A 57671-nucleotide genomic window follows, 5' to 3' on the forward strand; every position below is an offset into this window, starting at 1 on the left:
GCTCTCCCTCCACATGCTCTATCTCTTCTACACAAATCCCCGGCATTTTGCCCGGGGATTTTTTTAATCCTTTCCCTTGTCTTTTGATACCACGGGTTGGGTGGGTGTTGCCACTAGGCATAATCTCCTGCAACGGCTCTGGTTCCGATAGTCTGCTCAGTGCCAAGTCAGCATTGCTCACACCACTGAGCGCTAAATACTGGGGAGCTGACCCTCGCTATTATAGCGGTGACTTTAACGCCAACGTCATTCACTTTCACCAAGATGGATAAATTAACTATAAATATCATGTAGTTAAACTAATTTTTTATTGAAAATCTTCTTTCATTAGTCATGACCGCATTTTTGAAGATCTAGGTTAATGCAAATTTAATAGAGTTTTTCCTGTTGGTTTCTGAGTCAGGCACTTATTATAACCATCACCGATTAGGAGGACATATGCAAAAAACATACCCGGATGAAAGTGTATTCTCTTTATATAAAAGAGATATTCCAGAGGATATTACTCATCAAGAATTCCTATCTAATCTAGAAAAAGATTTTTCCGCTTATCATTATAATACTGTTCCAGACTCAGTGAAAACATTGAGGGCTAAAGTTTACTCTATTATCGGAAAAGATAAAAAACCAGACGATTCCAGCATGACTAAGTATCAACTGCAGCAATGTATGCACTTTTGTCATATGATGGATCTTGAGTCAAAAAAATGGGGGCAATCCAAAGGATGGTGGCACACACCATTTGTGTTAGACGATAGCAAGCCATTAAATACAATTGAAGACTATAGGCATAATAAACAGATCTACAACACATTACATTTATGTAGAAGAATGCTTGATCTACGCATAAACCTTCTGCCTTTGATGCATAAGGTTGAATCTCAAATCATGGACTTCTTAGTTTTTTTACCTCGAAGTATGTACGATTTTTACGATTCAAAAATTAAAATGTACGCAGGCCAGTATGAAGCCGCGGTAATATTGGTTCATTTGATTCATCAACTTAATTTAGATGAAAACAACGTGAATCACTCTATTAATGGAACAGATGAATTCTGTAAAAGAGCACTGGTGAATGAGGCGATAAAAAATGCAAGATATTTTATTAAGGAATCTGAGGGCTTTGATAATTATAATATTGAAATTGCTGATATTGATTACAGCAACCTCATTGGTGTTCAATGTCAACATCACGACGATAATTCTCTAATTTCAAGGGTTTGCTCCTACTTTAACCATAAGGAAATGAAGGTTAATGTCATCAAAAGTATGATCGACGCCGTCATTTTTATAAAATGTTTTGACAGAAAACAACCTCTTTATGATGGGACCGAAGAAACATTTTATCAAGAAGCGATAAGTCTGCCTTATATAAGATACGCGGCAATTTGTTTAATTATTAAAGCAGATAAAGAAAAAATGTATTTCTCGTCAAACAAAACCGGCGGGAACAATAAAAAATTACATATAATCAATGAGTTGAAAAAAATATCAAGGAGTTTGGATAGAGCGTCTGATTTTAAAGAGAAAACTGAATTAATGTTTGAAATGGACTATTCCTTCTTGAAGTTCATATCTTACTATGTGAGTACGATAACGACCACAATAGAACATGAGGCGCCACCAGCCGAAGGTATCAAAGAGTATCGTTCCGTAAGAAGGCATAAGTGGAGCCTAATAGACATGTTGTACACCACACTCGGCAATTCCCCACTTGATCAATTTAAATACATGCTCGAAAGTTTATCTAATCAAATTGAGAGATGGCGATGGAGTTCAGAAGTGATGGGTGTGCAAAAATTAAAAGCCCATGACGAATATAATCGAATGAAAGAAAGTGGTGAACTGGAAAAGCTTTGAGTCATTTTACTCATCAGAAATTAATGAGATGCCCTCGTTTTCCATAACGAGTGATAAGGTACCAAGAGCGAGAAGCATTCAGGCCAGCTTCTCGCTCTTGGTTGACTATCACACGACCAGCTTTGGCCCCAACCCACCAAGGGTCAGGGCTTGATACATTAAACCGCGCTTATTACGCCGTGCCGCCCACGGTAAGTGAATCCAGCTTCAGCGTAGGCTGACCAACGCCTACCGGCAGGCTCTGCCCTTCTTTACCGCACACGCCTACGCCCTTATCCAGCGCCAGATCGTTACCCACCATCGAAATCTGCTGCATCGCCTCAATACCTGAACCAATCAACGTGGCACCCTTCACCGGTTTGGTGACGCGGCCATTTTCGATCAGATAGGCTTCAGAGGTGGAGAAGACAAATTTCCCGGAGGTGATATCAACCTGACCACCGCCGAAGTTTGGCGCATACAGGCCATACTCCACGCTGGCGATAATATCTTCTGGCGTTGAATTGCCCGCCAGCATGTAGGTGTTGGTCATACGCGGCATCGGCAGGTGAGCATAAGACTCGCGGCGGCCGTTGCCGGTAGGCGCAACGCCCATCAGCCGTGCGTTGAGTTTATCCTGCATGTAGCCTTTCAGGATGCCGTTCTCAATCAGCACGTTGTATTGGCCCGGTACGCCTTCGTCATCGATCGCCAGTGAACCACGGCGGCCTTGCAAGGTGCCATCATCCACCACGGTGCACAGCTCAGAAGCCACTAGCTGGCCCATCTGGCCGCTGAATACCGAGGTGCCACGGCGGTTGAAGTCGCCTTCCAGCCCGTGACCGACCGCTTCATGCAGCAACACGCCCGGCCAACCCGCGCCCAGTACCACAGGCATGGTGCCCGCAGGGGCAGCCACGGCAGAGAGGTTGACCAGCGCCATACGCACCGCTTCTTTGGCAAAAGCATCGGCACGCACTTCACCGTCCACCACTTCCAGAAAGTAGTCATAGCCAAAACGGCCACCGCCACCGCTGGCTCCGCGCTCACGCTTGCCGTCTTCTTCCACCAGCACGCTGACGGAGAAACGCACCAGCGGTCGAACGTCCGCCGCCAGGGTGCCGTCCGTTGCCGCAACCAGTATCTGCTCATACACGCCGGTAATGCTGGCCGTCACTTCCTGCACGCGCTTGTCTTCAGCACGCGCGACCTTGTCTACCCGATGCAACAGCGCGATCTTCTCTTCCCGCGGCAGGCTTTGCAGCGGATCGAGCAAAGGATACAGCGCCTGATAGCCGATCTCACCCAGCGTATGGACTTTGCCATTGCCGCTGTCACGCACAATGCTACGAGCAGCCTGTGCACTTTGGTTCAGGGCGTTCAGGGTGATTTGGTCCGCATAGGCAAAGCCGGTCTTTTCACCGCTGACCGCGCGCACGCCAACGCCCTGGTCGATATTGTACGAGCCATCTTTGATGATGCCATCCTCAATCACCCAGGCTTCGTGGTAGCTGGACTGAAAATAGAGGTCGGCGTAATCGAGGCGGCGTTCGGCCAGTTGACCCAATACGGAGAACAGGTCTTGATGACTCAGCTTATTCACAGCGAGTAACTGCTCACTGACAAACGACAGGCTCATAATTTTTTCACTCTTTATTGGCGGAGTTTTCAACCGGCGCAATCAGCGTCGGCTGGAATCGGTTATGTTGCATTACCGGCATCTGCTTGCGTACCGTATGCAACTTGCCGGTATTTACGCGCACTTTCAGCGCGGACACGGCGTCGGGGTTTTCTGCCAGCACATTGCCCCAGCTGTCTACCACCATGGAATGTCCCCAGGTACGGCGGGTTGCCCCGTGGCGGCCTACCTGCGCGGGAGCCAAGATCACACACTGGTTCTCGATAGCGCGGGCACGCAGCAAAATTTCCCAGTGTGCCTCACCGGTCACGCGGGTAAATGCGGCGGGAACCGAGATCAGCTCCGCACCTTTCGCACGCAGCGCCTGATACAGGCCAGGGAAGCGCAGGTCGTAGCATATCGTCATCCCCAAGCGGCCAACCGGCGTATCAACCACCGTTAATTGCTGGCCATGCTGATAGGTATCTGACTCGCGGTAATGGGCGTGGATATCATTGATATCTACGTCGAACATGTGCAGTTTGTCGTAACGGCCACGGATTTCGCCCTGATCGTCAAACAGCAGGCTGCTGGTGGTGATGCGCGTCGGATCTTCGCGGCTGATCAATGGCATAGAGCCAACCAGCAACCATACCCCATAACGGCGAGCCATATCGCGCACCGCCTGCTGCAGCGGCCCGTGACCTTCCGTTTCCGCATGTTCACGGTAGGCGGCCGAGTTGGCAAACAGTAAGGCGTTCTCCGGAGTCATCACCAGTTTTATCCCGGGATTGAGTTGCTTGATCTGCTGCTCAATCTGGGCCAGGTTGTCCCGTATCTGCTCACCGCTACACAGCTGTAATAACGCAACGTTAGCATTTTTCATGGCGATTTATCCTCTTTTGGCTTACGCAACACCTCATGAATACTTGGGTGGTCCAGGCTGCCGGTAATGTCATAGCGGATAAACGAGATCTTGCTCCACAACGGCCCCAGCACTTTCGAGGCCGCAAACACCGCCGCCCCCACAATCGGGTTGATTACAAACGCGGTCGCCACTCCGACCGTCGCCGAGATCTCTGGCGCTATCACGGCCTGCATATCAATCTGGCGTTTCACCAGGTCGATCTGGCCGCTCATGGCGATATCCGCCGCCAGCCCATCCACCAAAAAGTTATCTGTATGCATTATGCCATCTTTCGCCCAGATAGTGCCGCGTATGGAGTCAAAGTAAAATCCATTACCGAAGGTATCACGGAAGTCGAACTGTAATTTGCGCAGCAGGGCATCAAAGCTGACCAGGCGTAACAACTGCCCAGCCCGGCCACCGCCGACGTTGTCAATCTCGCCTTTGCCCAGATCGACCTTCATGGTGCCATTGAGCGTGTTGATCTGCGGTTTCCATGGCTGCCCATGCCAGTGCAGATCAAAATCGATATCGTAAGGCGCGTCTTTTAATGGAATGATCACGCCGAAGAAACTGGCGGTGCGATCGATTTTGCTGCCCAGCAGTTTGCCCTTTAACGCACTGCGCTCTTCCTGAGCGTTTTGTTTCCACAGGCCGGTGGCGCTCATACGGCCATAGCCGGTATCTACCAGGCCATGGCTTAGCACCAGAGAATCCCCCTCACGTTTGAGATCGGCCTCCACCGTGCCAAGATTCTGCCCCATCACCCAGCAGGATTTACAACGCAACATCAGCGAAGGCCAATCCTGGAACGAGATCCGCTCCTTCGAGTCCAACGGGTTGGTTCCACCAGCACTGCCGTCGCCGCTGGCAAACTGCGGGTTGTAGTAAAGATAGCCGAGATCCGCACGCCACACGCCCTTATCCGGCATCGACAGGCTACCATCAATCTCTTTACCCTTGGCGGTGACGGTCGTTCCCGCCAACTGCTGCACGACCGCCAGCTGAAGGTTATGCCACGCCTGTCCGCCCAGCGTCAGCTGTGGGGTTTCGAGCGTTACGCTGGTTGGGAACACAAAGCTGCCCACCTTACCTGCACCGCTGCTTTGCTTCATCGCCGGTGCCAATAGCCCCAGCCACTGCTCGCCATCCAACGCGGGCAGATTGAGCACCAGGGATTTATCTTTGGGTAACGTTGGGGTAGCGGAACCGCCGGTTTGCCAAGCGGCACGTGCCAGCGTAACCTGCTGTTTGGCCAACAGCCATTCGCTGTTGAAGTGGTTTTGCTTGCCCGCACTGCCATTGAGCATCAATCCTTGCAGGCCGCCGTTCACTTTTACGTTAACGGGTAACGCTTCCCCTGCGGCTTTATTCAGGGGAGAAGGTAAGTGACTGCTTACTTTTTTCAGATCGGCATTCACACCAATCTCATAGTTCGGCTCGCCTTTATGCGGCAGGTTGATGGCCACTTTACCCTGCCAGGCGGCGCTGCCTGCCAGCTTTTTGGCAAACTCTGGCGGCAGGCCTTCAACCTTGGCCGGTTGCCAATCGCCTTTCAGCCCAACGTTAACCTTATAATCCTGTTTGCCTTCCAGCGTATCGAAGTTGACCGTCAGCGGCTGCCCAAACCAGTTGGCCGTCAGGGTATCGCTCTGCAGGTTGCCGTTGTCGAAACGGAACTTGCCGCTTACTCTCTCTAGCTGGCTCTCCAGCGGCTTGACCAACAACGAGTTGTTATTCAGCGTCACTTCACCGCTGGCGTTAACCAGCTCACCGTCCAACGGAATATTCAGATGTAAGCGCCCACTTACATTGCCACCCACCTGCAGCTCATCTAACGCCGCCCCGACAGAGTCATCCAGTGGGGTCTGCATGAAATAGTCGTGGATAGCTTGCCCGGTGCCCGCAACGTCGGCATCAATCAACAGGCGTTGTTTGCTATAGTCCGGAATGACGGCGCTAATATTTCTGCCCGTCGCAGTGCCCAGTTTGGTTTGCGGCGCATTCATCCACAGGCCATTGTTGGCAAAGTCGAGGTCGATCGCCAGATCGTCCAGCGCTGGCCATTCCGGCTGGAACTGGAAGGTAGCGTGGCGTAGTGGGACAAACACCTGAAACTGCCCTTCGTTCTTCTCATACGGGAAGTGCTGCGGATCGCCCGCATAAATCAGGGAAGCATTATCAACCTGCCCACCCTGGATCGCCTCGCTGAGATAATCCACCAAATGTTTACCCATCAGCGGTTCAGGGAAATAACGCCAGGCATCGGCGGCATCATACAAACGGATGCCAGCCAGAATATCCAGCCAAGGCTCGCCGTTGGCCGGTTGCTGATAGCGGAAATCACCGTTAATCCACAGGGATTTGGACTGTACATCCAGACTTTGGCTTGCCAATTGCCAGCCTTGAGCGTTGTTTTGCCAGGTCAACGCTCCGCTCGCACGGCCGATCTCCAACGGTGCCCGGAACATATCGCCATAAGGCAGCGTGCTGTTATTCAGCCCCAGCGTCAGACGGCCGTTTTCCACGCCCCCGGTTAACGCGCCGGAAAAGTGATCGACGCCCGGCAACAGTTTCCAGTGTTGCCAGCTCAGATCCTGCCACCACGCCTGAAAACGGGTTTTTTCCGGCTGTTGCAGCGGGATATCCAACGCCAGCGCCCTAAGCATGCCGCGAGGTTGTAAGTCTTTCCAGTGCTCCAGCACTTCCGGGCTGAGGAACGAGAAGGTAGGCAGCAACGCTTCCAAACGTTCCAACTGGATGCCGGTGGCACGGATACGGAGTTCTTCACTCTGGTTTGGCCCGATAAATTGGGTATTTTCCGGCAACCACAGCGCAGTAAGGGTTCCGGGTGCCCAGGCTTGGCCATCGGTTTTCAGGTTCAGGGCAGGTGCATGCACCTGCCAGCCGTTGCCCTCACGGCTCAGTGCCAGCGCCAGATTATCGACGTCCAACCGGTGTTGATCGCCACCCGCCAACCAACTGGCGGTGCCTTTATTAAGCAGGGCATTACCGCTGTAGATTGCGCCATTTTTGATATTGAGCCAGGCGGCCAGGCTGAAATCGGCACTTTCGAGACCGGTATTGGTTTTCAGCCAGCGGCTGAACCAGGGCTTCATGTCGATTTCGTCGGCCTGCATATAGATGGTGCCGGTATTGAGCAACCCCTGCTCATCCCGCAGATCCAGGCGTAACTGTACCGCACCGTGCTGGCCATTCAGGCTGGTCAGGCTGATTTGACCTTCCGCGCGATGGCGGTTATAGCTGTTGAGCCAGGTCATTTGCGGGATATGAAATTCAGCACGCGAGCCTGATGGGGTAAGGAACGAGAGGCGGCTGTTGCGCAGATCAAAGTGATCCAACTGATACAGGAACAGATCGCTGACTCCGTTCGGGGTAAGGCCATTGCTACCTTCCCCCCCGAGCGTCGCGTCAAGATCAAGCTGCAACTGATAGAAGGTGAGATCGCGGAACTGCCAGCGCCAATGCAGCAGGGATTGCCACACGTCCAGTGCCAGCGTGACGCGCTCGATCTGGATTTTGCTTGTTGGCAGGGCCAAACGGATGTTGCGGGCCTCCAGCGTGGGGCCAAAGGTTTCCCAACTGCCCTGGATAAAGTCGGCCTCGACGGGCACCCCGGCGATCGCCTGCACCTTCTCCAGCAATTGCGGGCGATAGTGGTTAAGCTCAGGCAGCACCAGACGCAACCCGCTGATCAGCAACGCCACAACAACAATCAAAATGGCGCCTGTGGCTAACAGGATCCCGGGCAGTCGCCTCACGCATTTCTCCTTAATGACCAAATATATAACCTAACGCTTGTGCCCCTCACCCTAACCCTCTCCCACAGGGAGAGGGGACCGATCGAGTTAGGCTGAAAGTATTGTGATCCTTCATGAGCACCGGATGAGCCACCTTGAATGCGGGGCCGATCACGGTTGCCTAGATGACATCTTTACCTCCAAAAGAGCAGGAACTAACAGCTCCCTCTCCCCGCGAAAGAGGGTTGTGATCCTTCATAAGCACCGGCTATTCCACCTGCATGAGGGGGCGATCACGGTGCCCAAATCACTTCTTTACCTCCAAAAGAGCAGGAACTAACAGCTCCCTCTCCCCATGGGAGAGGGTTGGGGTGAGGGGTACTACATCATCACAACGTCAAACTGTTCCTGGCTGTATAAAGGTTCGATCTGCACCTTGACCTGTTTGCCAACGAAGATTTCCACTTCCGCCAGGGCGTGTGACTCTTCACTTTTCAGCGCTTCACCCACGGCCGCAGAGGCATAGACCAGGAAACGATCGGAATCGTAAGCATGATGCACGCGCACGATCTCACGCATAATCTCATAGCAGACGGTTTCCACCGTTTTCACCGTTCCGCGCCCTTGGCAGGTCGGGCAGTCGTTACACAGCACATGCTCAATACTTTCACGCGTGCGTTTACGCGTCATCTCCACTAAGCCTAGCTGAGAGAAACCATTGATTGTGGTTTTTACCCGATCTTTACTCAACGCCAGTTCCAACGAGTGCAATACCCGGCGGCGGTGTTCATCATTGTTCATATCGATGAAATCAATGATGATGATGCCGCCCAGGTTGCGCAGCCGCAGCTGGCGGGCAATGGCCTGCGTCGCTTCGATGTTGGTATTGAAGATGGTCTCATCAAGATTGCGGTGGCCGACAAAGGCCCCGGTGTTGATATCCACGGTGGTCATGGCTTCGGTTTGATCGATGATCAGGTAACCGCCGGACTTCAATTCAACCTTGCGTTCAAGCGCCCGCTGGATCTCGTTCTCGACGTCGTACAGATCGAAGATCGGCTGGCTGCCGGTATACAGCTCCAGCTTATTGGTGATATCCGGGATGTACTCGCCGGTAAATTCCACCAATTGGTCATGCGTCAGGCGCGAGTCGACGCGGATACGATCCAGCGCCGCCCCGGCAAAGTCGCGCAGGATACGGTGCGCCAAAGCCAGTTCGCCATACAGTTTGTACTTGGTCTGGTTGCGCTTTTTGCGCTCCATGACCTTGGTCCACAAACGCTTGAGGAAGGCGGCATCCTGCGCCAGCTCTTCTTCACCTACTCCTTCAGCCGCAGTGCGGATGATAAAGCCGCCCAGGTCGTCACAATATCCCGCCACGGCACGCTTGAGACGCTCGCGTTCGGCTTCACTTTCAATGCGTTGGGAAACCCCCACGTGTGCTGCGCCCGGCATAAAGACCAGGTAGCGCGAAGGTAGAGTGATATCGGTAGTCAGGCGTGCACCTTTGGTGCCAAGCGGATCTTTCACCACCTGAACCATCAGATCCTGCCCCTGGCGCACCAGTTCGGCGATATCGCGCACGGAGAAATTCTTTTGTTCATCACCGGCAACACACTCGGTGTGCGGCATGATATCGGAGGCGTGCAGGAAGGCCGCTTTATCCAGGCCAATATCGACAAAGGCCGCCTGCATGCCGGGTAACACGCGGCTGACACGCCCTTTGTAGATATTGCCAACGATGCCACGCTTGGCTTCGCGCTCAATATGGATCTCTTGCAGAATGCCGCCGTCAATATAGGCAACCCGCGTTTCCGACGGCGTAATATTTACCAGTAGCTCAGCTGTCATGCTTTCTCCTCAGAGCCGGTGTAGCGCCTGCCCTTATCTTTCCTGTGCTCACGCTATGGCGGCGACGGGAAATCTAGTGGTGGCATCAGCCGGCTCTTACCTCTCGTAATGCGACAAAATGACTGAGCAGCTCATGTGTTTCGACCAGCGGCAACCCCATCACCGCGTGATAACTTCCGGTTATCGTTCTGACGAAACAACCACCCTTACCTTGAATTCCGTAAGCGCCCGCTTTATCCATCGGTTCGCCTGTGGCGATATAGTCGCAGATATCCTGTGGTGACAGATTGCGGAACGTCACGTCGGTGACCACCAGTTGGCATAAAACGCCCTGTTTATCGGCAATCGCCACGGCGGTCATCACCTGATGCTGTTTCCCGGACAAGGCTGCCAGCATCTGCGCCGCATGCTCTTCATCCCGCGGTTTTTCCAACACCTGGCCGTTCAACACCACGATAGTATCTGCACCCAGCACGGGCCAATCCTGTTGCGCCAGAGTTACACCTGCCCTGGCCTTATCCTGCGCCAGACGGCGAACGTAATTTTCCGCCGCTTCCCCTTCCTGCCGCTGCTCTTCAGTATGCGTCAGAATCACTTCAAACGGTACGCCGAGCAGAGTCAGCAGTTCATGGCGACGGGGAGAACCGGAAGCAAGATAGAGCGAAAACATCGTTATAACCTCATTGTACGGCAAACTGACGGCGGATCTTGCGCATCAGCAGGAATAACCACGGCCAAAGCACGCCGTTGACCACACTACTCCAGAACACCTCGGGGCGGAAAGAGACGTTGATCACTAAAAACTCCGCCCAGAACACCACCACGTCCATGGCCAATGATAGCAGCACGACGATCAGCGCTTGCTGCCACAGGGCCATATTGCGGAATAATTGGAATTTGAACGCGACGAGATAGGCGATGATGCCCATGGCCAGCGCACGCACGCCGAGCGTGGAACCCAGGATCAGATCCATGATCAACCCCAGGATAAAGCCGGTGCCGACGTTAACCCGATGGGGTAACGCCATCACCCAGTAAGTGAGGATCAGCAGCAGCCAGGATGGCCGGAACATGTAGATTTGGTCCGGCCACGGCATGATTTGCAGCACTAATGCTACCAGGAATGACAGCCAGATAATCCAGCGCCCGTTGCTGCGATAGCGATTCATCGGGTTGCCCCCACCGGTGGCGGCTGAACGGTACCGGTAGCGGGAGCCGGCAGCGGAGCCGGTGGGCCCATGGCATCAGCCGGTGGCAATACCTGCGGCATCATCTGCATCAGGCGTTCATTGGCAACACGGTGAACTTCCTCCGGCGGCAGCGGCATGGTGCCGTTGCGATCGGCGCCCCATAGCAACAACAGATAGCGCAGGCGTTGCAGACCAGCGGTTGGCCGCGCCTGGATCACGGTATAGGCGCGTTGGTTATCCACTTTTACCGAGGACACCACAGCGACCGGATACCCTTCCGGGAAGCGCCCGCCCAAACCGGAGGTGACCAGCACATCCCCGACGCGGATATCGGTATTGCCCGGCAGATGTTCCAGCTGCAGGTCATCCGTACAGCCACTGCCTGCGGCAATCACCCGGATATCATTGCGCAATACCTGGATCGGCAACGCATGGGAAGCATCACAGATCAGCAGGACGCGGCTGGTCATTTTAGCCACCGCCACCACCTGCCCGACCACGCCTTTATCACTGATAACCGGCTGGCCTTCATAAACCCCGTTGTCCGACCCTTTATCAATCACGACCTGATCGCTATAGGGGTCTGAACCGGTAGAGATCACCTGAGTGACCATTTTGTGTTCGTCCTGGCGCAACGGCGAGCCTAACAGCTCACGCAAACGGGCATTTTCCTGTTTGAATTGGCCAAGAAGAAGATTATCGCTGTTTTTGAGTAACAGTTCCTGCCGCAGAGCACGGTTTTCCAGCTCTAGCTGTTGGCGGGTAGCCAGCGTTTCCGATACGCTGTCCAAAACTTTACGCGGCCCGTTAGCCAAGAAGTAAAAAGGGCTGACGGCGGTGTCCATGTAGTTTCGTATTTTAACGAACGTACCGAGCCGGCTGTCGGCAACGATCAACGCAATCGCCACGATCACTGCCAGGAAAAGTCGTAGTTGCAGGGAAGGCCCCCTGCTAAAAATCGGCTTCATAAATTATGCACGTTCCTCGACAACAGAAAGGGGAACGCACCAGATGCCAGGTTAATGCCGTCATCCGCTACGATCCCTCCATTCTGGGGCTGCTCACTATTCTTCGCTGAACAAATCGCCGCCATGCATGTCGATCATTTCCAACGCCTTGCCACCACCGCGAGCCACACAGGTGAGAGGATCTTCAGCCACCACTACCGGGATACCGGTCTCTTCCATCAGCAGGCGATCCAGGTTACGCAGCAATGCGCCACCACCGGTCAGCACCATACCGCGTTCGGAGATATCGGAAGCCAGTTCCGGTGGGCACTGTTCCAGCGCAACCATGACCGCGCTGACGATACCGGTCAGAGGTTCCTGCAAAGCTTCGAGAATTTCATTGGAGTTCATGGTGAAGCCACGCGGCACACCTTCTGCCAGGTTACGGCCACGCACTTCAATTTCACGCACTTCGTCATCCGGATAGGCCGAGCCGATACCGTGCTTGATACGTTCTGCGGTAGCTTCACCGATCAGTGAACCGTAGTTACGGCGCACATAATTAATGATGGCTTCGTCAAAGCGGTCACCGCCGATACGCACGGAAGAGGAGTACACCACACCGTTAAGCGAGATCACCGCCACTTCAGTAGTACCACCACCGATATCAACCACCATGGAGCCAGTGGCTTCCGATACTGGCAGACCCGCACCGATCGCCGCAGCCATAGGCTCTTCAATCAGGAAGACTTCACGCGCGCCTGCGCCCTGAGCGGACTCACGGATCGCACGGCGTTCAACCTGGGTGGCACCAACAGGTACGCAAACCAGTACGCGCGGGCTTGGGCGCATAAAGCTGTTGCTGTGAACTTGCTTGATGAAATGCTGCAGCATTTTTTCGGTGACAAAGAAGTCGGCGATCACGCCGTCTTTCATTGGGCGAATAGCCGCGATATTGCCAGGCGTACGCCCCAGCATCTGCTTGGCGTCATGACCTACGGCCGCAACGCTCTTGGGTGAGCCGGCACGATCCTGACGAATGGCAACCACCGACGGTTCATTCAGTACAATGCCTTGTCCTTTAACATAAATCAGGGTATTGGCGGTACCCAAGTCGATGGACAAGTCATTAGAAAACATGCCACGAAATTTCTTAAACATAACGAAAGGATAATCCTGCAAGCTGGGGGCGGAAAATAAAATCCGCCTACTTTACCAACCACACGAAGCAGCGACAAGGCGCAAAAACGTCCTACTTCGGTGAAAATTAGTCTGCGTTATTTGTGACCGAATGCACGGAAAGCGAATGGGGCCTGATATCCCTCAACAAAGGCTCAGCTAGCCACCAAATCAACGTACCAAACGGCAGTAACACAGCTCATAAAATCTAACATTTTTCCTGATTGTCACCGGTGGTAAGCACCTACTGACGCCCACAGGAAAAGACGGGCCATTCTACGTTAATTTTTGCCCGGTCATCAGGTTAAACACGATATCGACGCGAATATTTTTTGCGAGCTATATCGATCGGCTCTGGCGAAGCGAAAAAGTCCCCCTGCCCACCTAGGATCCCGCGCTCTTTCAGCGTCTGCCATTCATTGCGCGTACGCACGCTGGCAGCAAAAACCTTCGCTTGAGTACCTTCGCAGGCACCGGTCAAGCTCTGAACGAACAGCTGATTCTCATCCCGCCGGTCAATACTCCGTACCAACCCTGGGTGAAGCTTGACGATCTCCACCGGTAACGACTTGATATAAGAGGTACTCACCACCGTCAACCCGGCCTGAGAAACCGCCAGACGACAGCCCAATCCGGTCAGCAATCGCAGCACCGGACGCAAACGGTCGATATGTTGACACACATCTGCCTCTGCAAGTTCAATCAGAATTCGCCTGCGGTGACTTTTTTCACACTGTAACAGGGTATCGCGCAGCCAACGTTGGAAACTGCGCTGCAATAATGAATCAACGCATAGTGGAAACGCCAGCGTCTCTTCCGGCCACAGCGCCAATAAAGGAATAATCCGATTCATCTGCTGGCGGTCATAGCTTTCCGCCAAGCCAAGCTGATTGACCAGCGGCATGTACTCGGCAGGCAACAGTTCCTGTGCGCCATCATAAATCCGGCTCATGATTTCGCGGTGATGCACATCGCCTTCCACCGTCACCGCCGGTTTTTGATATAAACGAGGGCCACCGCGCGCCAGCACCTGTTCCAGCAGAGTGCGCCATTTAACGCTGCCGCGCCCTTTCTCCGGCACATTGCTGTCATAGACGTACCAGCCGTTTTCGCCTTGCAGTACGGCATGACGGGTTGCCTGTTCGGCGTAATCGATGATCTCTTCCGGGGTCTGCCCGCTGCGATAGGCCACAATACCAATATGCAAGAACGCCTCACGGTCAATCAACGCTGTTGAGGGCAAGGAGTCGATCGCGTTGACCAGTTGCGCCGCGATGCCGTCCGCTTCCTTCAGCGTGCGGTGTGGCAGCAGAACGGTAAAATCACTGTGGAAATAACGGGCCAGCAAGGCGGCAGGGTAACGCATGACAAAGGTGGACAGCAGGTTGACCAACGAATACATCAGCTCCTGCACCGCGGCATTGCCGTGAATTTCACGCAGGGTATCGAAATCTGGCAGGCGCACCATCATGACGATGCCGTGTGACCCGACATCTTCCAACTGAGTGGTGAGCTGGTTATCAAAGAACAACCGGTTATTGAGGCCAGTTTTCGCATCCTGAGCGGCAAAAGCACGGATCAGGGTATCTACCCGGCTGCGCTCCTCACGCGCTTCGGCCAGATCGGCCAGCAGCCGATCCAACGCACCGCTGACGCTGGCGGGCCATTCGCGAACATCTCCCTTCAGCACCTGTTCACGTTCGCCGTTGAGAATGCGCCGCGCCCGGCGTTCCAGGCGATCTTCACCTACCGCCTGTTCACGCAGCCAGCGTAAACTGAACAGCAGTATCACCACCATGATGACGATCGACAGCGTGACCGCCGCCGTGGACTGCAATGAACGCACGTCGCTGGCGAACGGATCGAGGTAGGTGACACTTACCCGGGTGCCGGGGTGATGCATCATGGTCAACGAGGTTTGGCGGTAGCCAGCCAGCGATGCCCAGGGGGCTTTGATGGTCGGTAGGCTGTAGGAGAAAAGGTTGCTGGTTTCGGTATCGACATTAATCGCCACGATGCCTAGCGGCCGCATCACCAGGGGCAGCCAGTTATCCTGAGCCTGCAGCGGTTGCAGCAGCATTGCCTGATCGATGGAGGTGGCCAGGGCTTCAAAACGACGCTCTAGGCGCTCCTGAGTCACGTAAAAGAAACTGTATGAACACCCCATCAGCATCAAAAACATAGCCAATGCGACGAGCAGGGTGATTAGTGCAGAGAGTTTGGTTGTAAATCTCATCCCTGTGCCTTCTGCGCGATGATAAAATGAAGAGCCACCTTTTGAAGTTCCAAGGCCCCGTTCCTGCTCGATTGAAAACAACGCAATACCCTGATATTAAAAATCATGAAGCGACTTCAATTTCTTTGCCAAGCATCAGGTTAGCTCATACAAAGCTATCAAGCCTGACCGACGAAGAAAACCATTAAACACTCTTTTTTTGTCCTTTATCAGGACAGGCTTTTTTATTATGCATATAGTCAGACAATACTGAACCATACATTCATATAATATATGAAAAAGCGGGGAGCGATGCATGCGCGTATTATTATTGGAACAAGATGGCGAAAAAACCCTGGCACAAGTCAAGAATATTGATAGTGAGCAGTTGCCAGAAGGGGATGTGACGGTCGACGTCAACTGGTCCAGCCTCAACTATAAGGATGCCCTGGCGATCACCGGCACGGGGAAAATCATTCGTCACTTCCCAATGGTGCCTGGTATCGATTTTGCAGGCCTAGTACACAGCAGCAAAGATCCGCGTTTTAAACCAGGCCAGAGCGTAGTACTCACCGGCTGGGGCGTTGGCGAAAATCACTGGGGCGGGTTGGGCGAACAGGCCCGCGTTAGCGGCGAATGGCTGGTACCACTGCCAAAAGGGCTGTGTGAACGCAAAGCGATGATCCTCGGCACCGCCGGCTTTACCGCCATGCTGTGCGTGATGGCACTGGAAGAAGGCGGAGTGAAACCGGAGGACGGCGACGTGCTGGTCACCGGAGCCAGCGGCGGCGTGGGGAGCACGGCGGTCGCCCTACTGTCCGCACTGGGCTATAGCGTCACCGCCATCAGCGGGCGCGACAGCAATACCGACTATCTGAAATCCCTCGGTGCCAAAACCGTGCTGCCCCGTAGCGAATATATTGAAACACCGCGCCCGCTGGAGAAACAGCTGTGGGCCGGCGCCATCGACACCGTCGGCGACAAATTGCTGGCTCGCGTGCTGGCGCAGATGAATTATAACGGCACCGTTGCCGCCTGCGGCCTGGCGGGAGGCTATCAGTTGCCGACTACCGTGATGCCGTTTATCTTGCGTAACGTGCGTCTGCAAGGCGTTGATTCGGTGCTGACGCCGCTGCATCGTCGCCAAACCGCCTGGGAACGTCTGGCCGGTATTCTGCCAGAAAGTTTCTATGATCAAGCCACCCAGGAAATTCAGCTGGAAGACGTGCCTGCCGCGGCTACCGCGCTGATGAACAATCAGATCACTGGCCGCACCCTGGTAAAAATCCGTTCATAATCTGTGGGGCGCCGCATCCGGCGCCCGCTTTTTCCCCACAAGAAATTACCTCTCGTTTACCTCTCTTTACATCCCCCCTCTCGCAGAAAGTTGGCTTTCACGCCATGCTTACACCATCACTTGCGGAGATAAAAAATGAAACAACAGCGAAAACTGACCGAAGCCGATGTCACGCCGGAAAGCGTGTTCTATCAGCGGCGCAAGGTGCTCCAGGCGCTAGGGATCACGGCAGCCTCACTGGCTTTGCCCATCCAGGCACAGGCCGACTTGCTTTCCTGGTTCAAAGGTAACGATCGGCCCCCGGCTCCAGCAGGCAAACCGCTAGACTTCAGCAAGCCCGAAGCCTGGCAAGCCAAGCTGGAGCTGACACCGGAAGAAAAAGTCATGGGGTACAATAATTTCTACGAATTTGGCCTGGATAAGGCCGATCCCGCGGCCAACGCAGGCTCCCTGAAAACGACGGACTGGAAGGTGAAAATCGACGGCGAAGTCGGCAAGCCTATAACGCTGGACATCGACGATTTACTCAAGCGTTTCCCGCTGGAGCAACGCATTTATCGCATGCGCTGCGTCGAAGCCTGGTCGATGGTGGTGCCGTGGATCGGCTTTGAGCTGGGCAAACTGCTTAATCTGGCGGAACCCAACAGCAATGCGCGTTACGTGGCTTTTCAAACGCTGTACGATCCAGAGCAGATGCCAGGCCAGAAAGATCGCTTTATTGGTGGTGGCCTCAAGTATCCCTATGTCGAAGGTTTGCGCCTTGATGAAGCCATGCATCCACTGGCTCTGTTGACCGTGGGCGTGTATGGCAAGATGCTGCCACCGCAAAACGGTGCTCCGGTGCGCCTGATCACCCCATGGAAGTACGGCTTCAAAGGCATCAAGTCTATCGTACAGATCACCCTGACCCGCGAACAACCGCCAACCACCTGGAATCTGTCTGCGCCCAACGAATATGGTTTTTACGCCAACGTGAATCCCCATGTCGATCATCCGCGCTGGTCGCAGGCCACCGAACGCTTTATCGGTTCCGGCGGCATTCTGGATGTGAAACGCCAGCCGACGCTGCTGTTTAACGGTTATGCCGATCAGGTGGCTTCGCTCTATCGCGGCCTCGATTTACGGGAGAACTTCTGAGTGCGCTTAACCCCCAAGCAGATCACCTGGCTAAAAGTTGCCATCTACCTGGCGGCATTCCTGCCCTTTCTGTGGCTGGTGTTGTCCGTCGAACAGGGCTGGTTGAGCGCCGATCCGGCCAAGGATATCCAGCATTTTACCGGCAGGATGACGTTGAAATTGCTGCTGGCCACCCTGCTCGTCACTCCATTGGCCCGCTACGCACGCCAGCCGTTGCTGATCCGTTGCCGACGCCTGCTGGGTTTGTGGTGTTTTGCCTGGGGAACCTTGCATCTGGTAAGCTACTCGACGCTGGAACTGGGGCTGAGCAATATTGGCTTGCTGGGGCGCGAACTGGTAACCCGCCCCTATCTGACGCTAGGTATCCTCTGCTGGTTGATTTTGCTGGCTCTGGCGGCCACCTCAACGCTATGGGCGCAGCGTAAATTGGGGGCCAACTGGCAGAAGTTGCACAACTTCGTCTATCTGGTGGCGATCCTGGCACCGATCCACTACCTTTGGTCGGTAAAAACGTTGTCACCGCAGCCTTTTATTTATGCGTCGCTGGCGCTGCTGCTGTTAGCTCTGCGTTACAAGAAATTCCGCTCGTGGTGGCGTAAACCGCGCTAAAACCGGCAAGATTGACGGTAAAAATCCCAGGTCGGGGAGCGGAACTTTTCTGTGTTCTACCCCTCATAATCCAATAGCGGCACTTGGTGTTTGCTGATTTAGGGTTGAATATCTTCGCTGATAAGACCAGTATTTAGCTGCGAATTGCCACGATATCGTTATAATGCCCGACCTTGTCCCTGTCGCAGCTGTAAAATCTGCGCGTAACAGGTGACAAATCGGTGACATCGGGTTATTTTCTACGATGATGGTTTTATTGCCGGAGATACCAGCACAATGGCGGATAAGTTTCACATTTTGCTTCTGAACGGCCCCAATCTCAATCTGCTGGGGGCGCGTGAGCCGGAAAAGTACGGCAGCGCTACGCTGGCAGAGATTGTTAACGGATTGGAAAACCAGGCGCTCGCGCTAGATATCACCCTGAGTCACCTGCAGTCCAACGCCGAGCATGCGCTCATCGAACGCATTCATCAGGCACGCGGCAATACGGATTTTATCCTGATTAACGCTGCCGCATTCACGCACACCAGCGTGGCGTTGCGCGATGCACTGTTGGCAGTACAGATCCCGTTTATCGAGATCCACCTGTCCAACGTGTACGCTCGTGAGCCTTTCCGTCATCACTCCTACCTGTCTGATATCGCGGTAGGCGTGATCTGTGGCCTCGGCGCGGATGGCTACACATTTGCTTTACAGGCAGCGGTTCGCCGTTTGTCAAAAACCCACTAATTGCTACACAAAAAGAGTACGGAATCACACTCATGGATATTCGTAAAATCAAGAAACTGATCGAACTGGTTGAAGAATCAGGCATTTCTGAACTGGAAATCTCTGAAGGCGAAGAGTCGGTTCGCATCAGCCGTGCCGCACCGGTGCAGGCTTACCCAATGATGCAACAGTACGCAATGCCAGCCCAGCAGCAGCAACCTGCTCTGGCCAACGCCGTTGCCCCTGCTGCAGCAGAAACCCCAGCAGCACCAGCGGCCATGAGTGGCCATACCGTTCGTTCACCAATGGTAGGGACCTTCTACCGCACCCCAAGCCCGGACGCGAAAGCCTTCGTGGAAGTGGGCCAGAAAGTGAATGCTGGTGATACTCTGTGCATCGTTGAAGCCATGAAAATGATGAACCAGATTGAAGCTGACAAATCCGGTGTGGTTAAAGCGATCCTGGTAGAAAACGGCCAACCGGTTGAATTTGACGAGCCACTGGTCGTCATCGAATAACGAGGCGCACCATGCTAGATAAAATTGTTATCGCCAACCGTGGCGAGATCGCGCTACGTATCCTGCGCGCTTGTAAAGAACTGGGCATCAAAACCGTTGCCGTTCACTCAAGTGCCGACCGCGATCTGAAACACGTTCTGCTGGCGGATGAGACCGTTTGTATCGGCCCTGCACCGTCAGTTAAAAGCTATCTGAACATCCCGGCCATCATCTCCGCCGCCGAAATTACCGGCGCCGTGGCGATCCACCCGGGTTATGGCTTCTTGTCCGAGAACGCCGACTTTGCCGAGCAGGTAGAGCGCTCTGGCTTTATCTTCATCGGCCCACGCGCCGAAACCATTCGCCTGATGGGTGACAAGGTTTCTGCCATCAGCGCGATGAAAAAAGCCGGCGTACCTTGCGTACCAGGCTCCGACGGCCCGCTGACCGATGACATGGACAAAAACCGTGCCTTCGCCAAGCGCATCGGTTATCCGGTGATCATCAAGGCTTCCGGTGGCGGCGGCGGTCGCGGCATGCGCGTAGTGCGCGGCGACAAAGATCTCGAGCAATCCATCTCCATGACCAAAGCGGAAGCCAAAGCGGCTTTCAACAACGACATGGTGTATATGGAGAAGTACCTGGAAAACCCACGCCACATCGAAATTCAGGTGTTGGCAGACGGTCAGGGCAACGCCATCTATCTGGCTGAACGTGACTGCTCCATGCAGCGCCGCCACCAGAAAGTGGTCGAAGAGGCACCAGCACCGGGGATCACCCCAGAGCTGCGCCGCTACATCGGCGAGCGCTGCTCAAAAGCCTGTGTGGAAATCGGCTATCGCGGTGCGGGTACCTTTGAGTTCCTGTATGAGAACGGCGAGTTCTATTTCATTGAAATGAACACCCGTATCCAGGTGGAACACCCGGTTACCGAAATGATCACCGGCGTGGATCTGATCAAAGAGCAGCTGCGTATCGCTGCCGGTCAACCACTGTCGATCAAACAGGACGAAGTGAAGGTACAAGGTCATGCGGTGGAATGCCGTATCAACGCCGAAGACCCGAACACCTTCCTGCCAAGCCCAGGCAAGATCACCCGCTTCCACGCTCCTGGTGGTTTCGGCGTGCGTTGGGAATCTCATATCTACGCTGGCTATACCGTGCCGCCGTACTATGACTCCATGATTGGCAAGCTGATCACCTACGGTGAAAACCGTGACGTGGCAATTGCTCGCATGAAGAACGCCCTGGCTGAGCTGATCATCGATGGCATCAAAACCAACGTTGAACTGCAGCAGAAGATCATGACCGACGAAAACTTCCAGCATGGTGGCACCAACATCCACTATCTGGAGAAGAAGCTGGGTCTGCAGGAAACCTGATTATCGGTTAACGATATCGGGCTAATAAAAAACACCGCATGAGAACTTCTGCGGTGTTTTTTTATTGGGGCTGGGGTCTCTGCCTCAAAGCACGTTTAGCGCCTCTTCCTGCCGCTCATTACACCCATAGGCATACGCACGCAATACTTCCTGGATCTTGTCGATCATCAGGCTATGTGGGTCACCAGCACACTCGCCAGCCATCAGGCGTGGAAATTGCAGCGGAAAATACTGGCTCAGCATACCCAACGGAATGGTTACCCCGCTCAGGTTTGCCACCAGCTTGTCGATGGCCGCGCTGATGCGCGCTTCAGGCCAGTAATAGCGGATCCGATCGGACAGGCTGTAGTGCAGATCGATCATCGCCTTCGAATGACGCGGATCGTAATACTTCTTCCAATACTTGGGCTCATCCTGCATCACGCTGTCGATCACCGCCAGCACGTGGCTCTGCTGTTCTGCGGCGATCAGCTCCTTCTCGATCAGCGCCAGGCTGAAGATCGCCTCACGCAGGGCAAAGGTCAGCGCCGGGCCGACTTTCAGGATCGCAAAGTGATCGCGCACCAACTGGCGGAACGCTTTCGGGGTTTGATAATCCGTAGAATGGGCCTCAAACACCAACGGCGTTGACTCAATCATGGCGGAAAGCTGGCGCGCCTGTTCCGGCTGGTAGTGGATCACCGTGGAATGGTCGAACTCGACTCCCGGTTGAACCACCAGCCCCACCACCCGCTCCATGGCCTGCTCCAAACCTAAGCGAGCAAATGCCTGCCGATGCGTCTCGATGGTCTCGGCGGCATCCTGTGGCCGCGTGACGTGTACCTGAGCGATAGCGTGGCTTTCCCCACCTGGAACCGGCACTTCCGTACCTATCACGTAGCTCAGCGCGTGCCGCTGCTCAGGAGTGGCCGCAGCTTCCGCCACCGCACATAACCGTGCCGCACGCTCGGCCACCACCGTTGGCGGCAAAGGAACCGGATCGTCCGCGCAGGACATGGAAGCATCCAGATGAATTTTACTGAACCCGGCCTGAACGTAATCGGCAATCAGGCGTTCGGCTTTCTCCATCGCCAGCCCAGCCGGTTCATCCTGCCAACAGTTCGGCCCAAGATGGTCACCCCCCAATATCAACCGTGATTGTGGGAACCCCACCTTGGCGGCAATGGCATACACAAACTCGCGGAAATCCGCCGGTTTCATTCCGGTGTAACCGCCGAATTGGTTCACCTGGTTGGAGGTGGCCTCAATCAATACCTTACGCTGGCTAGCCAGGTCAAAACGCAACGTGGCCTCGATCACCAACGGATGTGCCGAGCAAACCGAACAGATGCCAATATGCTTGCCGCTTTTATGCTGCTTAATAATAGATTTCATACTTTTGGCCTCATTTACCCGTCGCCTTTCAAGTCACAGGGTAAGCAATGTCCTGAACTGAATATTCAGGACGTTGGAATGTTACTTACAGCGCGCCGACCGGCACGGTCCGTTGCTGCTGCAAGAAAGCGTCGATTTCAGCGAAGGTAGAGGTTCCTTCCATTGGTCCACGCCGGGTCACCGCCAGCGCGCCGCAGGCATTGGCATAGCGCAGCGCCTGGGAAACGCCGTGCCCCTGCAACCGACAAGCAATATAAGCGCCGCCAAAGCAGTCGCCTGCCCCGGTCGGATCAACCTCGTCTACGGCATAGCTGTCGACATGCAGGGTTTCATCCGCGGAATAATAGCTCGCCCCTTTACTGCCGCGTTTCACCACCACTTCTTTAATGCCGTCCTTCAGGTAGCGAGCAATCGCCTCATCCAGCGTGGTTTGGGAGGACAGCAGCATCACTTCGCCTTCACTCGGCATATAGATATCGGTCAGCTCCAGCACGTAATGCAGCGCATCACGCATCTCGGGGATATTGAGCATTTCCTTGCGGATATTCGGATCGAAAGACAAGGTGCCGCCGTTCGCTTTGACGATCCCCGCCGCCTTCTTCACCGCATCCACCATATGGAAGGAAAACAGCGATGAACCCATGATGTGGAAGTGCTGGCAGTCCTGCAGCAGTTCAGCATTCACATGCTCGGCCGATAATTTCCCACAGGCTGCGTTCTTGATATTGAAAATAAAATCGCGATCGCCGTTGGAGTGGTAGGTAACAAAGGCGCTGCCGGTAGTCTCATGCGGCAACACACGGATGCCTCGCGTATCCACTCCGTCAGCCTTTAGGCGTTCGATATTCAGCGTGCCGAAGCCGTCGTTACCCACGCAGCTGATAATGCCGCACTGCCCGCCCAGCTTGGTCACCTGGTCGATAAAAATCGCCGGGGCACCACTGGGGAAAGGACCATTCCATAAGCCTGGATGGGTAAAAGATTGGCCAACCTTATCGGCCATGATCTCAACCAGGATCTCGCCGATGGTATAAATTTTTCTCATTGTCCCGTTCCTTATACAAATCTGCCTGTGATCGTTAGCCACGTTTCTTCTTGTTTCTGACGTCGACATACACCGCGATAAGGATCACCAGCCCCTTCACCACCATTTGATAGAAATAAGGCACGTTCATTAAATTCATACCGTTGTTGATGACCCCGATGGTCAGCGCGCCGATCATGGTGCCGATCACCGTGCCGTAGCCGCCATTCAGGCTGGTGCCCCCCAACACGGCGGCGGCAATGGCATCCAGCTCATAGCTCAGCGCGGCGTTAGGCTGGCCGGAATACAGCCGTGAAGCCAGGATCATGCCGCTGATGCCCGCCATCACGGCGGTGATCATAAAGACCTTTATTTTCAGCGCAGAAACGTTAATCCCCGAATAGATCGCGGCCTCTTTATTGCCGCCGGTGATATAAATTTTGCGGCCAAAGGTGGTTTTCGACAGGATGAAGTGGTTGACGATCAGCAACACCAACAGGATCCAGATGGGGATCGGGATATAGAGGAACTCGCCGTTACCCAGCGCCAGAAACGCCTCGTTCTTGATCATGATCGGCGTGCCATCGGTGACGATATAGGCGATACCCCGGAAGATCCCCATCGTCGCGACGGTAACGATAAACGACGGGATACCGGCCATCGCAGTCAGGCTACCGTTAACCAGGCCCAACACCAGCGCGGCCATAATCGACAGCGGGATCACCAGAATAAACGGGATGCCAAACGACAGGCCGAGTGCGGCAAAGGTCCCAACCAGTGCAATGGTTGACCCCACCGAAAGATCGATATCCCCCAGCAACAGCACGTAAGTCATGCCATAGGCGGTGATGGCAATGATCGAGACCTGCAAAATAATATTGGTAATATTATTTACGCTCAGGAAACTGTCGTTGATCACGCTGAACAGGATCACCAAGGCCACCAGGCCCGCCAGTATGCCGCCGTACTGTTTGGCGGCTTTTGCCAGTTTCCCTGGCCCGTTGAACGCCGAATGGCCCTCGGCGGCCAGCACTTTATCGCTCATTATTTCACTCCTGTTGCTGCGGTCATGACCTGGGTTTGCGTGAGTCCATCGGTGGCAAAAACGTCGGCGATCTGCTTGGCGCGCATCACCACCAGCCGATCGCTGAGCGCCATGACTTCCGGCAGTTCGGAAGAGATCAAGATAATGGCAGTGCCCTGTGCAGCAAGCTGGCGTATGACGTTATAAATCTCGAACTTGGCGCCAACATCCACGCCGCGCGTTGGCTCGTCGAGAATTAAGATGCGTGGCACCTTTTCCAACCATTTCGACAGCACGATCTTTTGCTGATTGCCCCCGCTCAGGGTGCTGACCAGTTGATGTGGCGAGCTGACCTTGATGTTCATCCGCCGGATTGCCTGCTGGGTTTTCGCCTCTTCGTGCTTATGGTTGATCAGGCTGGAGCCCGCATACTGAAAGGCCACGTGATGGGTGTTCATGCTGACGTCATGCATCAGCACCAACCCCTCCTCCTTGCGGTTTTCCGTCACGAAGGCGATGCCATGCTCTATCGCCTGCTTTGGATTGCGAATAGTGACTACCGCCTCATCGATGCGAATTTCACCTTGATAGCCAGTCAGGCCAAAAATTGCCTTCATCACGTCTGAACGCCCCGATCCCACCAGCCCAAAAAAGCCCAGCACTTCACCTGCACGCAGTGAGAAATGGATATCGTGAAACAGTTTGTCCTGCGAAAATTGCCTGACTTCCAGCACCGGCACTTGCTCCGCTGAAGGAGGTTCGCCGATGCGTGGCGGGTAGATATTGGTCATTTCGCGGCCAACCATCTGGGCAATCAGCCGGTGAATATCGGTTTGGTGTTTATCATGGGTGGCGATGAACTCGCCGTCACGCAGCACCGAGATATCGTCAGATACCCGTATGATCTCATCCATGCGGTGCGAGATATAAATCACCGCGCAGCCGCGCTGTTTCAGCTTGTCGATAATGCCAAACAGGATGTCCGCCTCGTTATCGCTCAGGGACGACGTGGGTTCATCCATGATCACGACATCCGCCGGGTAACTCAGCGCCTTGGCAATCTCTACCAGTTGGCGCTGGGCCATCGACATGGTGCCGACAATTTGCTGCGGATCGAGCGGAATGGCCAAGTCCGCCAGCAGGCGCTGGCAATCATTCACCATCTGACCATCGTTAATAAAACCAAAACGGGTTGGCTCATTATTGGCATAGATATTCTCTGCTACGCTCATATTATTGCTCAGGCTCAGCTCCTGAAAAATAATCGCGATACCCAACTTTCTGGAATGCTGGGGGTTGGCAATAGTGACGCTCTGCCCTTTGAGTCGTATTTCTCCTTTGGTCGGCGGATAAATGCCTGCCAATATTTTCATTAACGTGGATTTACCGGCGCCATTTTCGCCGAGCAGCGTATGGACTTTACCTTTGCGTATTTTCAGGCTGACATTTTTTAATGCATGAACATGGCCGAAACTTTTGGCTATATCCGTTACCGCCAGCACCGTATCCGTCATGATTTCCTCCACCCAAATAGCCCCCACCCTAACCCTCTCCCACAGGGAGAGGGGACCGATCGAGTTCGCTGATTTCTCTGCGTAATACCCTGCCTTTCTTATTACTCCCTACTTTCCGAAGCTGTATGGGCTAACTGCATACTCCGGACAGCGCCCTCTCCCTGTGGGAGAGGGCTGGGGTGAGGGGCTATTTACCGGTGTAAACACCAGGTGCGACCGGGATCATTTTCGCTACAGGTTTACCATTCAAATGGTCGACGGCGGCATCAATTGCCTTGGCTCCCATTTGGTCTGGGTATTGGCGGATAACTGCCACGAAGGTCTTGTCGCTGTCGACGGCGTCGCGAGCCTCTTTCATCCCGTCGAAACCGATGATCTTGATATTGTCGTTACGCGCGGATTTGGCGGCGATCACCGCAGCCAGCGCGGCATCATCACCAAAACCAAACAGGCCGTTCAGATCCGGGTGTGCCTGCATCATGTTCTGCGCCACGGTTAACGCTTCCGCCCGGGTGATGCCGGTTTGGATCGCCACAATCTTCACGTCAGGCGTATCGGCCAGCCCTTTCTTGAAGCCGTCCACACGTGCCACTACCGATTGCAGCGCTGGGTAATCGATAATCGCTACCTTGCCTTTACCGTTGAGCAGTTTGCCCATCAGCTTGCCCGCTTCGACACCACCGGCGTAGTTGTCGGTAGCCACGTGAGTGACCACCGGCACGCCCTCGGCGGCCACATCAACGGTAATCACCGGAATACCGGCTTTCTCCGCTTTGATAATCGCCGCCTGTACGCCTTTGGAATCCACCGGGGAAATAATAATGGCGTCGACCTTCTTGGTAATAAAGTCTTCTACGTCGGAGAGTTGTTTATTCAGGTCCTGATTGGCAATGGAAATATTCAGCACCACGTCGTCTTTCTTGGCTTCCGCTTTCATTGCGTCGGCCAGATCAATATAGAATGGATGCTGTTGCGTCAGCAGCGATGCGCCAATTTTATATTCCTTGGCTAACGTTGCCTGCGAAAATACGGCCAGACCGATGGCCAGCACGGAGCCTAATACCTTTAATTTATGCATGATCTATCCTCAGTTTTTATTATTGCCGCTTGGTTTTTCTTACTGTTTTGTAGGGAACTTATTAATATTTACAGCTGACCTTCACAACCACATACGCCAATCACTTTTTCCACCACCCGTTGCATGGCGCTTTTCGCTGGCTGCATATAATGGCGCGGGTCATTGGCATCAGGATGCTGGTGGAAATACGCTTTCAGGGCATCCGAGAAAGCGATTTTCAGCTCGGTCGCCACGTTGACCTTGCAGATGCCTAAACTGATACAGCGGCGGATATCGCTATCGCTCAGGCCGGAAGCCCCGTGCAACACCAGCGGCACTTCAACGCGATCGCGTATCTGTTCCAGGCGGGCAAAATCCAGCTTGGGTTCGGACTGGTACAGGCCATGCGCGGTACCGATAGCCACCGCCAGCGAATCGATCCCGGTACGGGCAACAAACTCCACCGCCGCCTCTGGAGAGGTATAGATAGCGTCTTTCCCTTCCACGATCAGGTCATCTTCCTGCCCTCCCAGGCGGCCTAACTCTGCCTCAACGCTAGCGTCGTAGCGGTGGCTGTACTCTACGATTTGTTTGACCAGTGCCACGTTTTCTTCAAAAGGAAAGTGAGAGCCGTCGATCATTACGGAACGGATCCCGGCGTTGATCTTATGGAAGATATCGGCGGGTTCTTCGTGATGATCCAAATGCAGCGCCAGCGGGATCTGATACTCGTGCGCCAGCGCCTTGACGATCATGATGATGTTTTCCAGCCCGCCGTAGCGGTAAGTGCCGGTCGTTCCCGCCAGGATCACCGGCGAACGATACTGTGCAGCGGTTTCGACCACCACCTGCAAGGTTTCCAGGTTGTGGATGTTGAATGCCGGCACCGCGTACCCTTGCTGCTGCGCTTTCTGCAGCATGTTTTTGCTTGAAATGATGTACATCGATTCTCCTCGATCCCGCACCTGATACCGCAGTCGGTAATTACAAAATGAAAATTTAGTTAGATAAACTTTTCAAGTGAAACCGAATATAGAGATAAAATGCGCAAAAAAGCGTGACAGGGATCGAAGATTATCAAATAACTTTCAAAACGTAACTTAACAAGATGGTAATTATGAAACATAAGGCATGTTCCGGTATTTGCGCGCTTAAGATCGCCATGCCACGAGTATACCCCACCCAAAAATAGCATCTAACAATATGAATAATAGTAAAAATATATGCTTGTTCGTTCACCCATCGCAGACTTTCAAAATAACGAAAGCCTGCGTGGGTATTACTTTCAATTAGAAAGTATGAAGGATATAGTAGCCCCTATTACCGTTTAACGATGGGGGCAAATGTGCCCAGAAAGTCATCTAACCTGCTGAAACGCAGATTGAAAATTGCTGAAATCGTCGGCCTGCAGGGGGAGATCAAGGTCGAAGATCTTTCTGCCCAGTTGGGGGTTTCCGGCGTGACGATCCGTGGCGATCTCAGCTACCTTGAACAACAAGGCTACCTCAAGCGATCCTTTGGCGGAGCCATTGCAACCCCAACACAGCCGTTGGCGGCGCCGATCAACCCAGGGCTCGCCCTGGCCCCGCTCACGCTGGCTAACCAGTTGGAAATCGCCCGCCACTGCGCCAGGATGATTGCCGATCGCGATACGCTGTTTCTCGGCCACGGCGACATCTGCCGCAAAATCATCCCGTTCCTGAGCGGCCTGAAAAAGCTGCGGCTGATCGTCAATGACCTACAGCATGCGATCCTGGCCGATCAGTTTTTGGACGGTGAAATTATCGTCGCAGGTGGGGAGTTGATCCGCTCACATACCGCGCTCAGCGGTAAAGCGCTGGATAATGTGATCCAACAGTTCACCATCAACCACTGCATTCTCGAGGCCAGCATTACGGACAGCTCCGGCATCCTGAATATCGATCAGCCGCTGTTGGCGTCCCACTACCAGCGCTGCCTGGACAAGGCGCAGAATAAAACCGCCATCATTACCCATTTGCCCATTCAGGCCAGTGCGATCGGGACTATCGGCCACCTCAGCCAGGTGGATAATCTGGTGACCAACCGTGGCGTGAATGAACATTATCAGCAGCAATTATTCGAATCCGACTTCAGCATCCGCTACACCAATAACGAATGTTTTACCTGGGCCAACCGGGAAACGATCGGGGAATAAAGGGGCACTTATGTCAGTTAGCATCTGCACGATGGGTGAGTTACTGGTTGAATTCCTTTCAAAAAATTATAATCAGGGATTCACTCAGCCAGGCGAGTTTCTTGGGCCGTTCCCCAGCGGGGCACCGGCTATCTATGCCGCTCAGGTGGCGCGGCTTGGCTTTGGCTCCACGCTGTTTGGCTGCGTGGGCAACGACGATTTTGGCCGCCTGAATATCGAGCGCCTGCGTCTGGAAGGCGTGATCACCGACGGCATCAGCGTGATCGACAAGGCCCCGACCGGCACGGCGTTTGTCAGCTATCGCAACCCACTGGAACGCGATTTTATCTTCAATATCCCCAACAGCGCCTGCGGCTTCTTTACCGCCGACCATATCGATCTGGGCTTGCTGAACCAGTGCCAGCATTTCCACATTATGGGTTCTTCGCTGTTCTCATTCCGCATCATCGATGCCATGCGCCGGGCGATCCAGATCGTCAAGGCTAATAAGGGGACGGTGTCGTTCGATCCCAATATTCGCAAAGAGATGCTCAATATCCCGGAGATGAGCCAGGCCTTCGATTACATCCTCGAATATACCGATATCTTCCTGCCGAGCGAGGGAGAAGTGCACCACTTTGCCAGCAGCAAAAACCAGCAGGAAGCGGATATCGTGCAGGAACTGTTGGCCAGCGGCGTGAGCCATATCGTGATCAAGCGGGGCCAGAAAGGGGCCAGCCATTACCAGCAGCAAAACGGCCAGACGCAGGAGCTACACACTCCAGGCTATAGCAGCAAGATGGTCGATCCGACCGGAGCGGGAGACTGCTTTGGCGCTACCTTTGTCAGCCTGTTCCTGTCCGGCTTCAGCGCAGAAAAAGCGTTGCAGTATGCCAATGCCAGCGGTGCCCTGGCGGTTTCCCATAAGGGGCCGATGGAAGGGTTATCCAGCCTGGCGCAAATCGAGCACTTTATTGCACAACAGGCGTAAATCCCATCAACCGGCCAGCCTTTGGCCGGTTTTTTATCCCGATTGCCCACATAACGGCTTGGCAAAACCGTCCCTTGTCGTAAAATCCCCTCCTTTGCCAATCCATAACCGTAAACCCCTTGGAGGCACGGATGGAACAACGCTTTATTCAAGCTAACCGCGAAGCACGCTGGGCACTGGGCCTGACGCTGCTTTACCTGCTGGCCTGGTCGCTGGCGGCCTACCTGCCGGACAACAATGCCGGGATCACCGGGCTGCCACACTGGTTCGAAATGGCCTGCCTGCTGGTGCCGCTGCTGTTTATAGGCCTGTGCTGGCTGATGGTACGCGGCATCTTCCGCGATATCCCCCTGGAGGATAGCGATGCAAACTGAGGTCATTCTGCCGCTGGTTGCCTATCTGTTGCTGGTGTTTGGCCTTTCGGTGTATGCCTATACCCGTCGCCAAAGCGGTAACTTCCTGAGTGAATATTTCCTCGGTAACCGTTCGATGGGTGGCTTTGTGCTGGCCATGACGCTGACCGCCACCTATATCAGCGCCAGTTCGTTTATTGGTGGACCGGGTGCCGCCTATAAATATGGCCTTGGCTGGGTGCTGCTGGCGATGATCCAGCTTCCCGCCGTCTGGCTTTCACTTGGCGTGCTGGGAAAAAAGTTTGCCATTCTGGCGCGGCGCTACAATGCCATCACCCTTAACGATATGCTGTTCGCCCGCTATAAGAGCCGTTTGCTGGTGTGGCTAGCCAGTCTAAGCCTGTTGGTCGCCTTCCTTGGGGCGATGACGGTCCAGTTTATCGGCGGCGCACGTCTGCTCGAGACTGCGGCGGGCATTCCTTACGACACCGGCCTACTGATATTTGGTATCAGCATTGCACTGTACACCGCGTTTGGCGGCTTTCGTGCCAGCGTACTGAACGATGCCATGCAGGGGCTGGTGATGCTGATAGGTACGATATTACTGCTGGTTGCGGTGATCCACGCGGCGGGCGGCTTGCACAGCGCGGTTGATAAGCTGCAACAAATCGATCCGGCGTTGGTCTCACCGCAAGGCGGCGATCAGATCCTCAGCCTGCCGTTTATGGCTTCGTTCTGGATCCTGGTGTGCTTTGGCGTAATTGGCCTGCCGCACACCGCCGTGCGCTGTATCTCGTATAAGGACAGCAAAGCCGTGCACCGTGGCATTATCCTCGGCACCATCGTGGTGGCAATTCTGATGTTTGGTATGCACCTTGCTGGCGCCCTGGGCCGTGCGGTACTGCCAGATCTGAAGATCCCCGATCAGGTGATCCCAACGTTGATGATCACCGTGCTGCCGCCGTACGCCGCAGGGATCTTCCTGGCCGCACCGATGGCAGCGATCATGTCGACCATTAATGCGCAACTGCTGCAATCCTCTGCCACGATCATCAAAGACCTCTATCTGGGCGTACGTCCTCTGCAGATGAACAATGAGAAGATGATCAAACGCTTCTCCAGCCTGACTACGCTGATCCTCGGATTGCTGGTGCTGCTGGCCGCATGGCGTCCGCCAGAAATGATCATCTGGCTGAACCTGCTGGCATTCGGCGGCCTGGAGGCCGTATTCCTGTGGCCGTTGGTGTTGGGCCTGTACTGGGAACGTGCCAACGCGCAAGGTGCCCTTAGCTCAATGGTCACCGGTGCGTTATGCTATACGCTATTAGCCAGCTTCGGCCTGCAACTGGCCGGATTGCATCCTATTGTGCCTTCGCTGTTACTCAGCCTGTTGGCGTTTTATCTCGGTAACGTCTACGGCGAAAAACGCCAGTTGGCGTCGTCCTTATCTTCTTGAGAGAATTGTTATGCCTTGGATCCAACTAAAACTGAACACCACCGGCAGCCAGGCAGAAGACCTGAGCGATGCGTTGGTTGAAAGCGGCGCGGTGTCGGTCACCTTTCAGGACACCCACGATAATCCGGTATTTGAACCGCTGCCGGGTGAAACCCTGCTGTGGGGCGATACCGATGTGATCGGCCTGTATGATGCCGAAACCGATATGGCCGAAGTGGTCGCCATACTGGAACAACACCCGTTGCTGGGCAACGGTTTCCGCCACAAAATCGAACAGTTGGAAGATAAAGACTGGGAACGCGAGTGGATGGATAACTTCCACCCAATGCGTTTTGGCGAGCGCCTGTGGATTTGCCCAAGCTGGCGTGACGTGCCCGATCCAGACGCGGTGAACGTCATGTTAGACCCAGGCCTGGCGTTTGGTACCGGCACACACCCGACCACCGCGCTTTGCCTGCAATGGCTGGATGGATTGGATCTGGCTGGTAAAACCGTCATCGACTTCGGCTGTGGCTCCGGCATCCTGGCGATTGCCGCATTAAAACTTGGTGCCGCCCGCGCCATTGGCATCGACATCGATCCCCAGGCCATTCAGGCCAGCCGCGACAACGCACAGCGTAACGGCGTTTCAGAGCGTCTGGAGCTGTATCTGCCAAAAGACCAACCGGCCGATCTGTTGGCCGATGTGGTGGTGGCGAACATTCTCGCTGGCCCGCTGCGTGAACTGGCACCGTTAATCAGCGACCTGCCAAAATCCGGCGGCTATCTGGGCCTGTCAGGCGTACTGGCGACTCAAGCCGCCAGCGTAGCCGAAGCCTATCAGGATAAATTCACTCTCGACCCGGTGGCCGAGCGCGAAGAGTGGTGCCGCATCACCGGCCAACGCAACTAGTTACATTTTCCCCGTCTGCCAAAAACCATCGGAAATTTAATCAGTTCCGGTGGTTTTGTTCTTTTCCTAAGAATCCGCCAGTTTATCCCGACACTTGCTGGGCGTATTCTCCTGCTCGGAGTGAAGGTAGCCCGCAGCATATGAGCCGCCCACCCAGGATAATTGGTATTTTCATTGGACAAGGATTAGGAAATGAAAGGAAAAATGTTGCTTGCCGCCCTGTTGGCCGCCAGCTTCTCTATCGGTGCCGCAGAGCATGCTCATTGGGGCTATGAAGGCCAGGAAGACCCGGCGCATTGGGGCAAGCTTTCACCCGATTTTTCACTGTGTGAAACCGGTAAAAACCAGTCCCCGGTCAACATCCAGGGCGCGCTGAAAACCCAGCACGGCAAACTTGAGCTGGCTTTCCAGCCGGGCAAACAGCAAATCGTCAACAACGGGCACACCATTCAAGTCAACGTCAGCGAAGGTAACACCCTACGGCTGGATAACGACACCTTCACGCTGCAGCAGTTCCATTTCCACGCCCCTAGCGAAAACGAGATCGACGGCAAGCAGTTCCCACTGGAAGCGCACTTTGTCTACAAGGACAAAGACGGTGCCCTGGCGGTGCTGGCCCTGATGTTCCAGCAAGGTAAAGCCAATCCGCAACTGGCGCAGGCCTGGCAACAAATGCCTACCGCCGTCGATCAGACCGCCGTGCTGAACAAGCCGTTGGATATCAAAGCGCTGCTGCCGAAACAGTTTAACTTCTACCGCTTCAGCGGTTCACTGACGACGCCCCCCTGCTCCGAAGGGGTCAGTTGGTTGGTGCTAGATCAGCCTGTAAGCGCTTCTGCCGAACAGATTAGTCAATTCCACTCGGTAGTGCACCATAACAACAATCGTCCGGTACAGCCGCTCAACGGCCGCGTCATCGTCGATTGATTCTTGCCTGCGACAACTACCGCTGCCCTCACTGGGGTGGCGGTAATTTCCAGCATCATTCTTGCCGATTTGTCAAAGTATTAAGCTGACAATGTTACAAATAACCTGATGTTACGATCTGTTATTACCGGCGCGTAAAGATAAAATCCTGTCGTTAGTGGAATATTTTAGCGCACAAAAATCAAGCAAAATCACACAACCAATTGTTAAATAAACATAATATTTTTACCAATGGAGGATAAGCGCACTTTTATTGCCCAATAACTGTCGATTGGTTAAAGTTTGGCCTTTCATCTGAATGAAAAAATGCGTAATATACGCGCCCTTGCGGACACAGTATGGTCAGTCTTTGTCTATGCGCATTGGACACCACCAGTTAACAAATTGCCTGATTGCGGCCCCGATGGCCGGCATCACAGATCGCCCATTCAGAACCTTATGTCATGCAATGGGTGCTGGGATGGCTGTATCCGAAATGCTCTCCTCCAACCCGGAGGTGTGGCGCACGGATAAGTCACGTCTACGTATGGTACATAGCGATGAACCAGGGATCCGTTCCGTGCAAATAGCCGGATGTGATCCTGATGATATGGCCGCCGCGGCGCGCATTAATGTGGCCAGCGGTGCACAGATCATCGACATCAATATGGGGTGCCCAGCCAAGAAAGTGAACCGGAAGCTTGCAGGGTCTGCGTTACTGCAGTACCCGGATCTGGTTAGACAGATCCTCCTCGCGGTGGTTAACGCGGTGGATGTGCCGGTAACACTTAAGATCCGAACCGGCTGGGAACCAGAGAACCGTAACTGTGTAGAAATTGCCCAACTGGCCGAAGATTGTGGTATACAGGCCCTGACGATTCATGGCCGAACCCGTGCCTGCCTGTTCAACGGCAACGCGGAGTACGACAGCATTCGGGCAGTTAAGCAGAATGTTTCCATTCCGATTATCGCGAATGGCGACATTACTGACCCGCATAAAGCCAGAGCAGTGCTCGACTACACTGGGGCTGATGCCCTGATGATAGGCCGTGCTGCTCAGGGGAGACCCTGGATCTTCCGGGAAATCCAGCATTATCTGGACACTGGGGAGCTGCTGCCACCGATGCCACTTGGCGAAGTGAAGCGCTTGTTAATAGGGCATATTCGGGAATTGCACGGCTTTTACGGCCAAGGCAAGGGATTCCGGATTGCTCGAAAGCACGTCTCTTGGTACTTACAGGAGCATGCCCCTAATGACCAGTTTCGGCGCACATTCAACGCCATAGAGGATGCCAGCGAACAGCTGGAGGCGTTGGAGGCATATTTCGAAAATCTTAGCGTAAAAAAAGAGCTGACAGAACTATGTTCGAACAACGCGTAAATTCTGACGTACTGACCGTTTCAACCGTGAACTCACAGGACCAAGTGACTCAAAAGCCTCTGCGTGACTCGGTTAAGCAAGCACTGAAGAACTATTTTGCTCAACTGAACGGTCAAGACGTTAACGATCTGTATGAGCTGGTACTGGCTGAAGTTGAACAGCCACTGTTGGACATGGTGATGCAGTACACCCGTGGCAACCAGACCCGCGCTGCCCTGATGATGGGGATCAACCGCGGTACACTGCGTAAGAAATTGAAAAAATACGGCATGAACTGATACTAGTCAGTTAACGTATTGAAAAAAGGCGCTTTTACCTCATTCGGTAAGCGCCTTTTTCTTTAAAATGACTACACCATAGACTACACCGTAGCTTGAACGATGTTACCCTTTGGCGAACTCAGGCAAACAAAAAGGCCGCCTAAGCGACCTCTGCATAAACCTTCAATAATGATTACATCTGGTCTTCGGCGTAAATCCCTGCTGATATGATGGCACCACCGATCTGGCGCTTGCCGTAGAGAATCGGCACAGGGTTGCCCTGGGCGATGGTGTTTACCGGCCCGCCGAATGCATAAGAGGGCTTATTCTCTGGACTTTCACGTCGAGCCAAGCCGCCCTGCATGGGGGAAAGCATTTGCACGACACCACCAATCATCATTGCAGCGCCCATCTGCAACGCAGCAGAACCCCAAGCACCGCCGCCAAATGCCTGACCCCACGGGGACATGCCAATAGCACCAACGACGACTAATACCGCGCCAAGGATGGTCTGGAACATCCCCGCCTTTTTACTGCCAATGATGACCGGCACAATCCTGATTTCTCCTGATCCGCTAAAATCCAACTCTTCACGGCCAATGTTCCGTTTACCGTTAAAAACAGCAAAGGTCAGCCCTTTGGCCTTACTGGTACGCATGAATGTTTCGAACCCAGGTAAGACCGTACACAGCGCCTTGATGGCCTCCCCTGGTGTCTGGACGCACAATTCAATAATGCCCTTCTGGTTATCCTTCACGAACTGGCGCAACGGGCCGAATACACGGACAGTTCTCGTTTGGTTTTCACTGTTTTTCATGGTGTCACCTGCCTATTGCTGATCTTCGGTATAGATACCGGCTGAAATTACTGCACCGCCTATCTCACGGCACCCATACCCCACGGCTACAGGGTTCCCCTGCGCGATAGTGTTTACTGGCCCGCCAAAGGCATAGCTTGGCTTATTGTCGGGACTTTCGCGCATTCGCAGCCCTCCCGCTTGTGGGGATAGCATTTGGACAAGCCCACCCAGCGCCATTGATGCGCCAACCATTCCTAACGTTCCTGCACTGAGTCCAGCAGCCGCTAATACACCTGCGGGCGTAAAAAGAGCAGCGGAGATCAGCGCTACACCAAGTATGGTCTGGAACAGTCCGGCGCGTTTGCTGCCGATAATCACCGGCACCAGGTGAATATCCTCACTGCCTTTCGTCATTTCCAGCTCGGCTTCGGCAATGTTGCGCTTTCGCTCGTTACCAACGAACACCGCAAAGGTTAAGCCGCGCTTGTGCGCTTCGGCCATGTACCGTTCAAACCCATCAAGCAGACTTTTAGCCGCTGATATCATCTTGGGAACATTGTGGGCCTTGTACTTGAAATCACGCCCAAACCGCTCAATCAAGGGGCCGTGAAAAATCATTTTACGCATAGGTACATCGATAAAAGCCATCGTGTTACTCCTGTTAGATACCGTTGAACGCCGCTAGGCGCTGTTGTTGTTCTTCGCTCACGTCGAAGGCGAACTCTTCATGCTGTAGCTGGTAAGTGCCAAAACTCATCAGGAAGGCGATCGCCGGGTCTATCTTGTTGGCAGCCTTCTTCTTGTTCGGCTTGATATTGGCGTTGGCGTCGGTTTCCATCACCACGTTAGCCATCGCCCAGGCCAGCACCGGATCGCCGTTGTGCTCGATCACCTTGCGGTTAACGAATACCTCCGCCGATTTCGCCACAGGGCTGAACTTCATATAGGTTTGAGGGAAAGGCTCCACATCAAGGCCGGCCCCCTGTAACTGGGTGCGGATTTGCGTGGCGTTCCAGGTGTCGAAACCCACCAGCTCGATACTGAACCGCTCGGCGTCGGCCAGCACATCATCACGGATGCGGTCATAATCGATACAGTCCCCCGGCGTGGTGCGTAACCAGCCTTGTTTCACCCACTGGCGGTACAAGGTGCGGTTTTTATTGGCGGGATTCTGTAGTTGGGCGTCGGGGATGTAGTGGCGCGTCAGCAGTCGCACAGACCGCTCTAACGGGAACGTATAGCAAACACTGGTAATGTCACTGGTGGAGGACAGATCCAGACCGGCGTAACACTGTAATCCTTCCAGATCGGCTTCGGTATACTCAACGGCGCAAGCTTTCCAGGCTCCCTCACCCATCCACGGCGTTTCACCCTGGCACCAGATGTTAAAGCGCTTAGTCAGCATCTCCACCCATTGAGAGGGAATACCTCGGGCCTTTTGGATGGTATCGGCCAGCGCGGCCACATCGACGGACACCGACAGGTTAGGATTGGCCTTCACCCACTGCGCCGGGTCGTCTACTTCGTTCTCGTCGTCCAGCTCGTAAATCAGCGCAAACAGCGATTCATTCTCTTCTTCCTCGGCCAATATCTGGCAACAGTAATCATAATGTTGCTTGCAGGCCGATACGATGTTGCTGCCAGCGGTGGTGATGGCAAACAAAAGGCCTTCGGGACGTGCGCCCATGCCCAGCTCAAGGGCAGAGTAAACACCGTTATCCGGGTGAAGGTGATACTCATCGACCACCGCCAGGCTAGGGTTAGTCCCTTCAATGGTTGAGGCTCTGGCCGCCAGTGGCTTTAGCAGGCTATTGGATTTGGCGTAGATCAGCTTGTGCTGTTGGATTGCTACCCGCTTGCGCAGCGGTTTGGATAGCAGGCACATCTGCCGGGCATCATCAAACACGATACGAGCCTGATCCCGGCTCACAGCGGCGGTGTAAATGTCCTGCTGCCCGTGCTCCATCACCAGGAACCAGTTAGCCAGCATGGCGGCTACCGTGGATTTGGCATTCTTGCGCGGCACTTGGATGTAGGCGCTGCGGTATTTGCGGCGGCCGGTGGCCACCACCTTGAACCCCAGCAGGTTGGCAAAGGCGAATTGCTGCCACGGCTCCAGCGCTATCGGTTGACCACGTAGCGGCCCTTTGACGTGGGGACAGAGGCGAGAAAAAGCGATAAAGCGCTCTACCGTGGCCGTATCGAACAGGTAAAGGGGGTTATTCAGGTCGGCAAAGTAGCGATTTACCGCCTGTTTCAGCCGTTCACAGGCCGGGATTTCACCGCTTTTTATCGCTTCTGCGTACTCATGCCAGGCGGTCAAGTTCGTCGTCCTCGTCAGTTTCCACCGGGTTACGGCGGCGGGATACCGGATCAAAGCCCATTAGCGAGGACATTTTGATCATGATTTTCTCTGCGTCCGATTTGGCTTTCAGTGCAGGGTTGGTGGTGGTGGCACCGCGTGAACCCTCGACCGAAAAACCACGCGCCGCAAGGTCTGCCACGGCTCGGCGGTACATCGAGTAGTTGAGGCAGTACAATTCCAGGTTGCGCCAATCGGCATCAATCAAATCGCCGCGATCCATCAATTGCTTGGCTCTCGTTTTCCACTCGGCTGTAGCAATCTCATCTAAATAAGCGGGTGGTTTGGGTGGTCGTGCCATAACTTTCTGTTTCCCATGCCTTACTGCTGTGAAAAAAAGTGCCTCGTGTGAAAATTTGAGGAGGCGGGTGGTTCCTGCGGGAGGACTTTTTGTCTTTAAAATCCCCCCCTCCCCGGCCTGAGCGGCCCGCTATCGGTTCCTGAATGCCTCGGCTAGCTCACGGTCACGCTCTGACAGGCGCTTGTCTGTAGCCTGCTCTGGCGTCTTGCCGTGGAGCTTGGTGAACCCATCACGGCTACGCTGTAAACCTTTAACTAACTGATTAATCTCTTGCTCGGTCATTGTTCGTTACCTTCATACAACCAATCCCAACGACGAGCGGCGGCTTCTTCCTGCTCACGGAACATACCGGCTTTACGCTGCTGCTTGGTGAGTGGGTCTTGGGTGGTGGTCTTACGGCTGTGATGGCTGACGCATAACCCTTGATGATTGCTGGCAGGCCAGAACAGCACATCGCTTTCACCCTCAATCGGGATGATGTGATCGACTACCTTGGCCGGTGTATAGCGCCCTTCCTTCTCGCACATCACACAGAGCGGGTGAGCCTTGAGATAGGCAAGACGATACTGGCCCCAACGGTTGGAATAGCCACGCTCGGTACGGGTGCCACGGCTGGCAGTCAATGCGGCGTTAGCCTGGCGCTTGTGCTCAGGGCAGCGGCCAGCCTTTACGCGATTACGGCAACCGGGATAGGTACAACGTTTGAGTGGATGAGATGGCATCAGTACACTCCTGGCTCACGGTAGTAGTTCCACAATGACGTAGTGGTAAAGGGCAGCTCGGCGGTCTTCTCTGCGGCTATCTCGCGGTTCTCGTACCAGTGACTTATCAACAACAGGCAACCCACCTTGATAGCCGGATTCAGCTCCAGCTCATCACCGAAACGCCTACCGATATGTTTCTGGCAGACCTCTAGCGCGGCAGCGATATAGCCCTGTAGCAAGGTGTCTTCCTCGTTGCCATCGATACGGCAATGCAGCTTGACCTCTTCCAGATCGATTGATGCTTCACTCATGGCGTAACGCCTCCCTTGCATAGCAGCTCTAACCGGCTGGCTTTCGGATCAGGAATAGCGGAGGCAATGCTGTAGGCCAGTTGCCTGTGTCCTTTCGGTTGCCACAAGATGCGGCTGGCACTTCCTACATCAGCCCGATAGCGCAGCCACACACGGAGGGTGATTTCTGACATTTCCGCACCCGAGGCCAGCAGCTCACGACCGCTGATCGCTTTCACCTCGGCCCACACGGTAGCCACATCAAACCAAACCTCTTTCTCACTACCCGATGGCAGCTCAATCGTGGTGAAGTTTTGAATGGTTATCCGATGGCGCATCTGACCCGCTTTCATTCGTCACCCGCCTTATTGTCTTTACTGACCTTAAACTCCTGTTTCCATGCCTGGCTAAACTCTTCCCCGCCTTCGCGTGGTGGCATCCCCTCACGCTCGCGGGCTTCGTTCGGGCACATCACGCCAGACTTGATCGCCGTCTCGTAACTGAGGAAGCGATCCTGTGGATTGGCGCGTAACAGGTCGGCGGTGTCGAACTCCACCTGGTAGCGAGAACCGGCAGACGGAGAACTCAACAGCAAGGCGGCTTTAAGCTGTTGCTCAAAGTTGGTCAACCAGGGGCGCATCGTCATGGTGAGGAAAGCGCGACTGGCTTCGCTAAAGTTGCTGTAGGTACTGTTGGAATACTCTTGCAGGAAGATCGGGCTGATATTGAAAATCCGGGCAATATCTTCAATGGTGAAGCGGCGAGAAGCTAACCACTCAGCATCCTGATTACTCATGCCTAATTGCTCATACTCCATGCCACCTTCAAGGATCGGAGTCTTACCGGCGTTCCTGGCCCCTTTGTAGCGTTCCAGGGCATCCATAGCCTTCTTACCGTTAACGCTGTCCAACCAATCTTTAGCCTTAACGATCCCTGCGGCCATCATGCCATCACGCATAATGCTGGTGCCGTGGCGCTGTTGTGCCATGCCTAGCCCCAGGGTTTCCCGGCAAATGCTGACCGGTGAGCGGGACAAGAAACCATCATCGGTTGAATAACGCAGATGCAAGATTTCTTCCTGCAGGTAGGTACGCACTCGACCGCTGAAGGGTTCGGTAATGGTGTAGGCGTAGCGGTGTTCGTCCAGGCGCTTCGGTACAACGGCCCTCGGTGGGTACGGGTGTAATGATTTAGGCTGGCCGTCCTTGCCCCACTTGATCACCGCATAGGCGTTACCGTTCAGTAGGCAATGGCGCATCAGGGTGCGCTTGAACTGGTAAGGCGTCTGGCAGTCATTCGGGCATTCATTGAGCAACACATCGACTGGGTGCTCTGCCAACCAGGCGCGGGCCTCTACGCCATTGGTGCGTGTTACCCGGTACAAATAGCAGGGCATGGAGGCCACAGCCTCACTGATCACCGCCACGGCGTTGAGTACCGCTGGCAGGGTTTCAGCATTACCCGATGAGACATGCTCACCCGATCCGGTGTTGGGGATACCGGCCATAGCCAGAAACTCATCAATGGTCATGCTGCGGTCTTCGGTCTTGCGTTTCCACGGCCACATATCACAACCCCGCCAGATAAGCCCAATGGGAGCGCAGATCCACCAGCTCCGGGTGTTGGGTCAACAGTGAACGCTTGGCGATCTGAATGTCGGTTTCACGGTAGGCCGGTAAGCTGGTCACGGTGATTTCGCGTAACTCGGCGGCCAGCACGGTACGGACATACGGCTGTTGGGTGCTGTCCCACTGATCTTTCAAGGCTCGGAACCCGAAAGACATGCCGGAAATGTCGCCACGCTCAACCAAGGTCAGCACATCGCGGCCCAGTTGGGTATCGGGTGGGGTCAGCTCAAAGCGCAAGCCGGTGGCGTCTTCACTCAGTACCAGAGTGCCGGAGGTATTACGGCCCAACAGCGCCGTATAGTCATGCTCAAACAGGGCACGAACATCCGCACCCGCCGCCAGGCTGTCTTTGAAGGCGTTGGGGGCGAACTGTTCTACAAACTCATCCCACAGCACCTGTGATCGGCTGTTCCACTTCACGGCATAGCCCACCAGCTTTTTATCGGCGGCGGAAAGCGTGGCGGTGCGGATTTCAAAATCGGTTTCTTTCATCGGTGAATTCCCTCAGACAGAAAAGGGGCCGTAGCCCCTCCGCTGATACTTACTTTTTGATTTCCAATACCTTGATGGCGTTGGAGTCCATCAGCCCACCGCCCAGATACTTATCGGTATGCACCTTGTAGAAGCCAGGCTCGGTGATGTTGTCCGGGCGGGTCCGGGTGCCGGTATCGTGATCCACGATGAAATAGCCGCGCTTGAAGTCGCCCACAGCGATTACTGGCTGGCCTGCTGCGGCGTCGGGCATGTTCTCCAGGTAGTGAACCGGGTGGCCCAGCAACATATCCGGATCACCGGCTTGCAGACGATCACGCCAGATGTAATCCCCGTTGCCGTTCTTCAGCTTTTGCAGCATGGCGGCGGTGTTGGAGTTCATCGCCCATACGGCATTTTTGCGGTAGCGGCGGCGCAGCTTGAAGACCAGATCGATCAGCTCATCAGCGGTGGGGGTGGTGCCAGCGGAAACCATTTTCTCCAGGGTGCCGAACGGGCGAGCACGGTCACCAGTCGCGGCGCGGGGATAGGCCAGGAAGCCTTTGGATTTTTTCGCCCCGTCACCGTTCACCAGGTCGGTTTCTTCAGTTTCGGCAAAGGTGTCGCTGATCTCTTCGGTCAGCCAGCCCAGAATATCCACGTCGCTAAAGTCGAGGATTTCCTGAGTGGTTTTTGGGTAAGCATAGATAGGGTTCAGCTTGATACTGACCTCTTCCAGCTTAGGCGTCGCGGTTTCGTTACGGGCTTCACCTTCGGTGCCACGTCCTACCGCCGCGCCGCCTACGGACACGAGTTTTTTGTATTCGTTGGATTTGGTGGTCTTCACCGTACAAATCTGGCGCATCACGCTTTCATCCGCCAACATGCGCATGATCTCGGTATCCAGCTCAGGGATAACGGAATAGCCGCCGCTCTCATTGACGGTGGTCGATAACATGCGAGTTTCGCCAGTCAGGATGTAGTGACGCAACTCTTCATTGGTGATGGTCTTACCTTCTTTAGCTGGCTTGGCCTTGCCACCTTGGGCGCGTTCTTCATCGGCCAGGGCTTCATAGCGGCCAATATCAACCATTAGGGTGTCGGTCTGGGTGCGGAGTTCGTCGAACTGGGTCGCCTCTTCGGTGGTAAGGCTGCGTTTCTCATCTTCGGCCTTGGTCAGCAGGGATCGCATTTGGGTGGCGAGTTCGGCTTTCTTCTGGCGGAGTTCAATCAATTTTTTCATAGCGGTTTCCGTATAGTGTGAATACAGACGGGAAACCAATTCAGAGGGTGAAGCCGTTTAACAAAATTCCGGTGCGGAAAGGTGGGAGTTAAACGGCTAAGTGACGGCTCCCGTCGGAGTGTCACCCCTCAACATATACAGCTAAATAAAATAGTAAACAGGGTGTTTTTGTACTGAACACCAATAAACAATCACGAACAGAATATTTACACTTCTTTTTTCTGGAATGCCTCAATCTCACATATCCAATAACCGATAGTGCTATCTGTTTCGTAAATTAAATCAGTCAGTCTGGCACTCGGCTTGGCCCCTTTCCTGATTTTGTCGATCCCTTTCATGTAGGCGCCGTAAATAGCGGGTTCAACAAAATGTTTCTCAAAGGGAGTTAACTCACCACGTTTAAGCTGCCCTTGAATTTCTTTCAGTGCAGACTGAGCATATTCTTTCAACTCGGTGACTTTATCGCTAATAGCCTTATCTGCTTTATACCGTGGATACATGACATTCAAATCCTCAGAAATATCATCAACACGGCGTTTAATTTCAAGTAATCTTTCCATATCACCTTCTTCGTTAAATATACTCGGTTACTAATTTATGGCCCGCTGGCACGTCTAATGGGATTGCCTCACCATTCACCTTAATACACGGAAGCACTTGTTTCACTGGCTCATCGCTAAAGATATGCCAGTAGTTCACATCGACATAGCTGATCACATCATGTACCGCGACAACCTCTTCTGTTTTGCGGTTGACTATCTTCACCCTGATACCTTGACGCGCAGGGTGCATATCCAGTATTTCAATGCCCGATCTTCTTTGGCTAGGCTGTGTCATTTTTTACCCCCATTTCATAGAGAAAAGTTTTTTACCCCTAAAACTGTCCGTACTGTCCGCCCTTGCCATTTTATCAATATAAATCATAAATTTAAGCAGTCAGACAGTTGGTACAAAACTGTCCGCCACTACCCGCCCAAACTACCCGCCTAAGGGCGGACGGTTCAGACACTTAATACCAACTGTCCGCCCACTGTCCGCCCTATTTAATTATATGTATTTATTACATTTTTATTATAAGGGCGGACAGTTCAGACAGTTTATTTAAGAAAAAACTATATTCCTTGCTCGTTACCCATAGGGTCACCGCCTCCCGTGGCGGCTGGCAGCCACTCTTCAGCCTCATCCAGCAACGTGATGTTGGACTGAATACGTCCACGGGTTGCCTTCTTCTTAGATTCGGCCTTCTTGTACTCCTTGCCATACTCAGCCATCGATCCCGGCATATCCTTACCGAACCGGGTTAATGATACTGGCTTACCCAGGCCATGCGCTGACATGTAGGCCATATAGGCGTGGTACAGATAACGGCGCGGGGCAAAGGGGATTATCTCGGCATTACCAATAAACATCCCCTCACATTCCACCATAGCCATCAGGTAGCCGCAAAAGTCCACCAGCGAATCACCCTCACGCTTGACGGCTAATGCCTCCTCAGATTGCCGCTGTTCCAGTAAAAGCCCTTTGGCCTCCTGTTGCTTGGCAAAGCGGGTTAACAGGTGCCGGATGATAACCGCCAGTTCTGCCTCAATCTTTTCAGGTAGGTGAATATCGCGCTCCCCATCCGGCACCACATCAGCAAAGTTAAAAATCACCCGCCGCCTTGATATGCCCCCGCTGCGGTCGCTAAAGGTCATGGAGTTGTTGTTCACTGCCAGCACGACAGCAGGGATCCGCATCGAGTACGGCGCTTTGTATTTCGGGTCTACGGCCACCTTGTCGCCGCCCGTAATGGCTTTGATCCCTGAGCCGTCACCGGCATACCTAGCCATATCAGAGAGCACGATCAGCGACGCACCGACAATCAGCTCCCGTTCCTTGGGGTTCTCCAGTGAAGACATGCTGGCGGCCACTGTATTACCCTTGCCGGCTAGCATGGTGCAGACCTCGGCAAACACGCTTTTACCACTGCCGCCCGGCCCAGTGACCTCAAGGAATAGCTGCCAGTCATACCGGTTCGCCATCACCATGTAGAGCGCAGCCAGTACCCGATCGGCTTTACGGGTATTACCCCCTGTGGAGCGGGTTAACCACTTCCAGAAATTCGGCGCATGGGTGGCCAGCGTTTCCCCTTCGTGCGCCTGGCTGAATTCGACACTGCTGGCGATCAGCAACCAGTCTTCTCGGCGGTGCGGTCTGAACTCACCGGCCTTGGTGTCAAACACGCCATTGGTGAACCCGATAAGGTGCCGTTCCGTGGCCCCCATCCGGGGTAGGCTCAGTTTCATGGTATCTACAGCGGATTTGATACCTGGCTGTGAGTAAGAGATCTCTGCCTCTCGGTAGATCGCCGCCATTGCCCGCTGTAGCTCTTTATCGGCAATAGGCTTCCAGATCACCCCGTCATAATGATGCACGGTGTCTGAGTCACCATTGATTGCCAGTGCGCCACTGTAGCGAGCCAGAAGCACATCGCCGCGCTGGCTGGCTCCCATCTGGTTAAGGGCTGGGGTTGCTGCTTGTTCGACCGGTGGCGGGGCGGCGTTGAACAGGCTATTAATCCGATCAGCGTCGGCCAGCACGGCCACCAGCTCTTTACGGCTGATAAACTCCAACACCACCGCTTCGCGCTTCTCCCTGGCCGGTTCAGGGGCTAAGTTGGAGGAAAACCCGTTATCAGTCAGCCATTCAGGAGTGACATTCCCGATCGCAAACGCACTCAGCCGCACAGCCAGATCATTGAGTGGCGTTCCAGTTGTTGTTTGCAGTATGGCCTTTGCCGCTACAGCTTTCTCTATCGGGCGACCGTTAACCCAACGGTAGACGCAGGAAAATAGCTCATTCGGCCATTGGTTGGTATTAACCTTCTGTGGCTTGCTCATACCTTTGGCCTCACTGTCATGATGAATTTGCCGATCAGCGGGTGGAACCAGTATTTACTGCCGTATTTACGCTTGGCGCCCTTGATAACGATCAGCGCCGCCTCACGGAATTTCGCTTCATGCACAATGTGGCCGTTACCCTGGCGAACGATCATCACTCCACAGTTACGCGCCAGCTCCTCCGCCTTGCTGGTGGATAGACCCATTTCAGCCGCCAGCGTGGTTAATGGGGCCATGCCTTCCGGTGCAGTGTCTTTTTGGTTCATAGCGGCAAAGGCCAGCTCAAGCGCTTCTACACGCTTCTCCAGTTCGTTGTATTTCACTTGGCTGATCATTTGCTAATCCCCTTGCGCTTTTTCAGTTCAAAATCTGCGTTGCCGCTGTTCAGTTCGAGCGCCATAGCCATTCGAGGGAGGTATTTGAGCACCGCACCAACCAATAACAAATCACGGCTGGCATCCTCTGGCGTGTAATCCTCCCCTACCTCAACTTCCATGATCAGGTTGCCGATCACCTGCAATGCCGAATGAATGCCTGTACTGGCATCACCAAAGGTATTGCGTGACTCAACTAACTCCGTGTCGGATAGGTTGCTAAAGTCATGGGTTACAAGTGCATGGTAAATATCACGCATTGCGAGCCTCCTTGCTTTCCAGTTCCTCGGCTAATTTACGAGAACGAATTAAAGCCCGATCGACCAAAGTAAAAGCGAGTTCGCGCTCGTATTCATCTGTCTCATCCATTTCCATTGCAGCAGCCAACAGGACAGATATAGAGCGGAACTGATCGGGCATGTCGACCATCGTGTATTTACGCATGGCGCACCTCCACAACCTCAGCGGAAACTTCCTCGGTGGCGGTTACGCCATCCGGCCTACATACCCAGCGCATACCCTGAGCAGCTTTCTCGGCACCGCGATAGGTTTTATAGTGGCGGCGGCAGGTTTCTACTGTGGTTTTGCCGGTGCGGTGGTTCGTGGTGGTGACGATAATTTTAAACATGACGTACCTCCGTAGAGGCTTGGTAACGCTGGTGCATGAACTCAATGCGGCCGGAATCCAGATCGATACGGTGAAAGTGCAACGGGCTTTCAGTGCGGATCTGAGCAGCAAAAATCAGAGTGAAATCAGTGCGCTCAATTTTGAGCCGGGCTTCTTTCTCCGTATCTGCGTCGGTGCGTAAGACGGTAGGCCTGCCGCCGTTGGGATAGATAGCCAGGAACAGGAATGTAAATTTAGGGCGAGTTTGGGTAGACTTGATGTCAGCCATGATCGTTACCTCATATAACGGTTTGGTTAGACGCCTCGGCAGTGTTCCACCACTTCGGGGCGTTGCCTTTTCATTCATGTGCATGTAATGTGTAATTACACATAAACACACTACATCGGGTGTACTGAACGTGTCAACACACAAAAATGAAAGACGTGGCAATCCACCATTCCAATTTCGACTAGATCCTGAACTGCGCGATTTGATGGAAGATGCACAACGGCAAGATGGCGATGAGTCACTTGCAGCCTGGATAAAGCGCATCATCCGCAAAGAATTGCAGCAACGTGGCATTGAGCCAAAAGCATAAGGCTGTAAAAGGAGGTTTATTGTGCCAAGCAAATGGTTAGTTATTTTAGTATTAATCGCCGGGTCAATTGCATATTGGGGCTTAAAAGGACTTGTGTCTGGGGACATCAAAGTAACCAATGACACAAGCTCAGGCAACTTAGTTAATCCCTCATTCAGCTTAAAATCAGACTCAAAGAACTGAACGAAAATTTTCGTTGAGTGGTTATCGCCTGGGACGTACGCCGATGCCTGGTGCAACTTCCCCCATTGGGGAAAGTTGAGAATCACAGGCAGATCGGTAGGGGTGTGCGACAATGCCGGATACCCCTTTACCCCCACTGGGGGAATACCCTCAATTACCGATACTGAGTTTCCGGTAACAGGTGCTTTCCCTCTAATTGAGTAAAAGGTAACTGCAGGGATTCCGTTAGTTTGTGTCAGTGGCTCAATGTGAACTGTTAATTTATTGAACTGCGCCAATGGCGGGGTTAACTTGACCTGATCGATCAATGTGATAATCTGCACTGGCTTAAGTTTTATGCGTTGACACTGGCGGCCCTGCAAGGCCGCTTTTGTTTTATTAGGCATCCGGTTCCCCTCCCAATGCCAACCGCGGCTGATAGCAGTCCAAAAGGCGCTTCTCTTCGTGTGCCAACTGGTGCTTTTCAACCTTCCGGACCACTAACGCCTTCCCTGCTCGACTGCCGCGGTCTACTGAATCATCAGAGCGACGGGTAAAGTCATGCAGCAATGCCCACGGGATGCCATAAGCGCCAAATTTGCGGATCGACGGGATAACTTCACGGAATACCCAGTTACTGAACCGGTGGGCGAATGTACCTTGGATGCTGGCCTTACGACTGCGGGTAATCAATTTATAAAACCCAGACTCCGAGACAACCCCACGATTGGGGTTACCGCGAATACCGTAGGTTAAAGCTACAGTATTCTTTTCATCGTCATCCAGTGCAGTAAGAGCGTCACGCGAGTTAACAACCCCCAACGCTTTGCAAACGTCTTTTGCAATGAACCAGGGCTCACCGTTCAACTGTACAATCTGAACCTTGTGGCCTTCGAAACAGATCACCGAAATATCGCTAACCTGATTTTTGGCGTGAGTGCGCCCCTGGCCTGTTATCGCCATATTTTCAGTTTTCATATCCCACCTCATGCTGCTTTATTGGAGGTTACTTTTGGCTGACTTTGCTGCCATGCCTGGATCTCAGAAAGCATCCAGCCCACGGCGCGGCCACCGAGTTTACGGCGGGCAGGGAATTTACCTTCTCTTTCCATCAGGTAGCGAGTGGTACGGCATAAACCGGTGATTTGTCGGCACTCTGGTTCACGGATAGTGCGATCGGTGAAGGTTACTTGATTGTTCATAAAGAAATGCCCTCGTTCGTTAAAGTTCGAGGACATTCTTTAGAAGAAACAATTTAAGATGTGTGAAATCACTTTACCTCTATGTGATATCACTTTCTTGGTCTATTCCTTCCTAAGTATTTTTGCCATGTTTGAATGTGTGTATCTGGAAGATCTACGCCATTTGTAGCTGCAAGGCTCTCAATCACATTCTTAATTTTACTAACAGGCATCATATCAATGTCAGCATTTTTAAAATCTGGCAATAATCTTATAAGCGCTGGTATTATTTCAGCTTTCTTGGCTAATGACTTAGGGTTATCCTCATCTATAGGATTTGTGTTAATTATATTCTCATCACTTAACTTTCCACTTAAGCGGTCTAGCTCATCTTTTGTGATTAGCAAATTATTAATATTCACTAGCACACCAGATTCGTGAGATAAGGAATTCTCAATGCCATTTTCTCGCAACGCATTGTCATCCTTACTTATAAGCTCATCATTATAAATACAGTCACCAGGCAGGCGGAAATAGCCATTTATATTATTATTAGTTGCATCGCAGGGTAAGGTAAAAGAACTTACCATGATGCTTTCATTATTGATTAAATTCATTTCATTAACATACAAATCTCTTTCTGAAACCTCAACAAGCCCGTACACTCCATAGGCGACGGCACTTGAATCGACTACTTGCAAACTTTCATCCTCAAGCCAAAAATCAACCCTGCCAGATAATTTTAAATATGAGTTAATAAAGTTAAATTCCTGAGAGTAACAGACTAACCTCCCTCCAAACTCATCTTCTTCGTATGTAACATCTTCTTTGGACACGATTCCATTTATAGAGTCATAATTAACTAACAGGTTAGGCGACCAATCGTCATTATCACTATGAAATCCTTTACCCGACGAGTACACCTTAATGCATACCTTTACAAAGCCATTTGCCCCGTAATGTATGATATCTGATATATCACACCCAAGTTCTTTAGCTGCTTTATCTAACGGATAGTATAAGCGCTCTGGTAAGTTCATTTTTTCACCTGCAACAAAATAACATTATCATGTTCACCGGCCAGCAGTCCCAAGCGCTCATACCACATATTCAGCGCCACCAGCTTTTCCGGCATATATTGGCTAAGGTTATACACCGCCATCACTCCCGGCATGATATGGCCGAGCAACTGTTCAACAACGTGCGGGGCAACACCCAGATCATTAAGTTTGGTGGCGAACGTGCGCCGGATATCGTGAAGTGACCAGGGTTCGACGTGGCCTAAACGCTTCCAGACCAGACGGCCCCAGGCACTTACCGCGCTTGATTCCTTTATCTCACCCAGTAGTAAGCCGCTGTCTTTATGCTGGCGGTGTAAATCCTCGATAAACGGCCTCATGGCTTCTGGCACTGGACGAACTATTTTAGCTCCCCCCTTGCTGTGTTCCTTGGGTACCGTCCATACCCACTTTTTCAGATCCCATTCTGACCAGGTAGACAACCTGACTTCCTGAGAACGGCAGCCAAACACCACCAGCAGGCGCAACATGGCGGCATAGTAAGGTTTAAATTTTAATTGCTGGCTGGCCTGCCATAGTTGGCCGATCTCATCGTCTGTATGGCTTCTGTCGCCTTTATCCTGCTTGCTGCCTACATCAGGTATGGTCAGATCATCCAAGGCGTTGCTGATGGCATAGCGGCGAACTCGGCAGAACTTAAGAGCCTGCTTGCTCATCTGGAAAACGTAACCGGCAGCCACGGGGGCTTCTTTTTTCATCCGGTCGAAGCATTCAAGCCAATGGTGCGTTTCACACTGCGACAAAGGCAGATCACCAATGTAGGGGTAAATATGCTTTTCGAGTTGGGCCTTGTGCCGTTCGACGTTGGCACGGTGATCTTCGGCATACTCCCTAATCCAGTATTTTAAGGCATCTTCAACGGTGACCGGCTTTAAGGTTTCGGCTGTCGCAAGGTTTAACTGGTGCTTGGGGTCTTTGCCTTCGGCTAGCCAGGAACGGCATTGATCGCGTCTTTCCCTCGCCACCTTAAGAGTCATATCCGGGTAGTTCCCCAACCTCAAGCGTTGCGGTTGGGTTTCGCGGCCACCGAGGCGATAGGCAAACAACCAGGTCATAACACCGGACTTGGTTACTTTGATGCTCAGGCCGTCACCGTCAGCGTAAAAGTTATCGCCTGGACTCTCCCGCCCTATCATTTTTCTCAGCGTAGCATCGCTAAGTTTATTCGTTCCACTAGCCATATAAATCTCAGTTCATACGTTACACTGACTACACCATAGACTACACCGTTCTCCGCATCTCAATAAACAAGCATAAACGGACATGAACAAGAATAGGCCATTAACCAATAAATATCAAAAGGTTATACAACCACTAATGAACACTATTAAACCATAAAAAACAGTGGTTTATAGAATACGGCATGAACTGATAACAATCAGTTAAGATGTTGAAAAAAGGCGCTTTTACCTCATTCGGTAAGCGCCTTTTTCTTTTATCATACCGGCCTGTCAGAAACGCCAGGTGGCCGACAGGTTACCTGCTACCGAGTCATAGCCAGAACGGAACAGATCGCTCTCTACCCCCAAGCCCAGCTCCACATCCCTATTGATTTGGTAACGAACCCCGGCTTTCACCCCCATGGAGTCACGCCCAGTCACCTGATTCTTGTTGCTGAAGCTTGCCGCCCGATAGTTGGCGAAAGAGGCTTCTTGCGATACGTCGCTATCCAGCAACTCATGATCCCAGGTCAGTTGCAGATCGGCAGCAATAGCCGCGCCCGAAGAGAGCGGAAGATCCCAACTGCTGTTGACCCCAATGCTGGAGCGCAGAGAATCAAAAGTGCTCGAACCTAGCGCCAGGCGGCTACTGTCATTGCCCGTTTCCGTCACGCTTGGGCGATGCAGGGTTGTGTAATTCAGTGCGGCCACAGGGCCAGCGCTCCATTGGTCATTCAACGCCCAACGATAACCGCCACCAGCAGCAACAGAACCCGCCAGGCCGGTCCAACTGGCATGTTGGCTCGCTTGATAAGTCTCGACGCTGATGCTGCGATCCAAACGGCTATCTTCAATGCCAAACCGGCCATTGCCGAATAAATACATCCCCGCTTGCCGATCGGCGGCATAACGAGCCTGGATACCCAGATCGAAAGCCGTGGTTTTACCGCTGGCGTTCTCCGGTGATTTGACCGTTACCGATTGTCCACTGACCGCACCATGGAAGCCATAAACCCAGTCGCTATTCTGTTCGCTGCGCTTGTCTGCACCAAAGACTATGCCGTAGCTGCTGGCATCATAGCCAACCTGACTACCCTGGCGCTGCTGCCAGAAACCGCCACCAAAGGGTATGGCAAAACTATGCCATTCGCCTGCAACCTGCTGCTCTGGCGTGGTGGGATGAGATCCGCTGACAATCCGCGTAATCTGCTGTTCACGATTGAGAGAGCTGGCGAACATCGCACTGTACGCAGCAGGAGAGAGCTGCGGCAAAGCGCTGCTGATACTCCCACCGTCGGCGGCAGAAAAGTCCAGCGTACGGTACAGCGGCTGGATGTCTGCACCCGCGCCCGAAACGATATGGTCCAACGCCTGGCCGACCTGCCGAGCATTGTTGTCCTGCGCATACTGGCTGTAGGCGTTGTCAGCACGCAGCATCGCGAGTTGCCAACGATCCTCACCCTGCGGCGTTGCCTGCAAGGTCAGCGTAGGCGAACTGAGTAAGCCGTTCACCGTACGGAATTCTCCGCTATGCGAGGTGGCTTTCAGCATCTCGCCCGAATCCAGCCGCCAGTCTGTTGCATACCAGTCTGGCTGCGGTGCGAACGTCAGTTGACCATTAAATTCAGCATGGCCATTTACCTGCAAGGTATCGTGTCCACCACGGCCATCGACCTCTAACAGCAACTGCCCATTCTCGCCCTGTTGATAGAGACCCGTGACCTCGATTTGCCCTAGCGAATTACCTGGCGCGAGGATACCGTCATTCACAAAGCGGCCCGCCGGGTTCAAGGTATAATCGCTGTTGCCAGCCAGCGTGGAGCCTGGTGCGATAGACATGCTGTAAATCTGGTGGTGGCCATTAAGCGAAGTTATCCCCCCGCGAGTGCTCAGCGCCAGATTGTCGATACCTTCAATATTTCCCCGATAGTTGAACCGGAAACTGGGGTCTGCCTGATCGGTGGCCTGCCCTTGCAAATTGGCCAGGCGCCCAAAGGTAAACTGGGTCAGGCGCTGCTGGCCATGATCATCCAACTGGTTATAATCCGAGTAGATATTCCCTTCCAACTGGGCACCATTTAACAGATTGATATGGTTGACCAACGCGTTTTGCGAGATATACATCGCCGCACCTTTAGCGGCAACCCGGCCGCTAATATCCGCATTATTGACCAGCGCCCCCTGTAGCTCTGGCAATAATGTTGCAGCCTCCCCGCCAACATAATGTATCCAGGAGCCCCGGTAATCCACATCGTTGCCCAGCAGGTTGTTGCCAAAATCAAAACTGAGGGCAACGCCATTAGCGCCTAGCGCTTGAACATCGCCTCGCTGAATTAGATTATGGTTCTTACCATAAGCAAACATCACGCCGCGGCCATTCATCCCGTCGGCGTAGACGCGAGTGCCAGGCTCAACGTTCAGCGTGTTGTTTTGCCCATCGATACGAATACCTGCCCCACCGGCGCCCTGCGTTAACAGATCCGCTTGCTGGGAGATGTGATTGTTACTGCCGTAAACATGTAAGCCAACGCCCAATGTCGCGGTATTATACTTCCCCGTGATGTAGCCATCGCCCTGCTTGTTACGTAAAAAGTAACCGTGTCGATTAACCAGCGTCTGCCCATCACCGTAGAGCGAAAAGCCGAAGAAATTACGCCGATCGATCTGATAATCCATGTCCTGCAATAACGCCAACTCGGCTTCCATAAACGTGGTGTAGTTGCGGTAATTCTGATGGCTCATCATGCTGTTTTTCAGCTCAATGTGGCTCATATAGTTATCGTCAACCGAGCCATCGTCAGCCAACATTCTCACCGGAATACCAGGCATGGCCCCCGCCAGCACTTCATCCACGTGTTTACCTGCGAAATACCCCTTATCAAGGCGCACATCAAAACCTTGCGGATCCCAGGCGTTATTGCACCCTTCACAAAGTATGACCTGACCGGGGCGTGCCGGATTTCCATTGTCATCGCGCAGATGTGCAGTCCAGGAACCGAAAGGCATATCGGTGTCAAAAGCTGGGGTAAATGTCCCTTCCCCAGCCCAATCGGTGGCCATATTAGAAATACCCAGCCCATGAGCCAGTTCATGAACGGCAACGCTGACCAGATCCGTTTTTCCGGAGCGAGGTAATTGCGCAGGGACATAGGGAATATGGTCAAAATCCATTTTTCCCATGATAAATTGGCCATGAGAACCGAAGGTTAACTCGCCGGTATCAATACCGTTCAAAGCCCCCTGCAATTGGGTAATGGTGATTACACCATCGGTGACCGATTCGCTGGAGCCTGCAGCGTTCACCTCATCAAAAGTACCTACGTTGATGATGGCAGGCAATTGATCGGGTCTGGGGGTAATGACTTCAGCCCAATACCGCATGGCATCCAGTATTTTTGCTTTCTGCTGGTAATTCAGATCCCAGGTGGACTCAATTGGCTGTGGATAGTCCGGCATAAAAGGGCCATCACCCACATCAAAGAAACGTACCTGGAAGACGGCAACATTATTCGTGTTATAAACCAGGTAACTGTCTGCGGCGTAGCTAGGGTGACTGGCGAAAAAACTGGTTAACGCCGCGGTGATCAAAAGCTTTTTCAAATTAACCATCCTTGTGTACAAATGAAAGGAAATATTTCCTTCCAGTATAGAAGGACATACCTCGTTTAAACAAAGAATCAACATAACTAACAAGAAATACCCAAATAGCCCCCGGATAACCCTTTGTGGACGTATCACCCCCCCACTCTCACGCCCACGTTTTGTGTGGTATAATCGTGAGTACGAGAGCCCCCTTCGCTGGCGAGCAGCCGTCCTTCCGAAGTCTGATAGCAGTGCGAACCGCCCTTCGAATGTAAAGGTTTAGTCAACGGCTAAACGATCGTCATGACTGGGTGTCAGAGTATGGTATCGCTATTGAGTCGCTTCTTTATGCGCTACAGGTTTCTACCCCATTTCGCATACAGAGTTGATATGAAGCGTCCACAAACTTTTAAACGTGCATTACTGCACCCTCGCTACTGGCTTACCTGGTTTGGTCTGGCGGTACTGTTCCTGCTGGTTCAACTACCCTATCCCCTGCTGCACAAGCTCGGTGGCTGGATGGGCCGCACCTCTATGCACTTCCTGAAACGCCGCGTGTCGATCACCCGCCGCAATCTTGAACTGTGCTTCCCGGAGATGGACGAAGCACAGCGCGAACGTCAAATTATCGGTAATTTCGAATCCCTCGGCATGGGCCTGCTGGAAACCGGCATGGCCTGGTTCTGGTCAGATAAACGCGTGAAACGCTGGTTCAACGTGAGCGGCATCAACCACCTGAAACAAGCCCAGCAAAATGGCCGTGGGGTGCTGGTGATTGGCGTGCATTTCATGTCGCTGGAGTTGGGCGGCCGGGCGATGGGCCTGTGTCAGCCGATGATGGCCATGTATCGCCCACACAACAACAAGGCGATGGAATGGGCACAGACCAAAGGCCGCATGCGCTCGAACAAAGCCATGCTGGATCGCAAGGATTTGCGCGGCATGGTGCAAGCCCTGAAGCGCGGCGAAGCCGTATGGTTCGCTCCCGATCAGGATTACGGCCCACGTGGCAGCGTGTTTGCCCCGCTGTTTGCCGTCGATCAGGCCGCCACCACCAGCGGGACATTTATGCTGGCCCGCATGGCTAAACCGGCCCTGGTACCGGTAGTATTGATCCGTCGCCCGAAAGGCTGTGGTTACGATCTATTGATCCAACCGGCGTTAGAAGACTACCCAATCGACGATGAAGTGGCCGCCGCCGCCTACATGAATAAAGTGGTAGAAAAAGAGATCATGCGCGCTCCAGAGCAATATCTGTGGCTGCATCGCCGCTTCAAAACGCGCCCTACGGGTTCGCCTTCACTGTATTAAACTCGCTTTCAGGGGTGCCACTTCTGGTACCCCATCCCCCTCGCGCATTTTGTGCTCTCTTTTGAAAAATTCACAGACCCGTTTTTAACTCTGCTGTAACATCCTTTTTTACCCGCTCAGGAAAAGAAATGATGAAAACGCAGGTTCGTCTTGCTCTGATTGGTGATTACCGCAGCGAAGCCGTTGCCCACCAGGCCATCCCCGTCGCTCTCCAACTTACCGCCTCACACCTCGATATTGATATCCAATCCCAGTGGCTCCCCACAGAATCTTTGACCGATGTCTCTGTCCTGCAGGATTATGATGCTATCTGGGTGGTCCCTGGCAGCCCCTATCGCAACGATGGCGGCGTCTTTATGACGATCCGCCATGCTCGCGAGCAGAACATCCCCTTTCTAGGGTCTTGCGGTGGGTTTCAATATGCGGTGGTGGAATATGCACGCAATGTGATGGGTTGGCACGATGCTGGCCACGCGGAGACCGATAGCGGGGGCCGCTTGGTGATCGCACCGCTGAGCTGTTCACTGGTTGAGAAAACCGGCACCATCCTGTTTCAGCCAAACACGCTGATCGCCCGCGCCTATGGCAAGCTGGAGACTCACGAAGGCTATCACTGTAACTTTGGTGTTAACCCTGAATTTGTGGCGGATTTGGAGCAACACCCACTGATCATTAGTGGGCATGACATTGAAGGCGATGTGCGCTCGGTGGAACTGCCAGGGCACCGTTTTTATGCCGCTACCCTATTCCAGTCAGAACGTGCAGCGTTACGTGGGGATCTTTCCCCACTGATTGTGGCCCTGATCCAGGCCGCTCGATAAGCCTTGCCGGGGGCTAACCCAGCCCCCTGATTACCACATTAACCGGCCAATCAAGGGTGCCCCGATCACCGTGATAATCCCCGCCAACATCATCACCAGGCTAGACACCACCCCTTCCTGCTGGCCTATCTCATAGGCTCTGGCGGTACCGGCACCGTGGGAAGAAGCACCAAACCCCGCCCCTTTCGCCAGACCGCTGCGCACCGACAGGCGCAGGAACAGAATATCGCCTACCGCCATGCCAAACACGCCGGTAATCACCACAAACAGTGCCACCAAATCGGGTTGCCCCCCCATCTGCTTCGCCGCTTCCAGCGCGAACGGCGTAGTGATAGAACGCACCGCCAGGCTGCGCTGCACTTCATCCGGTAACGTCAACCAACGGGCCAGCCACACCGAGCTGTAAACGGCTACCACCACTGCGGTAAGCACCCCGGCGCTGAGAGAAAGCCAATGGCGGCGGATAATATGCAGGTTTTCATATACCGGCACGGCAAAAGCGATGGTTGCTGGGCCAAGCAGCCACAGCAGCCAGTGCGTTTCACCGATATAGCTCTGATACGAGATATGCGTCACCACCAGCAATAGCACCAA

At 53.5% G+C, this 57671-nt stretch carries 58 protein-coding genes (1 of these 58 running past the window's edge); 18 read left to right on the forward strand and 40 right to left on the reverse strand.

The window, feature by feature from the left end:
• Positions 1-438: 438 nt before the first annotated feature.
• On the forward strand, positions 439-1860 hold the full coding sequence (locus KGP21_RS25640) for a hypothetical protein (protein WP_223536468.1): 1422 nt from the start codon (positions 439-441) through the stop codon (positions 1858-1860).
• A gap of 172 nt (positions 1861-2032) precedes the next feature.
• On the opposite strand, the gene tldD is transcribed toward KGP21_RS25640, so the two are convergent.
• From tldD to csrD, 9 genes are all read right to left on the reverse strand, one after another.
• On the reverse strand, positions 2033-3478 hold the full coding sequence (tldD, locus tag KGP21_RS25645) for a metalloprotease TldD (protein ID WP_094981525.1): 1446 nt from the start codon (positions 3476-3478) through the stop codon (positions 2033-2035).
• 7 nt (positions 3479-3485) lie between these two features.
• A complete protein-coding gene (gene nit1 / locus KGP21_RS25650) occupies positions 3486-4343 on the reverse strand; it encodes a deaminated glutathione amidase (protein WP_094981526.1) in 858 nt (285 codons plus the stop codon).
• Complete coding sequence (yhdP, locus tag KGP21_RS25655; RefSeq protein WP_218520227.1) at positions 4340-8146, reverse strand: AsmA2 domain-containing protein YhdP; 3807 nt, start codon at positions 8144-8146, stop codon at positions 4340-4342. Before yhdP ends, nit1 begins: the two co-directional genes overlap by 4 nt.
• Before the next feature lie 360 nt (positions 8147-8506).
• A complete protein-coding gene (rng, locus tag KGP21_RS25660; RefSeq protein ID WP_021807013.1) occupies positions 8507-9976 on the reverse strand; it encodes a ribonuclease G in 1470 nt (489 codons plus the stop codon).
• Positions 9977-10061: 85 nt separating this feature from the next.
• Entirely contained in the window at positions 10062-10646 is a 585-nt protein-coding gene (locus KGP21_RS25665) for a nucleoside triphosphate pyrophosphatase (protein WP_021180762.1), read from the reverse strand.
• 10 nt (positions 10647-10656) lie between these two features.
• Entirely contained in the window at positions 10657-11145 is a 489-nt protein-coding gene (gene mreD / locus KGP21_RS25670; protein WP_021180763.1) for a rod shape-determining protein MreD, read from the reverse strand.
• On the reverse strand, positions 11142-12134 hold the full coding sequence (gene mreC / locus KGP21_RS25675; RefSeq protein ID WP_021180764.1) for a rod shape-determining protein MreC: 993 nt from the start codon (positions 12132-12134) through the stop codon (positions 11142-11144). Before mreC ends, mreD begins: the two co-directional genes overlap by 4 nt.
• Before the next feature lie 96 nt (positions 12135-12230).
• Entirely contained in the window at positions 12231-13274 is a 1044-nt protein-coding gene (gene mreB, locus KGP21_RS25680; protein ID WP_021180765.1) for a rod shape-determining protein MreB, read from the reverse strand.
• A gap of 322 nt (positions 13275-13596) precedes the next feature.
• A complete protein-coding gene (gene csrD, locus KGP21_RS25685) occupies positions 13597-15528 on the reverse strand; it encodes an RNase E specificity factor CsrD (RefSeq protein WP_021807014.1) in 1932 nt (643 codons plus the stop codon).
• A gap of 295 nt (positions 15529-15823) precedes the next feature.
• On the opposite strand from csrD, the gene KGP21_RS25690 reads away from it, so the two are divergent.
• The 6 genes from KGP21_RS25690 (at position 15824) to accC (ending at position 21137) form a co-directional block, all read left to right on the forward strand.
• Complete coding sequence (locus tag KGP21_RS25690; RefSeq protein ID WP_059199000.1) at positions 15824-16804, forward strand: MDR family oxidoreductase; 981 nt, start codon at positions 15824-15826, stop codon at positions 16802-16804.
• Between the two features lie 135 nt (positions 16805-16939).
• Entirely contained in the window at positions 16940-17941 is a 1002-nt protein-coding gene (gene msrP / locus KGP21_RS25695; protein WP_218520225.1) for a protein-methionine-sulfoxide reductase catalytic subunit MsrP, read from the forward strand.
• Positions 17942-18550, forward strand: a complete 609-nt coding sequence (gene msrQ / locus KGP21_RS25700; RefSeq protein WP_218520224.1) for a protein-methionine-sulfoxide reductase heme-binding subunit MsrQ — start codon at positions 17942-17944, stop codon at positions 18548-18550.
• Positions 18551-18826: 276 nt separating this feature from the next.
• On the forward strand, positions 18827-19279 hold the full coding sequence (aroQ, locus tag KGP21_RS25705) for a type II 3-dehydroquinate dehydratase (protein WP_021180770.1): 453 nt from the start codon (positions 18827-18829) through the stop codon (positions 19277-19279).
• 32 nt (positions 19280-19311) lie between these two features.
• Positions 19312-19776, forward strand: coding sequence for an acetyl-CoA carboxylase biotin carboxyl carrier protein (gene accB, locus KGP21_RS25710; protein WP_059199002.1), 465 nt, complete (start codon positions 19312-19314; stop codon positions 19774-19776).
• An 11-nt stretch (positions 19777-19787) separates the two neighbouring features.
• A complete protein-coding gene (accC, locus tag KGP21_RS25715; protein ID WP_021180772.1) occupies positions 19788-21137 on the forward strand; it encodes an acetyl-CoA carboxylase biotin carboxylase subunit in 1350 nt (449 codons plus the stop codon).
• An 84-nt stretch (positions 21138-21221) separates the two neighbouring features.
• Here the strand turns inward: accC and gatZ are convergent, their stop codons facing one another.
• The 6 genes from gatZ to KGP21_RS25745 form a co-directional block, all read right to left on the reverse strand.
• Positions 21222-22511, reverse strand: coding sequence for a tagatose-bisphosphate aldolase subunit GatZ (gene gatZ, locus KGP21_RS25720; protein ID WP_094981529.1), 1290 nt, complete (start codon positions 22509-22511; stop codon positions 21222-21224).
• A gap of 85 nt (positions 22512-22596) precedes the next feature.
• A complete protein-coding gene (locus tag KGP21_RS25725) occupies positions 22597-23556 on the reverse strand; it encodes a sugar kinase (protein ID WP_115159786.1) in 960 nt (319 codons plus the stop codon).
• A gap of 34 nt (positions 23557-23590) precedes the next feature.
• Positions 23591-24580 carry an ABC transporter permease gene (locus tag KGP21_RS25730; RefSeq protein WP_059199005.1) on the reverse strand — a complete coding sequence of 330 codons (990 nt, stop codon included), beginning with the start codon at positions 24578-24580 and terminating at the stop codon, positions 23591-23593.
• The gene (locus KGP21_RS25735; RefSeq protein ID WP_209529577.1) at positions 24580-26073 is read right to left on the reverse strand and encodes a sugar ABC transporter ATP-binding protein; all 1494 of its coding nucleotides are present in this window, start codon (positions 26071-26073) and stop codon (positions 24580-24582) included. Before KGP21_RS25735 ends, KGP21_RS25730 begins: the two co-directional genes overlap by 1 nt.
• 187 nt (positions 26074-26260) lie before the next feature.
• A complete protein-coding gene (locus KGP21_RS25740) occupies positions 26261-27151 on the reverse strand; it encodes a substrate-binding domain-containing protein (RefSeq protein ID WP_098929671.1) in 891 nt (296 codons plus the stop codon).
• A gap of 68 nt (positions 27152-27219) precedes the next feature.
• A complete protein-coding gene (locus tag KGP21_RS25745) occupies positions 27220-28074 on the reverse strand; it encodes a tagatose bisphosphate family class II aldolase (RefSeq protein ID WP_021180778.1) in 855 nt (284 codons plus the stop codon).
• 401 nt (positions 28075-28475) lie between these two features.
• Here KGP21_RS25745 and KGP21_RS25750 point away from each other — a divergent pair, with 401 nt between their 5' ends.
• The 8 genes from KGP21_RS25750 to fis all read left to right on the forward strand — a co-directional run bounded on the left by KGP21_RS25750 (position 28476) and on the right by fis (position 35542).
• Entirely contained in the window at positions 28476-29306 is an 831-nt protein-coding gene (locus KGP21_RS25750) for a DeoR/GlpR family DNA-binding transcription regulator (protein ID WP_223536471.1), read from the forward strand.
• A gap of 10 nt (positions 29307-29316) precedes the next feature.
• On the forward strand, positions 29317-30276 hold the full coding sequence (locus tag KGP21_RS25755) for a sugar kinase (RefSeq protein WP_071681558.1): 960 nt from the start codon (positions 29317-29319) through the stop codon (positions 30274-30276).
• Positions 30277-30407: 131 nt separating this feature from the next.
• Complete coding sequence (locus tag KGP21_RS25760; protein ID WP_223536474.1) at positions 30408-30650, forward strand: YhdT family protein; 243 nt, start codon at positions 30408-30410, stop codon at positions 30648-30650.
• Positions 30640-32085: a sodium/pantothenate symporter gene (panF, locus tag KGP21_RS25765; protein WP_094981536.1), complete on the forward strand. Its 1446-nt coding sequence runs from the start codon at positions 30640-30642 to the stop codon at positions 32083-32085. The genes KGP21_RS25760 and panF overlap by 11 nt, the downstream gene beginning before the upstream one ends.
• Before the next feature lie 10 nt (positions 32086-32095).
• Positions 32096-32977 carry a 50S ribosomal protein L11 methyltransferase gene (gene prmA / locus KGP21_RS25770; protein WP_115159935.1) on the forward strand — a complete coding sequence of 294 codons (882 nt, stop codon included), beginning with the start codon at positions 32096-32098 and terminating at the stop codon, positions 32975-32977.
• A 192-nt stretch (positions 32978-33169) separates the two neighbouring features.
• Complete coding sequence (locus KGP21_RS25775) at positions 33170-33904, forward strand: carbonic anhydrase (protein WP_059199011.1); 735 nt, start codon at positions 33170-33172, stop codon at positions 33902-33904.
• Positions 33905-34259: 355 nt separating this feature from the next.
• Positions 34260-35264, forward strand: a complete 1005-nt coding sequence (dusB, locus tag KGP21_RS25780) for a tRNA dihydrouridine synthase DusB (RefSeq protein WP_059199012.1) — start codon at positions 34260-34262, stop codon at positions 35262-35264.
• Positions 35246-35542: a DNA-binding transcriptional regulator Fis gene (fis, locus tag KGP21_RS25785; RefSeq protein ID WP_000462905.1), complete on the forward strand. Its 297-nt coding sequence runs from the start codon at positions 35246-35248 to the stop codon at positions 35540-35542. Before dusB ends, fis begins: the two co-directional genes overlap by 19 nt.
• A 175-nt stretch (positions 35543-35717) precedes the next feature.
• Here fis and KGP21_RS25790 read toward each other — a convergent pair whose 3' ends face one another.
• The 19 genes from KGP21_RS25790 to KGP21_RS25880 form a co-directional block, all read right to left on the reverse strand.
• The gene (locus tag KGP21_RS25790; protein ID WP_223536477.1) at positions 35718-36341 is read right to left on the reverse strand and encodes a tail assembly protein; all 624 of its coding nucleotides are present in this window, start codon (positions 36339-36341) and stop codon (positions 35718-35720) included.
• A 12-nt stretch (positions 36342-36353) separates the two neighbouring features.
• Positions 36354-36971, reverse strand: coding sequence for a tail assembly protein (locus tag KGP21_RS25795; protein WP_371824831.1), 618 nt, complete (start codon positions 36969-36971; stop codon positions 36354-36356).
• Between the two features lie 13 nt (positions 36972-36984).
• Positions 36985-38646 (reverse strand): terminase large subunit, encoded by a 1662-nt coding sequence (locus tag KGP21_RS25800; RefSeq protein WP_223536479.1) that lies wholly within the window; start codon positions 38644-38646, stop codon positions 36985-36987.
• On the reverse strand, positions 38630-38986 hold the full coding sequence (locus tag KGP21_RS25805) for a phage terminase small subunit P27 family (RefSeq protein ID WP_223536482.1): 357 nt from the start codon (positions 38984-38986) through the stop codon (positions 38630-38632). The genes KGP21_RS25800 and KGP21_RS25805 overlap by 17 nt, the downstream gene beginning before the upstream one ends.
• Positions 38987-39115: 129 nt before the next feature.
• The gene (locus tag KGP21_RS25810; RefSeq protein ID WP_223536484.1) at positions 39116-39268 is read right to left on the reverse strand and encodes a hypothetical protein; all 153 of its coding nucleotides are present in this window, start codon (positions 39266-39268) and stop codon (positions 39116-39118) included.
• Positions 39265-39708 carry an HNH endonuclease signature motif containing protein gene (locus KGP21_RS25815; RefSeq protein WP_223536486.1) on the reverse strand — a complete coding sequence of 148 codons (444 nt, stop codon included), beginning with the start codon at positions 39706-39708 and terminating at the stop codon, positions 39265-39267. The genes KGP21_RS25810 and KGP21_RS25815 overlap by 4 nt, the downstream gene beginning before the upstream one ends.
• Positions 39708-40001 carry a head-tail connector protein gene (locus KGP21_RS25820; protein WP_223536489.1) on the reverse strand — a complete coding sequence of 98 codons (294 nt, stop codon included), beginning with the start codon at positions 39999-40001 and terminating at the stop codon, positions 39708-39710. Before KGP21_RS25820 ends, KGP21_RS25815 begins: the two co-directional genes overlap by 1 nt.
• Entirely contained in the window at positions 39998-40333 is a 336-nt protein-coding gene (locus KGP21_RS25825; protein WP_223536491.1) for a phage head closure protein, read from the reverse strand. Before KGP21_RS25825 ends, KGP21_RS25820 begins: the two co-directional genes overlap by 4 nt.
• Positions 40330-41547, reverse strand: coding sequence for a phage portal protein (locus KGP21_RS25830; protein ID WP_223536492.1), 1218 nt, complete (start codon positions 41545-41547; stop codon positions 40330-40332). The genes KGP21_RS25825 and KGP21_RS25830 overlap by 4 nt, the downstream gene beginning before the upstream one ends.
• Before the next feature lies 1 nt (position 41548).
• Positions 41549-42100 (reverse strand): HK97 family phage prohead protease, encoded by a 552-nt coding sequence (locus KGP21_RS25835; RefSeq protein WP_223536494.1) that lies wholly within the window; start codon positions 42098-42100, stop codon positions 41549-41551.
• A 49-nt stretch (positions 42101-42149) separates the two neighbouring features.
• On the reverse strand, positions 42150-43322 hold the full coding sequence (locus KGP21_RS25840; RefSeq protein WP_223536496.1) for a phage major capsid protein: 1173 nt from the start codon (positions 43320-43322) through the stop codon (positions 42150-42152).
• Between the two features lie 206 nt (positions 43323-43528).
• Entirely contained in the window at positions 43529-43882 is a 354-nt protein-coding gene (locus KGP21_RS25845) for a hypothetical protein (protein ID WP_223536497.1), read from the reverse strand.
• A 13-nt stretch (positions 43883-43895) separates the two neighbouring features.
• Positions 43896-44159 (reverse strand): hypothetical protein, encoded by a 264-nt coding sequence (locus tag KGP21_RS25850; RefSeq protein ID WP_223536499.1) that lies wholly within the window; start codon positions 44157-44159, stop codon positions 43896-43898.
• Between the two features lie 275 nt (positions 44160-44434).
• On the reverse strand, positions 44435-46201 hold the full coding sequence (locus KGP21_RS25855; RefSeq protein ID WP_223536502.1) for a phage/plasmid primase, P4 family: 1767 nt from the start codon (positions 46199-46201) through the stop codon (positions 44435-44437).
• The gene (locus tag KGP21_RS25860; protein ID WP_223536505.1) at positions 46198-46536 is read right to left on the reverse strand and encodes a hypothetical protein; all 339 of its coding nucleotides are present in this window, start codon (positions 46534-46536) and stop codon (positions 46198-46200) included. The genes KGP21_RS25855 and KGP21_RS25860 overlap by 4 nt, the downstream gene beginning before the upstream one ends.
• Positions 46533-46835, reverse strand: coding sequence for a hypothetical protein (locus tag KGP21_RS25865; protein ID WP_223536507.1), 303 nt, complete (start codon positions 46833-46835; stop codon positions 46533-46535). Before KGP21_RS25865 ends, KGP21_RS25860 begins: the two co-directional genes overlap by 4 nt.
• Entirely contained in the window at positions 46828-47019 is a 192-nt protein-coding gene (locus KGP21_RS25870; protein WP_223536508.1) for a hypothetical protein, read from the reverse strand. The genes KGP21_RS25865 and KGP21_RS25870 overlap by 8 nt, the downstream gene beginning before the upstream one ends.
• Complete coding sequence (locus KGP21_RS25875; RefSeq protein WP_223536511.1) at positions 47012-47203, reverse strand: hypothetical protein; 192 nt, start codon at positions 47201-47203, stop codon at positions 47012-47014. Before KGP21_RS25875 ends, KGP21_RS25870 begins: the two co-directional genes overlap by 8 nt.
• Positions 47196-47471 (reverse strand): host cell division inhibitor Icd-like protein, encoded by a 276-nt coding sequence (locus tag KGP21_RS25880; RefSeq protein WP_223536513.1) that lies wholly within the window; start codon positions 47469-47471, stop codon positions 47196-47198. Before KGP21_RS25880 ends, KGP21_RS25875 begins: the two co-directional genes overlap by 8 nt.
• A gap of 130 nt (positions 47472-47601) precedes the next feature.
• Between KGP21_RS25880 and KGP21_RS25885 the strand changes: the two genes are divergently transcribed.
• A complete protein-coding gene (locus KGP21_RS25885; protein ID WP_223536516.1) occupies positions 47602-47781 on the forward strand; it encodes a hypothetical protein in 180 nt (59 codons plus the stop codon).
• A 561-nt stretch (positions 47782-48342) separates the two neighbouring features.
• Here KGP21_RS25885 and KGP21_RS25890 read toward each other — a convergent pair.
• From KGP21_RS25890 to KGP21_RS25910, 5 genes are all read right to left on the reverse strand, one after another.
• Positions 48343-48921 (reverse strand): BRO family protein, encoded by a 579-nt coding sequence (locus KGP21_RS25890; protein WP_223536519.1) that lies wholly within the window; start codon positions 48919-48921, stop codon positions 48343-48345.
• A gap of 8 nt (positions 48922-48929) precedes the next feature.
• Complete coding sequence (locus tag KGP21_RS25895; protein ID WP_223536521.1) at positions 48930-49145, reverse strand: AlpA family transcriptional regulator; 216 nt, start codon at positions 49143-49145, stop codon at positions 48930-48932.
• Between the two features lie 89 nt (positions 49146-49234).
• Entirely contained in the window at positions 49235-50164 is a 930-nt protein-coding gene (locus KGP21_RS25900; RefSeq protein WP_223536524.1) for a hypothetical protein, read from the reverse strand.
• Positions 50161-51384, reverse strand: coding sequence for a site-specific integrase (locus KGP21_RS25905; protein WP_223536526.1), 1224 nt, complete (start codon positions 51382-51384; stop codon positions 50161-50163). Before KGP21_RS25905 ends, KGP21_RS25900 begins: the two co-directional genes overlap by 4 nt.
• A gap of 270 nt (positions 51385-51654) precedes the next feature.
• On the reverse strand, positions 51655-54972 hold the full coding sequence (locus KGP21_RS25910; protein WP_223536528.1) for an autotransporter domain-containing protein: 3318 nt from the start codon (positions 54970-54972) through the stop codon (positions 51655-51657).
• Positions 54973-55335: 363 nt separating this feature from the next.
• On the opposite strand from KGP21_RS25910, the gene lpxP reads away from it, so the two are divergent.
• Positions 55336-56256: a kdo(2)-lipid IV(A) palmitoleoyltransferase gene (gene lpxP, locus KGP21_RS25915; RefSeq protein ID WP_223500461.1), complete on the forward strand. Its 921-nt coding sequence runs from the start codon at positions 55336-55338 to the stop codon at positions 56254-56256.
• 131 nt (positions 56257-56387) lie between these two features.
• On the forward strand, positions 56388-57077 hold the full coding sequence (locus KGP21_RS25920) for a CTP synthase (protein ID WP_094981542.1): 690 nt from the start codon (positions 56388-56390) through the stop codon (positions 57075-57077).
• A gap of 30 nt (positions 57078-57107) precedes the next feature.
• On the opposite strand, the gene KGP21_RS25925 is transcribed toward KGP21_RS25920, so the two are convergent.
• On the reverse strand, positions 57108-57671 hold the 3' portion of the coding sequence (locus KGP21_RS25925) for an LrgB family protein (protein WP_021180789.1). The gene runs 126 nt beyond the window's last position; the window shows 564 of its 690 coding nt (coding positions 127-690); the start codon falls outside the window, past its right edge — the gene reads right to left on this strand; the stop codon is at positions 57108-57110.

Source organism: Serratia sp. JSRIV004, from assembly GCF_019968705.1.
GTDB lineage: Bacteria > Pseudomonadota > Gammaproteobacteria > Enterobacterales > Enterobacteriaceae > Chania > Chania fonticola_B.

Excerpts from the sequence above, each read along its gene's own strand:
- KGP21_RS25640 (WP_223536468.1), top strand. The coding sequence starts at position 439 with ATGCAAAAAACATACCCGGATGAAAGTGTATTCTCTTTATATAAAAGA.
- tldD (WP_094981525.1), bottom strand. The coding sequence starts at position 3,478 with ATGAGCCTGTCGTTTGTCAGTGAGCAGTTACTCGCTGTGAATAAGCTG.
- nit1 (WP_094981526.1), bottom strand. The coding sequence starts at position 4,343 with ATGAAAAATGCTAACGTTGCGTTATTACAGCTGTGTAGCGGTGAGCAG.
- rng (WP_021807013.1), bottom strand. The coding sequence starts at position 9,976 with ATGACAGCTGAGCTACTGGTAAATATTACGCCGTCGGAAACGCGGGTT.
- KGP21_RS25665 (WP_021180762.1), bottom strand. The coding sequence starts at position 10,646 with ATGTTTTCGCTCTATCTTGCTTCCGGTTCTCCCCGTCGCCATGAACTG.
- mreD (WP_021180763.1), bottom strand. The coding sequence starts at position 11,145 with ATGAATCGCTATCGCAGCAACGGGCGCTGGATTATCTGGCTGTCATTC.
- mreC (WP_021180764.1), bottom strand. The coding sequence starts at position 12,134 with ATGAAGCCGATTTTTAGCAGGGGGCCTTCCCTGCAACTACGACTTTTC.
- mreB (WP_021180765.1), bottom strand. The coding sequence starts at position 13,274 with ATGTTTAAGAAATTTCGTGGCATGTTTTCTAATGACTTGTCCATCGAC.
- csrD (WP_021807014.1), bottom strand. The coding sequence starts at position 15,528 with ATGAGATTTACAACCAAACTCTCTGCACTAATCACCCTGCTCGTCGCA.
- KGP21_RS25690 (WP_059199000.1), top strand. The coding sequence starts at position 15,824 with ATGCGCGTATTATTATTGGAACAAGATGGCGAAAAAACCCTGGCACAA.
- msrP (WP_218520225.1), top strand. The coding sequence starts at position 16,940 with ATGAAACAACAGCGAAAACTGACCGAAGCCGATGTCACGCCGGAAAGC.
- aroQ (WP_021180770.1), top strand. The coding sequence starts at position 18,827 with ATGGCGGATAAGTTTCACATTTTGCTTCTGAACGGCCCCAATCTCAAT.
- accB (WP_059199002.1), top strand. The coding sequence starts at position 19,312 with ATGGATATTCGTAAAATCAAGAAACTGATCGAACTGGTTGAAGAATCA.
- accC (WP_021180772.1), top strand. The coding sequence starts at position 19,788 with ATGCTAGATAAAATTGTTATCGCCAACCGTGGCGAGATCGCGCTACGT.
- gatZ (WP_094981529.1), bottom strand. The coding sequence starts at position 22,511 with ATGAAATCTATTATTAAGCAGCATAAAAGCGGCAAGCATATTGGCATC.
- KGP21_RS25725 (WP_115159786.1), bottom strand. The coding sequence starts at position 23,556 with ATGAGAAAAATTTATACCATCGGCGAGATCCTGGTTGAGATCATGGCC.
- KGP21_RS25730 (WP_059199005.1), bottom strand. The coding sequence starts at position 24,580 with ATGAGCGATAAAGTGCTGGCCGCCGAGGGCCATTCGGCGTTCAACGGG.
- KGP21_RS25735 (WP_209529577.1), bottom strand. The coding sequence starts at position 26,073 with ATGACGGATACGGTGCTGGCGGTAACGGATATAGCCAAAAGTTTCGGC.
- KGP21_RS25740 (WP_098929671.1), bottom strand. The coding sequence starts at position 27,151 with ATGCATAAATTAAAGGTATTAGGCTCCGTGCTGGCCATCGGTCTGGCC.
- KGP21_RS25745 (WP_021180778.1), bottom strand. The coding sequence starts at position 28,074 with ATGTACATCATTTCAAGCAAAAACATGCTGCAGAAAGCGCAGCAGCAA.
- KGP21_RS25755 (WP_071681558.1), top strand. The coding sequence starts at position 29,317 with ATGTCAGTTAGCATCTGCACGATGGGTGAGTTACTGGTTGAATTCCTT.
- KGP21_RS25760 (WP_223536474.1), top strand. The coding sequence starts at position 30,408 with ATGGAACAACGCTTTATTCAAGCTAACCGCGAAGCACGCTGGGCACTG.
- panF (WP_094981536.1), top strand. The coding sequence starts at position 30,640 with ATGCAAACTGAGGTCATTCTGCCGCTGGTTGCCTATCTGTTGCTGGTG.
- prmA (WP_115159935.1), top strand. The coding sequence starts at position 32,096 with ATGCCTTGGATCCAACTAAAACTGAACACCACCGGCAGCCAGGCAGAA.
- KGP21_RS25775 (WP_059199011.1), top strand. The coding sequence starts at position 33,170 with ATGAAAGGAAAAATGTTGCTTGCCGCCCTGTTGGCCGCCAGCTTCTCT.
- dusB (WP_059199012.1), top strand. The coding sequence starts at position 34,260 with ATGCGCATTGGACACCACCAGTTAACAAATTGCCTGATTGCGGCCCCG.
- fis (WP_000462905.1), top strand. The coding sequence starts at position 35,246 with ATGTTCGAACAACGCGTAAATTCTGACGTACTGACCGTTTCAACCGTG.
- KGP21_RS25790 (WP_223536477.1), bottom strand. The coding sequence starts at position 36,341 with ATGAAAAACAGTGAAAACCAAACGAGAACTGTCCGTGTATTCGGCCCG.
- KGP21_RS25795 (WP_371824831.1), bottom strand. The coding sequence starts at position 36,971 with ATGGCTTTTATCGATGTACCTATGCGTAAAATGATTTTTCACGGCCCC.
- KGP21_RS25805 (WP_223536482.1), bottom strand. The coding sequence starts at position 38,986 with ATGGCACGACCACCCAAACCACCCGCTTATTTAGATGAGATTGCTACA.
- KGP21_RS25810 (WP_223536484.1), bottom strand. The coding sequence starts at position 39,268 with ATGACCGAGCAAGAGATTAATCAGTTAGTTAAAGGTTTACAGCGTAGC.
- KGP21_RS25815 (WP_223536486.1), bottom strand. The coding sequence starts at position 39,708 with ATGCCATCTCATCCACTCAAACGTTGTACCTATCCCGGTTGCCGTAAT.
- KGP21_RS25820 (WP_223536489.1), bottom strand. The coding sequence starts at position 40,001 with ATGAGTGAAGCATCAATCGATCTGGAAGAGGTCAAGCTGCATTGCCGT.
- KGP21_RS25825 (WP_223536491.1), bottom strand. The coding sequence starts at position 40,333 with ATGAAAGCGGGTCAGATGCGCCATCGGATAACCATTCAAAACTTCACC.
- KGP21_RS25830 (WP_223536492.1), bottom strand. The coding sequence starts at position 41,547 with ATGTGGCCGTGGAAACGCAAGACCGAAGACCGCAGCATGACCATTGAT.
- KGP21_RS25835 (WP_223536494.1), bottom strand. The coding sequence starts at position 42,100 with ATGAAAGAAACCGATTTTGAAATCCGCACCGCCACGCTTTCCGCCGCC.
- KGP21_RS25840 (WP_223536496.1), bottom strand. The coding sequence starts at position 43,322 with ATGAAAAAATTGATTGAACTCCGCCAGAAGAAAGCCGAACTCGCCACC.
- KGP21_RS25845 (WP_223536497.1), bottom strand. The coding sequence starts at position 43,882 with ATGGAAAGATTACTTGAAATTAAACGCCGTGTTGATGATATTTCTGAG.
- KGP21_RS25850 (WP_223536499.1), bottom strand. The coding sequence starts at position 44,159 with ATGACACAGCCTAGCCAAAGAAGATCGGGCATTGAAATACTGGATATG.
- KGP21_RS25855 (WP_223536502.1), bottom strand. The coding sequence starts at position 46,201 with ATGAGCAAGCCACAGAAGGTTAATACCAACCAATGGCCGAATGAGCTA.
- KGP21_RS25860 (WP_223536505.1), bottom strand. The coding sequence starts at position 46,536 with ATGATCAGCCAAGTGAAATACAACGAACTGGAGAAGCGTGTAGAAGCG.
- KGP21_RS25865 (WP_223536507.1), bottom strand. The coding sequence starts at position 46,835 with ATGCGTGATATTTACCATGCACTTGTAACCCATGACTTTAGCAACCTA.
- KGP21_RS25870 (WP_223536508.1), bottom strand. The coding sequence starts at position 47,019 with ATGCGTAAATACACGATGGTCGACATGCCCGATCAGTTCCGCTCTATA.
- KGP21_RS25875 (WP_223536511.1), bottom strand. The coding sequence starts at position 47,203 with ATGTTTAAAATTATCGTCACCACCACGAACCACCGCACCGGCAAAACC.
- KGP21_RS25880 (WP_223536513.1), bottom strand. The coding sequence starts at position 47,471 with ATGGCTGACATCAAGTCTACCCAAACTCGCCCTAAATTTACATTCCTG.
- KGP21_RS25890 (WP_223536519.1), bottom strand. The coding sequence starts at position 48,921 with ATGAAAACTGAAAATATGGCGATAACAGGCCAGGGGCGCACTCACGCC.
- KGP21_RS25895 (WP_223536521.1), bottom strand. The coding sequence starts at position 49,145 with ATGAACAATCAAGTAACCTTCACCGATCGCACTATCCGTGAACCAGAG.
- KGP21_RS25900 (WP_223536524.1), bottom strand. The coding sequence starts at position 50,164 with ATGAACTTACCAGAGCGCTTATACTATCCGTTAGATAAAGCAGCTAAA.
- KGP21_RS25905 (WP_223536526.1), bottom strand. The coding sequence starts at position 51,384 with ATGGCTAGTGGAACGAATAAACTTAGCGATGCTACGCTGAGAAAAATG.
- KGP21_RS25910 (WP_223536528.1), bottom strand. The coding sequence starts at position 54,972 with ATGGTTAATTTGAAAAAGCTTTTGATCACCGCGGCGTTAACCAGTTTT.
- lpxP (WP_223500461.1), top strand. The coding sequence starts at position 55,336 with ATGAAGCGTCCACAAACTTTTAAACGTGCATTACTGCACCCTCGCTAC.
- KGP21_RS25920 (WP_094981542.1), top strand. The coding sequence starts at position 56,388 with ATGAAAACGCAGGTTCGTCTTGCTCTGATTGGTGATTACCGCAGCGAA.